47 protein-coding genes and 1 tRNA gene are annotated in these 57671 nt (G+C 43.9%); 25 read left to right on the top strand and 23 right to left on the bottom strand.

The annotated features are described in order from the left end of the window. Nucleotides 1-809: 809 nt before the first annotated feature. Genes metG through D0T51_RS10585 form a run of 3 tightly spaced genes read left to right on the top strand, consistent with a single transcriptional unit; the run spans nucleotide 810 to nucleotide 5026 of the window. Nucleotides 810-2849 carry a methionine--tRNA ligase gene (metG, locus tag D0T51_RS10595; RefSeq protein WP_163729112.1) on the top strand — a complete coding sequence of 680 codons (2040 nt, stop codon included), beginning with the start codon at nucleotides 810-812 and terminating at the stop codon, nucleotides 2847-2849. 34 nt (nucleotides 2850-2883) lie between these two features. Beyond that, nucleotides 2884-4011 carry a DegT/DnrJ/EryC1/StrS aminotransferase family protein gene (locus tag D0T51_RS10590; RefSeq protein ID WP_203583372.1) on the top strand — a complete coding sequence of 376 codons (1128 nt, stop codon included), beginning with the start codon at nucleotides 2884-2886 and terminating at the stop codon, nucleotides 4009-4011. Then, entirely contained in the window at nucleotides 4004-5026 is a 1023-nt protein-coding gene (locus D0T51_RS10585) for a Gfo/Idh/MocA family protein (RefSeq protein WP_163729110.1), read from the top strand. Before D0T51_RS10590 ends, D0T51_RS10585 begins: the two co-directional genes overlap by 8 nt. On the opposite strand, the gene mnmD is transcribed toward D0T51_RS10585, so the two are convergent. After that, complete coding sequence (gene mnmD / locus D0T51_RS10580; RefSeq protein WP_163729107.1) at nucleotides 5008-5700, bottom strand: tRNA (5-methylaminomethyl-2-thiouridine)(34)-methyltransferase MnmD; 693 nt, start codon at nucleotides 5698-5700, stop codon at nucleotides 5008-5010. The two genes, D0T51_RS10585 and mnmD, sit on opposite strands and share 19 nt — an antisense overlap. Nucleotides 5701-5851: 151 nt before the next feature. Here mnmD and D0T51_RS10575 point away from each other — a divergent pair, with 151 nt between their 5' ends. From D0T51_RS10575 to D0T51_RS10495, 17 genes are all read left to right on the top strand, one after another. Next, nucleotides 5852-8554, top strand: coding sequence for an ATP-binding protein (locus tag D0T51_RS10575; RefSeq protein WP_163729105.1), 2703 nt, complete (start codon nucleotides 5852-5854; stop codon nucleotides 8552-8554). Nucleotides 8555-8585: 31 nt separating this feature from the next. Then, nucleotides 8586-9575: a tRNA dihydrouridine synthase DusB gene (dusB, locus tag D0T51_RS10570; RefSeq protein ID WP_163729101.1), complete on the top strand. Its 990-nt coding sequence runs from the start codon at nucleotides 8586-8588 to the stop codon at nucleotides 9573-9575. Between the two features lie 421 nt (nucleotides 9576-9996). Further along, a complete protein-coding gene (gene metK, locus D0T51_RS10565) occupies nucleotides 9997-11283 on the top strand; it encodes a methionine adenosyltransferase (RefSeq protein ID WP_163729099.1) in 1287 nt (428 codons plus the stop codon). 467 nt (nucleotides 11284-11750) lie between these two features. Beyond that, nucleotides 11751-11879, top strand: coding sequence for a glycoside hydrolase family 125 protein (locus D0T51_RS10560; protein WP_280779038.1), 129 nt, complete (start codon nucleotides 11751-11753; stop codon nucleotides 11877-11879). A 328-nt stretch (nucleotides 11880-12207) separates the two neighbouring features. Beyond that, complete coding sequence (rpmH, locus tag D0T51_RS10555) at nucleotides 12208-12360, top strand: 50S ribosomal protein L34 (protein ID WP_163729096.1); 153 nt, start codon at nucleotides 12208-12210, stop codon at nucleotides 12358-12360. Between the two features lie 119 nt (nucleotides 12361-12479). After that, on the top strand, nucleotides 12480-13103 hold the full coding sequence (locus D0T51_RS10550) for a PASTA domain-containing protein (RefSeq protein WP_163729093.1): 624 nt from the start codon (nucleotides 12480-12482) through the stop codon (nucleotides 13101-13103). A gap of 3 nt (nucleotides 13104-13106) precedes the next feature. Beyond that, complete coding sequence (locus D0T51_RS10545; RefSeq protein WP_163729090.1) at nucleotides 13107-14195, top strand: RluA family pseudouridine synthase; 1089 nt, start codon at nucleotides 13107-13109, stop codon at nucleotides 14193-14195. Continuing rightward, nucleotides 14192-15169 (top strand): D-alanine--D-alanine ligase, encoded by a 978-nt coding sequence (locus tag D0T51_RS10540; RefSeq protein WP_163729087.1) that lies wholly within the window; start codon nucleotides 14192-14194, stop codon nucleotides 15167-15169. The genes D0T51_RS10545 and D0T51_RS10540 overlap by 4 nt, the downstream gene beginning before the upstream one ends. 85 nt (nucleotides 15170-15254) lie before the next feature. Further along, nucleotides 15255-16421: a 1-acyl-sn-glycerol-3-phosphate acyltransferase gene (locus D0T51_RS10535; protein WP_163729084.1), complete on the top strand. Its 1167-nt coding sequence runs from the start codon at nucleotides 15255-15257 to the stop codon at nucleotides 16419-16421. Between the two features lie 201 nt (nucleotides 16422-16622). After that, complete coding sequence (locus D0T51_RS10530) at nucleotides 16623-19367, top strand: carboxypeptidase-like regulatory domain-containing protein (protein ID WP_163729080.1); 2745 nt, start codon at nucleotides 16623-16625, stop codon at nucleotides 19365-19367. Between the two features lie 19 nt (nucleotides 19368-19386). Beyond that, nucleotides 19387-20610, top strand: coding sequence for a DUF4876 domain-containing protein (locus tag D0T51_RS10525; RefSeq protein ID WP_163729077.1), 1224 nt, complete (start codon nucleotides 19387-19389; stop codon nucleotides 20608-20610). Between the two features lie 5 nt (nucleotides 20611-20615). Next, nucleotides 20616-22136 (top strand): DUF6850 family outer membrane beta-barrel protein, encoded by a 1521-nt coding sequence (locus D0T51_RS10520; protein ID WP_163729075.1) that lies wholly within the window; start codon nucleotides 20616-20618, stop codon nucleotides 22134-22136. 21 nt (nucleotides 22137-22157) lie between these two features. Further along, nucleotides 22158-22748 (top strand): hypothetical protein, encoded by a 591-nt coding sequence (locus tag D0T51_RS10515; RefSeq protein WP_163729072.1) that lies wholly within the window; start codon nucleotides 22158-22160, stop codon nucleotides 22746-22748. After that, entirely contained in the window at nucleotides 22732-23301 is a 570-nt protein-coding gene (locus D0T51_RS10510) for a PepSY-associated TM helix domain-containing protein (protein WP_163729069.1), read from the top strand. The genes D0T51_RS10515 and D0T51_RS10510 overlap by 17 nt, the downstream gene beginning before the upstream one ends. Nucleotides 23302-23362: 61 nt before the next feature. After that, nucleotides 23363-24247, top strand: a complete 885-nt coding sequence (locus tag D0T51_RS10505) for an ABC transporter ATP-binding protein (protein WP_163729066.1) — start codon at nucleotides 23363-23365, stop codon at nucleotides 24245-24247. An 11-nt stretch (nucleotides 24248-24258) separates the two neighbouring features. Beyond that, the gene (locus D0T51_RS10500; protein ID WP_163729064.1) at nucleotides 24259-24930 is read left to right on the top strand and encodes a hypothetical protein; all 672 of its coding nucleotides are present in this window, start codon (nucleotides 24259-24261) and stop codon (nucleotides 24928-24930) included. A 17-nt stretch (nucleotides 24931-24947) separates the two neighbouring features. Then, nucleotides 24948-26012 (top strand): DUF4857 domain-containing protein, encoded by a 1065-nt coding sequence (locus D0T51_RS10495; protein ID WP_163729204.1) that lies wholly within the window; start codon nucleotides 24948-24950, stop codon nucleotides 26010-26012. A gap of 116 nt (nucleotides 26013-26128) precedes the next feature. On the opposite strand, the gene D0T51_RS10490 is transcribed toward D0T51_RS10495, so the two are convergent. From D0T51_RS10490 to D0T51_RS10430, 13 genes are all read right to left on the bottom strand, one after another. Further along, the gene (locus D0T51_RS10490) at nucleotides 26129-26680 is read right to left on the bottom strand and encodes an FKBP-type peptidyl-prolyl cis-trans isomerase (protein WP_163729062.1); all 552 of its coding nucleotides are present in this window, start codon (nucleotides 26678-26680) and stop codon (nucleotides 26129-26131) included. Next, a complete protein-coding gene (locus D0T51_RS10485) occupies nucleotides 26677-28221 on the bottom strand; it encodes a glycine--tRNA ligase (protein WP_163729059.1) in 1545 nt (514 codons plus the stop codon). The genes D0T51_RS10490 and D0T51_RS10485 overlap by 4 nt, the downstream gene beginning before the upstream one ends. A gap of 93 nt (nucleotides 28222-28314) precedes the next feature. Continuing rightward, the gene (locus tag D0T51_RS10480; RefSeq protein ID WP_163729056.1) at nucleotides 28315-29754 is read right to left on the bottom strand and encodes an arylsulfatase; all 1440 of its coding nucleotides are present in this window, start codon (nucleotides 29752-29754) and stop codon (nucleotides 28315-28317) included. Nucleotides 29755-30733: 979 nt separating this feature from the next. Next, entirely contained in the window at nucleotides 30734-31699 is a 966-nt protein-coding gene (locus tag D0T51_RS10475; RefSeq protein ID WP_163729053.1) for a fimbrillin family protein, read from the bottom strand. 115 nt (nucleotides 31700-31814) lie between these two features. After that, nucleotides 31815-33908: a fimbrillin family protein gene (locus tag D0T51_RS10470; protein WP_163729050.1), complete on the bottom strand. Its 2094-nt coding sequence runs from the start codon at nucleotides 33906-33908 to the stop codon at nucleotides 31815-31817. A gap of 57 nt (nucleotides 33909-33965) precedes the next feature. Further along, nucleotides 33966-35564 carry a fimbrillin family protein gene (locus tag D0T51_RS10465; protein WP_163729048.1) on the bottom strand — a complete coding sequence of 533 codons (1599 nt, stop codon included), beginning with the start codon at nucleotides 35562-35564 and terminating at the stop codon, nucleotides 33966-33968. Between the two features lie 130 nt (nucleotides 35565-35694). Continuing rightward, nucleotides 35695-36738, bottom strand: a complete 1044-nt coding sequence (locus D0T51_RS10460; RefSeq protein WP_163729046.1) for a DUF5119 domain-containing protein — start codon at nucleotides 36736-36738, stop codon at nucleotides 35695-35697. Continuing rightward, nucleotides 36735-37976, bottom strand: a complete 1242-nt coding sequence (locus D0T51_RS10455; RefSeq protein WP_163729042.1) for a DUF3575 domain-containing protein — start codon at nucleotides 37974-37976, stop codon at nucleotides 36735-36737. Before D0T51_RS10455 ends, D0T51_RS10460 begins: the two co-directional genes overlap by 4 nt. A 440-nt stretch (nucleotides 37977-38416) precedes the next feature. Continuing rightward, nucleotides 38417-39745 carry a dGTP triphosphohydrolase gene (gene dgt / locus D0T51_RS10450; RefSeq protein WP_163729039.1) on the bottom strand — a complete coding sequence of 443 codons (1329 nt, stop codon included), beginning with the start codon at nucleotides 39743-39745 and terminating at the stop codon, nucleotides 38417-38419. Nucleotides 39746-39755: 10 nt separating this feature from the next. After that, nucleotides 39756-40364, bottom strand: coding sequence for an L-threonylcarbamoyladenylate synthase (locus D0T51_RS10445; protein WP_163729036.1), 609 nt, complete (start codon nucleotides 40362-40364; stop codon nucleotides 39756-39758). A gap of 331 nt (nucleotides 40365-40695) precedes the next feature. Further along, nucleotides 40696-41553: an enoyl-ACP reductase gene (locus D0T51_RS10440; RefSeq protein ID WP_163729034.1), complete on the bottom strand. Its 858-nt coding sequence runs from the start codon at nucleotides 41551-41553 to the stop codon at nucleotides 40696-40698. Between the two features lie 112 nt (nucleotides 41554-41665). Next, entirely contained in the window at nucleotides 41666-41860 is a 195-nt protein-coding gene (locus tag D0T51_RS10435; protein WP_163729030.1) for a hypothetical protein, read from the bottom strand. Between the two features lie 530 nt (nucleotides 41861-42390). After that, nucleotides 42391-42474 (bottom strand) — tRNA-Leu (locus tag D0T51_RS10430). A gap of 184 nt (nucleotides 42475-42658) precedes the next feature. Between D0T51_RS10430 and D0T51_RS10425 the strand changes: the two genes are divergently transcribed. Continuing rightward, on the top strand, nucleotides 42659-43741 hold the full coding sequence (locus tag D0T51_RS10425) for a mannose-1-phosphate guanylyltransferase (protein ID WP_163729027.1): 1083 nt from the start codon (nucleotides 42659-42661) through the stop codon (nucleotides 43739-43741). 40 nt (nucleotides 43742-43781) lie between these two features. On the opposite strand, the gene D0T51_RS10420 is transcribed toward D0T51_RS10425, so the two are convergent. The 5 genes from D0T51_RS10420 to aroQ all read right to left on the bottom strand — a co-directional run bounded on the left by D0T51_RS10420 (nucleotide 43782) and on the right by aroQ (nucleotide 48046). Further along, entirely contained in the window at nucleotides 43782-45023 is a 1242-nt protein-coding gene (locus D0T51_RS10420) for an ABC transporter permease (protein WP_163729024.1), read from the bottom strand. Between the two features lie 6 nt (nucleotides 45024-45029). Further along, nucleotides 45030-45365 (bottom strand): 30S ribosome-binding factor RbfA, encoded by a 336-nt coding sequence (gene rbfA / locus D0T51_RS10415; RefSeq protein ID WP_163729021.1) that lies wholly within the window; start codon nucleotides 45363-45365, stop codon nucleotides 45030-45032. 18 nt (nucleotides 45366-45383) lie between these two features. Beyond that, the gene (locus D0T51_RS10410) at nucleotides 45384-46010 is read right to left on the bottom strand and encodes an O-methyltransferase (protein ID WP_163729017.1); all 627 of its coding nucleotides are present in this window, start codon (nucleotides 46008-46010) and stop codon (nucleotides 45384-45386) included. 12 nt (nucleotides 46011-46022) lie between these two features. Further along, complete coding sequence (pyk, locus tag D0T51_RS10405; RefSeq protein WP_163729014.1) at nucleotides 46023-47492, bottom strand: pyruvate kinase; 1470 nt, start codon at nucleotides 47490-47492, stop codon at nucleotides 46023-46025. Between the two features lie 125 nt (nucleotides 47493-47617). Next, a complete protein-coding gene (gene aroQ / locus D0T51_RS10400) occupies nucleotides 47618-48046 on the bottom strand; it encodes a type II 3-dehydroquinate dehydratase (RefSeq protein ID WP_163729012.1) in 429 nt (142 codons plus the stop codon). Between the two features lie 165 nt (nucleotides 48047-48211). Here aroQ and xerD point away from each other — a divergent pair, with 165 nt between their 5' ends. After that, on the top strand, nucleotides 48212-49117 hold the full coding sequence (gene xerD, locus D0T51_RS10395; RefSeq protein ID WP_163729010.1) for a site-specific tyrosine recombinase XerD: 906 nt from the start codon (nucleotides 48212-48214) through the stop codon (nucleotides 49115-49117). 4 nt (nucleotides 49118-49121) lie between these two features. Here the strand turns inward: xerD and D0T51_RS10390 are convergent, their stop codons facing one another. From D0T51_RS10390 to D0T51_RS10380, 3 genes are read right to left on the bottom strand one after another with little or no spacing between them, the layout of a single operon-like run. Beyond that, entirely contained in the window at nucleotides 49122-50222 is a 1101-nt protein-coding gene (locus D0T51_RS10390; protein ID WP_163729007.1) for an endonuclease/exonuclease/phosphatase family protein, read from the bottom strand. A gap of 7 nt (nucleotides 50223-50229) precedes the next feature. Beyond that, nucleotides 50230-51108: a rhomboid family intramembrane serine protease gene (locus D0T51_RS10385; protein WP_163729004.1), complete on the bottom strand. Its 879-nt coding sequence runs from the start codon at nucleotides 51106-51108 to the stop codon at nucleotides 50230-50232. After that, complete coding sequence (locus tag D0T51_RS10380) at nucleotides 51089-51850, bottom strand: rhomboid family intramembrane serine protease (RefSeq protein ID WP_163729002.1); 762 nt, start codon at nucleotides 51848-51850, stop codon at nucleotides 51089-51091. The genes D0T51_RS10385 and D0T51_RS10380 overlap by 20 nt, the downstream gene beginning before the upstream one ends. Before the next feature lie 187 nt (nucleotides 51851-52037). On the opposite strand from D0T51_RS10380, the gene D0T51_RS10375 reads away from it, so the two are divergent. Beyond that, nucleotides 52038-52310 carry an HU family DNA-binding protein gene (locus D0T51_RS10375; RefSeq protein ID WP_163728999.1) on the top strand — a complete coding sequence of 91 codons (273 nt, stop codon included), beginning with the start codon at nucleotides 52038-52040 and terminating at the stop codon, nucleotides 52308-52310. A gap of 99 nt (nucleotides 52311-52409) precedes the next feature. Continuing rightward, nucleotides 52410-54203, top strand: coding sequence for an arginine--tRNA ligase (gene argS / locus D0T51_RS10370; RefSeq protein WP_163728996.1), 1794 nt, complete (start codon nucleotides 52410-52412; stop codon nucleotides 54201-54203). A 274-nt stretch (nucleotides 54204-54477) separates the two neighbouring features. Here argS and topA read toward each other — a convergent pair whose 3' ends face one another. Next, complete coding sequence (gene topA, locus D0T51_RS10365) at nucleotides 54478-56829, bottom strand: type I DNA topoisomerase (protein WP_163728993.1); 2352 nt, start codon at nucleotides 56827-56829, stop codon at nucleotides 54478-54480. 227 nt (nucleotides 56830-57056) lie between these two features. Here topA and D0T51_RS10360 point away from each other — a divergent pair, with 227 nt between their 5' ends. Next, nucleotides 57057-57320, top strand: a complete 264-nt coding sequence (locus D0T51_RS10360) for a tetratricopeptide repeat protein (RefSeq protein WP_163728990.1) — start codon at nucleotides 57057-57059, stop codon at nucleotides 57318-57320. The last annotated feature ends 351 nt before the right edge of the window (nucleotides 57321-57671 follow it).

Below are 57671 nucleotides of genomic sequence, written 5' to 3'. Positions count from 1 at the left end.
ACATATATTGCACGGAAAACACTTGACAAAAGCTTGTCTAGCCTGTATCTTTGTTTCGTGGTTTTTTCATAATAGTATTAGATTTAAGGTTAACAAAGTTGGTTAGGGGTTGTCGTGAGACAGCCTTTAATTGTTTATAGGGGGGGGGAGAATGCCCCCTACTACATACCTATTTGCTATTCAATATAAGAATATATCAAACTACATGATAATACATCAAACTGCTCCACCACCGGCTGTGCCGGCGGTCCCCCTCTTCTTCTCCAAGAAGAGGAGCCGAGATAGTGCCGGTTAACACAGTTGGTATTTGGGTTATTCAATAAGATAACGATGTATATACAGGTCGCTTGCATATACAGGTGACTTATGTATACAGGTAAAGAGGTAGTAGGGATTACCCCGGAGGGGTTTCAGGTGAATAACCGTGGGATGCAATCCCGCGGCTGTAAGATAATCCCACGGTCGCAATACATCCTCTCACTATCAGCCCTGAAAGGGGTGAACCGGTTGCCCCCTTTCAGGGCTCACGGTATCTATCGACTGTATCTGCTGGAAAATAAAAGTGCCGATAGCTGTCGACACTTGTGCCGATATATGTCGACACAATTGCTGATATATATCGGCACAATTGCTGACATATATCGGCACTTTTATTTCAGGGCAGAAAGGCGGTTGCAAGCAATGAGATTGTGACTTATAAAAAAAGGATGACGGTGGAACCATTCAAACCCTAAAGAACATTCCGGCAATATGACAATGATTATTAATAGTTTTCGTACTTTTGTATTCCAAACAGTACAACTAAAGGAATGGAAAAACAATTCAAAAGAACACTTATCACTACGGCATTGCCGTATGCAAACGGACCGGTGCATATCGGTCACCTGGCCGGAGTTTATGTACCCGCAGATATTTATGCACGTTATTTACGACTGAAAGGGGAAGAGGTTTTGATGATCGGAGGATCGGATGAACATGGAGTGCCTATCACCATCCGTGCAAAGAAAGAAGGAGTAACCCCACAAGATGTTGTTGACCGTTTTCATTATATCATCCAGAAATCGTTTGAGGATTTTGGTATTTCTTTTGATATTTATTCCCGTACCACTTCGGCTACCCATCGTCAGGTAGCATCGGACTTTTTCCGCAAACTCTATGACAAAGGAGAGTTTATAGAGAAAACATCCGAGCAATATTACGATGAAGAGGCCAAACAATTCCTGGCCGACCGTTACATCACGGGTACCTGCCCACATTGTCATAGCGAGAATGCCTATGGTGACCAATGTGAAGCCTGCGGTACGTCCTTGAATGCTACCGACCTGGTCAATCCCAAATCGGCCATTAGCGGCAGTGTTCCGGTGATGAAAGAGACGAAACACTGGTATCTTCCTTTAGATAAATACGAACCTTTCCTGCGTCAGTGGATTCTGGAAGAACATAAAGAATGGAAACCCAACGTATATGGTCAGTGTAAAAGCTGGCTCGATATGGGGCTGCAACCCCGTGCCGTAAGCCGCGACCTGGACTGGGGTATTCCTGTTCCCGTAGAAGGAGCCGATGGAAAGGTGTTGTATGTATGGTTTGATGCTCCGATCGGTTATATATCCAATACCAAAGAGTTATTGCCCGAGAGTTGGCAGACCTGGTGGAAAGACCCGGAGACAAAAATGGTGCATTTCATCGGGAAAGACAATATTGTGTTCCATTGCATTGTTTTCCCGACCATGTTGAAAGCCGAAGGTTCGTTTAACCTGCCGGAGAATGTGCCTGCCAATGAGTTCCTGAACCTGGAGGGGGATAAGATCTCTACTTCCCGTAATTGGGCCGTTTGGTTGCATGAGTACCTCGAAGAGTTCCCCGGCAAACAGGATGTGTTGCGTTATGTATTGACAGCCAATGCGCCGGAGACAAAAGATAACGACTTTACCTGGAAAGATTTTCAGGCACGCAATAACAATGAATTGGTAGCCATCTTCGGTAACTTTGTGAACCGGGCATTGGTATTGACCGAAAAATATTTCGAAGGAAAAGTACCGGCTGCCGGTGAACTGACCGACTACGATCAAGCGACACTGAAAGAATTCGTCGATGTCAAGACGGCTGTGGAGCGTTTATTGGATACTTATCATTTCCGGGATGCGCAGAAAGAAGCCATGAACCTGGCACGTATCGGGAATAAGTATCTGGCGGATACCGAACCTTGGAAGCTGGCCAAGACAGATATGGAGCGTGTCGGAACAATCCTGCATATCTCTTTACAGATCACGGCCAACCTAGCCATCGCCTTCGAACCTTTCCTTCCGTTTAGCATGGAGAAACTGAATCAGATGTTGAACGTACAACCCCTGGGCTGGGATCGTCTGGGAGCCACAGACCTTTTGGCCGCCGGGCACTCATTGAATAAAGCCGAGCTCCTGTTCGAAAAGATCGAAGACAGCGTCGTCGAAGAACAGGTGCAGAAACTGCTCGACACCAAAAAAGCCAATGAAGAGGCAAACTATAAAGCCAACCCTATACGTGCAAACATTGCATTCGATGATTTCACTAAGTTAGATATCCGGGTGGGAACGGTATTGGAATGCATCAAGGTGCCGAAGGCCGATAAACTGTTGCAATTCCGTATCGACGATGGTTTGGAACAACGTACCATCATCTCCGGTATTGCTCAACATTATAAACCGGAAGAGCTTGTCGGCAAGCAGGTATGCTTTATCGCTAACCTGGCTCCCCGCAAATTAAAAGGTATTGTTTCCGAAGGGATGATCCTTTCTGCAGAAAATGCGGACGGCTCCCTGGCGGTTATCACTCCTCAAAAAGAGGTGAAGCCGGGAAGTGAGGTGAAATAAAAATCAACGATGAATGTTCATCGTTTATCATATTATGATAGAGAAGATACAAATGGTTGATCTGCACAGTCAATATCTTCGGTTAAAACCGGAGATCGATGCCGCTATGCAGTCTGTTTGGGATGCAACTGCCTTTATCAACGGTCCGCAGGTAAAAGAGTTTGCCAGCCGGTTGGCAGCCTACCTCTCTATAGCCCATGTGCTTCCTTGCGGTAACGGAACGGATGCCTTGCAGATCGCCTTAATGGGTCTGGAGCTGGAGCCGGGTGATGAGGTGATTGTGCCGGCTTTTACCTATGTGGCAGCTGTGGAGGTCATTGCCTTATTGGGGTATACTCCGGTACTGGTGGATGTCGATCCCCATACCTTTAATATAGACGCTCATCAACTGGAAGAGGCCCTCTCTTCCCGGACGCGGGCGATTGTAGTGGTGCACCTCTTCGGGCAATGTGCGGATATGAACCCTGTATTAGAGATTGCTTCTCGTCACGACTTATATGTTATTGAAGACAATGCGCAATCGGTTGGGGCAACCTATACTTTCCCGGATGGAAGTATTCGGCAAGCCGGCACCATGGGGCATATCGGAACCACCTCTTTTTTCCCTTCCAAGCCGCTGGCCTGTTATGGAGACGGAGGTGCGATGATGACTGCGGATGAAGAATTGGCCGATCGGTTGCATAAGATCGCCAATCATGGGCAGGGGAAAAAGTACCATCACGAACGAATCGGTTGTAACTCCCGGTTGGATACATTGCAGGCAGCGATATTGAATGTGAAGCTTACTTATATGGATGCTTTCACAAAGGCGCGCCGGCAGGTAGCTGCCCGGTACGATGAAGCATTTCAAGCCAACGAATTCATTGTAACCCCTCATAAAGCCATTTATTCGACCCATGTATATCATCAATATACCCTCCAGGTGAAAGAGGGGAAGCGAGATGATTTACAAGCTTATCTACTTGAAAAAGGGATCCCTTCGATGGTCTATTATCCTTTTCCGGTACATGAGCAGGAAGCTTTCCGGGAGTTGGTCCGTACCCCTTTACCCTTACAGGAAGCGGTTCGTCTGAGTCGTTCTGTCTTATCCCTTCCCATCCATACGGAGATGACCACAGCCGAACAAGAATATATCATAGAAACAATAAATAGCTATGCATAAAGACAACATACGTTTTGCCGTGATCGGTTGCGGCCATATAGGAAAACGACATGCCGAGATGATTCATCGCGAGCCGGGAGGAGAGTTGGTCGCCTTATGTGATATCCGTCCCCGGGAAGAGTTAGCCATAGAGGCATACCCTGTTCCTTTCTTTTCTTCTGTCGATGCCTTATTAGATGCCGGCTTACAGATAGATGTGATCTGTATTTGTACCCCTAACGGTTGGCATGCACCGATGGCGCTGCGGCTAATCGAAGCCGGTTATCATGTGGTTATAGAGAAGCCGATGGCGTTGTCGCTGGCCGATGCGGAAAAGATTGTCTTTGCCTCCCTGAAATACAACAAACAGGTTTTCTGTGTGATGCAGAACCGCTATTCTCCTCCTTCTGTATGGATCAAGGAGTTGGTCGAGTCGGGTCGGTTGGGTACGATCTATATGGTGCAGCTCAATTGTTATTGGAACCGGGATGAACGTTATTATAAAACCGGGGGCTGGCATGGCGACGCAGCTCTGGATGGAGGCACTCTGTTTACTCAGTTCTCGCATTTTATCGATATCATGTACTGGTTGTTCGGGGATATCTCTAATATCCAGGCCCGTTTTGCCGATTTCAACCATGCGGAATTGACTGATTTCGAAGATTCCGGTTTTGTCAATTTTGACTTTGTCAATGGAGGGATGGGAGCAATCAGTTATTCCACTGCCGTATGGAATAAGAATATGGAAAGCAGCCTTCAGATTGTGGCGGAAAACGGTAGCATAAAGATCGGTGGACAATATATGAATGAAGTAGAGTATTGCCACGTGAAAGGATATGAGATGCCGTCACTTGCTCCGACCAATCCGGGAAATGATTATGGACCCTACAAAGGATCGGCTCAAAACCATAATTTCGTGATCCGTAATGTGGTAGATGTCCTTTCCGGCTCCTCCACCGAAACGATCACTACCAATGTATTGGAAGGCATGAAAGTGGTCGATATCATCCAACGTATCTATGCATTGAAGGGGTAAATCCTTTTCCTCCCGAACAACATATGTCTTTTTCCCGGAGGGCCGGGTAAGCGTTGCATGGCAAATCCGGCGTGTTGCATATTGCGCCGTACTTCTCCTTTGGCACAATAGGTGACGATGACACCCTCCGGTGAGGTGTTGGCGTATATCTTTTGGAAAATCTCCGGACTCCACATCTCCGGTTGCTTATCCGGTGCGAAAGCATCAAAATAGATAAGATCCAAGTGAGGAGGTAGATCGCAATGATTGCTGTCTGCCTGTATCTTGTGCAGGGTAAAGAAATCTGTGACAGCTACATCTTCGTCCCATGCTGCCGCATGTAGAAGATGAAATAAGTTTTTATATTCCGGCCAGATAAGTTCTCCGTAATTAAGTACATCGGTTATTTCCTTTGGCAAGGGAAAGCGTTCAATCGTATAATAGGTGATCTGTTTTTTTGTGCGTGCCGCCTCCTGCAAGGTAAGAAAGGCATTCAATCCGGTACCGAAGCCTATCTCCAGGATACGTATCTTATCTGTTTGTACCTCATGCAGTCCTGCCTGAAGAAATACATGGCGTGCTTCTTGTATGGCCCCATTGACCGAATGATAGTGTTCATCCATCGAAGGGATAAACAGGGTATGGCTGCCATCTGCTGTTAACTCTATTTTTCTCTCTTTTGTTTCTTTTTCCATAACGATTACAAAACGATGATCCGACAAAGATAGAGTCATTTACTTGTTTCGTTGGTTTTTGATATCAATATTATTTCAAACCGATAAAAAGTTTTACATTTGTGTATAAGAATGTGTTATACGGCTATTGAACCCACTTTATACAATACATATGTGTGTCAAGTCAATAAATCGAAGTATATCTTTACGATTCATCATCGTTCTCTTCTGTGTATTGGGGCTTTCCGTCCTCTCCCGGGCGGAAGCGGTTCACCCTATACTCCTTATAAGTTCGTATAATCCGGATACCAAAAATACGACGGCCAATATTTCTGAGTTCATGGAAGAATATAAGCTCTTAGGCGGCACCTCAACCATGGTTATTGAGAATATGAACTGCAAAAGTTTGCCGGAAGCTCCCCGTTGGAAGGAGCGGATGCGGAAACTCTTAAATAAATACTCCGGCAAACAGGAACCCCGCCTGATCATTATCCTTGGACAGGAAGCCTGGTCTGCTTTTATCTCTCAGGATGATATGCCTCATAAAGACGTACCTGTCTTATGTGGTATGATAAGCCGCCATGCTGTTTTGTTGCCGGATAGTTCCGAGGTATTGCAAGAATGGGATCCGACCTATGTGGATATAGAAAATTATTTAGCCAACGAGAACTCTATTTCCGGCTTTCTCTATTCATACGATATAAAGGCAACGATAGAGATGGTACATCGATTCTATCCCGCTACGGAAAATATTGCCTTGATTACAGATAATACTTATGGCGGAGTATCCCTTCAATCCTTTGTGAAAAAGGAGATGGAGCAAATGAAGGGAACCAACCTCATTCTCCTGGATGGACGCAAGAACAGTATTTATACGATTGTAAAACAAATCAAAGATTTGCCTCCTCAAACGGTTATACTTATCGGTACGTGGAGGGTTGATGTCAACGACGGTTATTTTGTCGGCAATGCAACGTATACGATGATGACGGCCAATCCGTCTATTCCTGCATTCACCCTCACTTCTGTCGGTTTAGGACATTGGGCAATAGGAGGTTATATTCCTGGTTACGACAATATGCATATGGGGAAAGAACTGGCTCATCAGGCAATTGCTTTGTTGAAAGAGGGAGCAGTTCCTAGCGATTTCCCGGTGAAAGTCATTGATAATGTATACACCTTCGATGCCCGGAAGTTGAAAGAGTTTAATCTCGACAAAGGCCAACTCCCACGTGAATACACTTTAATCAACGAGGAGGAAAGTCTTATCTCTAAATACAAATACGAGATATTATTAGCCGTAATATCTATATTGGTAGCCTTCCTTATCATGATCCTTATTTTCTTCCTGCGTACGAAAAAACTAAAAGACAGTTTGTTGGACCTGCAGGAAGACAATGCGTTGATCATGAACAATATGCAGGCATCTATCAAGTTTATTAATCCGGATTATTCTGTCAAATGGGAAAACGGCATAGACTATCCCTGTAAACCGCAATACGGTCCCTCTAATTGTTTCCTCAAGCCCAATGTGGTAAAACCCTATTGCGACCAATGCGCTATTATTGCTGCTATGGAAACGAAAAAGATTGTTGAGACCACCAAAGACTGTAACCAGGACGGGAATTACATCCATGTATTGGCCAAACCTTTATTAGACTCCAAAGGAAATGTGATGGGTGTTATCTGTAAAAAGGAAGATGTAACCAGTCAGAAACAGGCCGAGCTCGAAATGAAAGAAGCCAAAGAAAAGGCAGAAGAATCGGACCGACTGAAATCTGCTTTCCTGGCAAATATGAGCCACGAGATACGCACTCCGCTGAATGCCATTGTCGGTTTCTCCGGCTTATTGGCTGTGACGGAAACCGATGAAGAAAAACAAGAATACACCAATATAATCAATACAAACAATGATTTATTGTTACAATTGATCAATGACATTCTGGACCTGGCGAAAATAGAAGCCGGCACATTGGATTTTACCTATTCCGATGTAAACCTCAACAGGGTCTTATCCGATATAGAACAAACCTCCCGTATCAAAGTACGGACAGGGGTTAGGTTGGCCTTCACCGACCGGCTTCCTCATTGTGTCATCCATACGGATAAAAACAGGTTGTCACAGGTTTTTACGAACTTTATCAATAACGCGATTAAGTTTACAGAAGAGGGGAGTATCACGTTCGGATACCGTCATATAGAGAATCAATTGTATTTCTATGTAAGTGATACCGGTTGTGGTATGAGTCCCGAAGGCAGAGAAAGTGTGTTTAATCGTTTTGTCAAATTGAACACCTTTGTGCAAGGAACAGGGCTCGGACTCTCCATCTGTGAGATGATTGTAAAAAAGATGGAAGGGGAGATCGGAGTCGATTCAACCTTGGGAGAAGGCTCTACGTTCTGGTTTAAACTGCCGGATACTATCTTACGTTCCGATACGGATTATATCGATACGGCTGTAAGTGTTTCTTCTCTCTCCCGCAAAGAATCTTACGATCCCCAACGAAAGAAACCGAAGTTATTAATAGCAGAAGATAATGACAGTAATTACATCCTTTTCCAATCCATGCTTAAAGACTTTGAGCTCTTTCATGCCTGGAATGGGGAAGAGGCCATAGATATGTTCTTTGATCATGAGCCGGATATTATCCTGATGGATCTGAAGATGCCGGTAATGGATGGCTTTCTGGCAGTCGCGGAAATTCGGAAAGAGAATAAAGAAATACCCATTATAGCCGTTACGGCCTATGCTTATGGTGATGATGAGCAACGGGTAAAAGAAAATGGATTCACTGATTATATCGCCAAGCCGATTCATCCGGAAAAACTGCTTTCTGTGATTGATCATTATTATTACCTTCTTAAGGATAAATAAATGTACTTTTGCAAGTCAAGAGAAGCGTAGAATGAAAATAGGTTCGATAGATTTAGGGCATAGACCCGTTTTGCTGGCGCCGATGGAAGATGTGACGGATATCTCTTTTCGGCTGATGTGCAAACATTTTGGTGCGGATATGGTGTATACCGAATTTGTATCCAGTGACGCACTGATCCGTCATGTAAATAAAACAGCGCAAAAACTGATTGTCTCCGAAGAAGAACGGCCGGTGGCCATCCAGATATATGGAAAAGAGGTTGACGCCATGGTAGAGGCAGCGCGTATTTGTGAGGCAGCCAAACCGGATGTCCTGGATATTAATTTCGGCTGTCCCGTCAAAAAAGTAGCCGGCAAAGGAGCCGGGGCAGGAATGCTGCGAAATATCCCCTTAATGCTTGAGATTACAAAGGCTGTTGTAAATGCGGTCCGGATTCCTGTTACCGTAAAAACACGTTTGGGATGGGATGCGGATCATCGTATCATTGTTGATCTGGCAGAACAATTACAAGATTGTGGGATTGCCGCTTTGTCGATTCATGGACGTACGCGCGCGCAGATGTATACCGGGGAAGCCGACTGGACCTTGATAGGAGAAGTGAAAAACAATGCCCGGATGCATATCCCGATCATTGGTAATGGCGATTTGACCTCTGCTGAAAAATGCAAGGAAGCTTTTGATCGGTATGGTGTCGACGGTGTAATGATAGGACGGGGAAGCATTGGTCGTCCCTGGATTTTCCGGGAAGTAAAACATTTTCTTTCGACACAGGAGCTGTTGCCGCCAGAACCTTTTATGTGGTATTTGAATATATTGAAACAACAAGTATTTCAGAGTGTAGAGCGTTTGGACGAACGCAGAGGCATTTTGCATATACGCCGTCACCTGGCTGCGAGCCCGTTGTTTAAGGGATTGACAGACTTTAAACAAACGCGCGTAGCCATGTTGCGGGCAGAAACGGTGGAACAATTATTTGAGATCATGAACCGTATTCCGCTTGCTTACGGACTGGCTGAATGAGGATTGATTCAAGTCAAAATACGGGGAATTGTAGGTGAGAAAATATTATTTATTACAAAAGTTATAAAGATTTATAGATTTTATTCTATATTTGTAACGAGTTTTTTTCATAGTATTTTAGATCTAAGGTTAACAAGTCTTTGCAAAGAGGAGTCGGGAGACTACTTTATTGGAAAGCATGAAAAGACCGTTTGGAGATGAAACATCCCAATCGGTCTTTTTTTTATTTGCGAGGGAATTGGGAAAAACAGACGGTCGTATGAAAAGAATTTGTACTTTTGTCAGCGAATTGGTGTGGATAGATTTGTATGCTTGCAACCACAGGAAAAAATGCTAAAAGAATCACTTTTCTTTGCCGTTCGGCATACATTTCCTCCAGGTCAGTTCATTACAAACGATTATTACTTAATTAAATAAGGAAATGAGTTATTTATTTACCTCCGAATCGGTGTCCGAGGGACACCCCGATAAAGTAGCCGATCAGATATCGGACGCTTTACTTGATGAGTTTTTGGCATATGACAAGAATTCAAAGGTTGCATGCGAAACGCTGGTAACAACCGGGCAGGTTGTATTAGCAGGAGAAGTTAAATCGAGTGCCTATGTAGATGTACAGGATGTAACACGTTCGGTCATTGAACGGATAGGCTATACGAAGAGTGAGTATCAATTTGAAGCGAAGTCGTGCGGTGTGCTTTCGGCTATTCATGAGCAAAGCGGGGATATAAACCGGGGAGTAGAGCGGGCCGATCCGATGAATCAGGGAGCGGGTGACCAGGGCATGATGTTTGGGTATGCTACGGCAGAGACTGCGAATTATATGCCCTTGGCATTGGATCTGTCGCATAGTTTGTTGCAGGAATTGGCTATGATTCGTAAGAACGAACCGGAGTTGATGCCTTACCTGCGGCCGGATGCCAAAAGTCAGGTAACCATTGAATACGATGAGAACGGGACACCTTTGCGCATTGATACGATTGTTGTTTCCACACAACATGATGAATTTGTAAAGGCAGAGGGTATTAGTCAGGAAGAGGCGGATAATGCGATGCAGCAACGGATTGCGGCAGATGTGAAGAGCCTATTGATTCCCCGCGTCATCACACAATATCCGGCACATGTGCAGGCACTTTTCAATGAAGATATAATCTATCATGTGAACCCGACCGGTAAGTTTGTAATTGGCGGACCGCATGGAGATACAGGTTTGACAGGCCGTAAAATTATTGTAGACACCTATGGCGGAAAAGGGGCACACGGGGGTGGTGCTTTCTCCGGAAAGGACCCTTCGAAGGTAGACCGCTCGGCTGCCTATGCGGCACGTCATATTGCCAAGAACATGGTTGCTGCAGGGGTGGCAGATGAGATGCTTGTGCAGGTCTCTTATGCCATAGGCGTAGCCAAACCAATGAATATATTTGTGAATACCTATGGTCGTGCGAATGTAAAGATGAGCGACAGTGAAATAGCCGATCGCATATGGGAGCTTTTTGATATGCGTCCCAAAGCGATAGAGGAGAGGTTGAAATTGCGCAATCCGATTTATCTGGAAACGGCTGCCTATGGGCATATGGGTCGTCAGCCGCAGAAGGTGACAAAGGTTTTTACTTCCCGTTACAATCCGGAACCTATTCTTTGTGAGGTGGAATTGTTTACCTGGGAAAAACTGGATTATGTAGAAGCGATAAAGAAGGTCTTCGGACTTTAATCCTATCCATTAAATAAAAAGCCTGCAAGTGCGTATTTGAAATGCGTAAGTTGCGGGCTTTTTCTTTTGGGGGTGAGCCCTCTTTTTATGGCGATCAAGAGCTGAATGAAAAAAATTTGCCCGTTCTGTCACCATGATAAATGGCAGAACGGGCATTCTAAACGGTAAAAATATTAACGATGTAAAAGTAGATGTTTTCTTCTTTGGGTCAGTTCTGTATATTCACTATAAGTTTCACAATTAATTATTGAGCCCTGTTTTTTTCTGAAATAGGGATTTTTTTGCCTATATCAGCCTTCTGTGGGCTTCCTGTCGCTCTTTTTGTGGTGCGTAAATGAATAATACGGGGTGAAATTACAAGAATTTCTCGATACATTTTATGCAAATACAGAATTTCATTGAATTCTTTGTTTATTTCTTTATTTATAAATCGATGGCAATAATCCGAACATCTTATAAAAAGTTAAATATATTTTTCTGTTGTGGAGGGTGACTTTACCCGTTCTTGGTTTGCTTGGGTGAACACTTTGTTTGGGGAAATGATCTACCGATTGGTCAATGAGGGCAAAGTAGATGTATTAAATAATTTAGGATAAAAAGTGTGGAATATTCTGTTGCCGATGGGCATCGACAATATTGCTGATCACGTTCGTCAATATTGCTGATGCGCTTCGTCATTATTGCCGATGCGCATCGGCAACAGAATTGTCCATCGTTTTGACTTTTTTTGTACTTCTTCTCGGGAGGCAATCAGTGAAAAAACAGCTATGATCCGGTACATTCTCTATTATATATAGGTATACTCCTGTCTTTTTTGACGGTTTTATACCCGCAAAATCCATAGAACAATTTTGTTTATTAAAAAAAAGGATTTATCTTTGCAGCCCGATTAGATAAGAAAAAGAATAATAAATCATATAGAAAATGAAAAGAACATTTCAACCTTCGAACCGGAAAAGAAAGAACAAGCACGGTTTCCGTTCAAGAATGGCAACAGCTAATGGCCGTAGAGTATTGGCTTCTCGTCGTGCAAAAGGAAGAGCAAAATTAACTGTATCTGACGAATACGTAGGATAATCGGTTCGATTTGTAAGATTTTATAAAGAAAGTAAAGGTTTTTACTAAAAAGCCTTTACTTTCTTTGTTTTTGAGGCTTTTTTCCTACTTTTGACTCGCCTACAAATGCAAGGATAAAAATGAAAGATTTTTTGATGAAAGTATTAAAGAACCCATTTGTAATACATTTATTATTGGTGGTGGTTGTCTCATGCGCTGTGATCTATGGCGTAATGAAATGGCTGGATCATTATACACATCATAATAAAGCAGTCGTTGTTCCGGATGTAAAAGGTCTTTCGATGGACGAGGCTGTTGTCTTCTTTGAAAACAGTGGCTTGCGTTACAATGTGATCGACTCTGTCTTTTCCAAAGAAGTAGCTCCCGGATCGATAGTAGAACTCGTGCCGGCAGTGGGAGCCAAGGTGAAGGAAGGGCGGATTATCTTTGTGACGATCAACGCCACCACTTCGCAGATGGCAGTTATCCCTGAGGTGGAAGATCTCTCTTTCCGTCAGGCCTATGCCTTGCTTCATTCGCTTGGATTTCATACGATAGAGACCAAATACGTGCCGGGAGATTATAAAGACCTGGCTTTGGCTGTGGAGTTAAACGAGCGGGTGTTGGTACCTGGCGAAATGATTCTTTTGACAGCCCCGCTTGTCTTGGTTGTCAGCAGTGGAGAGGCAGAAATGTCGGATTCTTTGTCGGTGGACACTCCACCTGTAGAAACATTGGATAGTGAAGTAGAACGCTGGTTTTAACGCATGAGGCCATTTTTCGAAGATATAGAAGAAGAGCAGGAAGATGACCTGATGCTGCCCGGTGAGGGAGAGGAGACGGAATCTACCGGCCTTTATGAGCATTTCCGGTTTGTAGCCGATAAAGGGCAAACCCTGTTGCGTGTGGATAAATTCCTGGTGGATCGTATGATGGGGGCTACCCGTAACCGCATTCAATTGGCAGCCGATGCCGGATGTATCCGGGTGAATGATAAACCGGTCAAAAGCAATTACCGGGTGAAACCACTGGATGTGGTGACTCTCGTTCTGGATCGTCCCCGTCGGGAACTGGAAATTATTCCTGAAGATATTCCTTTACATATAGTCTATGAAGATGCCGATCTGATGGTTGTCAATAAACCGGCCGGGTTGGTGGTTCATCCCGGGCATGGCAATTACACGGGAACGCTGGTGAATGCATTGGCCTGGTATCTGAAAGACGATCCGTATTACGACCCGGCAGACCCACGCGTAGGCCTGGTACATCGCATAGATAAAGACACCTCCGGATTGCTTGTGATCGCGAAGAAACCGGAAGCCAAGGCGCATTTGGGATTGCAATTCTTTCATAAAACAACCAAACGAAAATACAATGCCCTGGTATGGGGAATTGTCCGGGAAGAGGAGGGGCGTATCGAAGGAAATATCGGACGTGATCCCCGTGATCGGATGCAAATGACCGTTTTCCCGGAAGGTGATCAGGGGAAAACGGCTGTTACCCATTATTCTGTATTGGAACGCTTGGGTTATGTCTCCCTGGTAGAATGCCGTCTGGAGACGGGTAGAACCCATCAGATCCGGGTGCATATGAAATATATCGGACATACCCTCTTCAATGACGAACGTTATGGTGGGCATGATATATTGAAAGGAACGACGTTTACCAAATACAAACAGTTCGTACAGAACTGTTTTCATGTCTGTCCCCGGCAGGCCTTGCATGCCAAGACGCTTGGTTTTATCCATCCGTCCACCGGGGAAGAGATGTATTTTGATTCCGAAATACCATCGGATATGACAGCATTGATTGAAAAATGGCGTTCCTATGTGAATAGTAAAGAGATAGAAGAATGAAAAGGACTATTGCTATTGTAGCCGGGGGAGACTCTTCCGAAATTGTCGTTTCCCTCAAAAGTGCGGAAGGAATTTATTCGTTTCTTGATAAAGAAAAATATAATGTCTATATTGCCCTCGTGAAAAAGGAGGGCTGGGTGGTAAACCTTCCTGACGGGGGCTGTGCGCCGATCGACAAGAACACTTTCAGCTTCACGGCAAACGGGGTAAATGTACAGTTTGATTTTGCTTATATAACCATACATGGTACCCCCGGAGAAAACGGATTGCTGCAAGGCTATTTCGAGATGTTGCATATACCTTATTCCTCCTGTGGAGTATTGGTGAGTGCACTTACCTTTAATAAGTTTGTATGCAACCATTACCTGCGTAGTTTTGCTGTTCCCGTAGCCGACTCAATCCGCTTATTGAAAGGACAGACGGTGACGGACGAAGAGGTGGTAAACCGTTTAGGCTTGCCGGTCTTTGTGAAACCGAATGACGGTGGAAGCAGTTTCGGCGTGACAAAGGTCAAAACAGCGGAAGCGATTCAACCAGCGATAGAGAAAGCCTTCTCCGAAGGGAATGAGGTGATTTTGGAGCGTTTTATCAAAGGTACGGAAGTGACGTGTGGCTGTTATAAAGTAAAAGGAAAAGAAGTGGTATTCCCTCTGACAGAGGTAGTCACAGAAAATGAGTTTTTTGATTTTGATGCCAAGTATAACGGAGAGGTCGATGAGATTACACCGGCTCGCATATCCGCTGCACTGACGGAGAAAATACAACATCAAACGGCAAAGATATATGATATACTGGGGGCAAAAGGATTGATCCGCGTAGATTATATTATTCCGGAGAAAGAGGAACCGATGTTACTGGAGGTGAATACTACTCCCGGTATGACTGTGACTAGCTTTATTCCGCAACAGGTACATGCTGCGGGTTTGGAAATGAAGGATGTTTTAACTGATATAATAGAGAATGAATTTACATAATTGATCGTTTACAATTGGCAATGCACGTAGGTTTATCCCGATGTATTGCCGGTTATCGACTGTCAATTGTCAATTAGAATAAGTTATGAATAAAGAAATAGATCTCCACAAATTCGATGATATCCGTCCTGTCAACAACGACGAAGTAAAGGACGCGATTGAAGAACTGTTGGCGAATGATGATTTCATACGGGCGTTGCGTTACATTAAACCGGACTTGGATCGGGAGGCGTTTGCAGCACTTATGCGAACCTGTAAGACCAAAGAAGAGTTTAAAACCATTTTAGGGTATGATGCGGTCATGACGGTGGCAAAGAAAACGACCTTTTCTCTTTCCATTTCCGGCAGAAGCCGTTTGCCGAAGGGAAGCCCTGCCTGTACTTTTATTTCTAACCACCGCGACATCGTACTGGATGCCTCTTTCCTGAATGTCATGCTCTATGACGTTGGTTATGGCTTGACGCAAGTGGCTATCGGGGACAACCTCTTGGTATGGCCTTGGATCGACACCGTTGTCCGCCTGAATAACAGCTTTATTGTGAAAAGAGGTGTTTCCGGTCGCCAACAACTGGAAGCCAGTATGCATCTCTCTGAATATATTCACCATACGATTAAAGAAACGAAAGAATCTATCTGGATCGCTCAGCGGGAAGGACGGGCTAAAGATTCGGACGACCGTACGCAGAGCAGCATACTCAAAATGCTGAATATGGGAGGAGATCAGAAAGATATCCTGAGTAATCTGATGAATCTGAATATTGTACCTGTCTCTATCTCGTATGAGTTTGACCCCTGCGATTTTCTGAAAGCACAGGAGTTTCAGCTGAAACGGGATGATCCTGATTTTGTGAAAAGTGAGAGAGACGATCTATTGAATATGGAGACCGGTATCTTATATAACAAAGGACGGGTTCATTTTACCATTGCCAATCCGATCAACCCCCTATTGGAAAAACTGGATCCGGAGATGGAAAAGGTTGATCTCTATGCTGCCATAGCCGGTATCATTGATAAGGAGATTTATAAACATTACCGTTTCTATCCTTGTAATTATGTAGCTTATGATATGCTGACGGGAACAAAACGTTTCAGTGGCATGTACGGCCTGAAAGATAAAAAACTCTTCAAAGAGTATCTGCAGGGACAGTTGGATAAGATCGTTATTCCAAATAAAGACGAGGATTATTTGCGTACAAAGATACTGGAAATGTATACCAACCCGTTGAAGAACCATCTGGCGATAGAAGACTAAAGCCGGTTGTATTCTCCTCCCAATAGGAAGTGAATCATTGAGCTTCTTATTCCGCATGCATACCTATTAATGGGTATGCATGCGGCGTTAAAGTCAATAGAGGGTGCGCTATGGCGAGCCTTTGTTTCTTCCCTTTTACCTATTTGTGGGTATTTGAGCATGTTTTGCTTGTTACTACCTTTGTAGTCAAATAATTAAGGGATGTTTGGCAACTGTTTCTTTGTACTTTTATTGCTTATATCACCCTGTTTTCAATTGTTGGGACAGGAACAAAAAGAGGATAAAACAATAGTTCTTCAGGGTACGGTATTAGATACTCAGACAAAAGAAACGCTTAGTTATGCCGCTATTCAGCTAAGCTCTGAAAACAAGGTGATATACGGAGCAATCACCGATACTAACGGACAATTTAAACTTCACAATCTACCGATAGGTAATTATACGCTTGTCATTTCTTATTTGGGATATGATAGGTGGGAGCAATCCCTTTCACTATATAAGAATACCCTTCTGCATTTTCCATTATCATCTTCTGCTACGGCGTTGAATGAAGTTGTTGTGACAGCTTCCGAATCGAAAGGGATGACGACAGCCTCTACGATCGATCGTACGGCGATGAAACATTTGCAGCCGACAAGTTTTACCGATCTGCTCGAACTCTTGCCCGGAGGAAAGGCAAAGGATCCGATTATGGGTTCCCCTAACCTGATTCATATGCGTAATGCCTCTTCAACCAGTGAGGTGATAGCCTCCTTGGGCGTTTCTTTCCGGATTGACGGCAATATGATAAATACCGACGGTAACCTGCAAGCCGTTCCCGGAGTGAATAACGAGAAAGAGTTTGTTTCGAAAGGATTGGATATGCGTACCTTGTCCACCGACAACATTGAGAGCGTGACTATTATCCGCGGTATTCCTTCCGTGGAATATGGGGGACTTACCGATGGATTGGTGGATATCAAACTAAAGAATAAACAAACACCCTGGGAAGGACGTTTTAAAGCGGATCAGGTAGGGAAGCTTTTTGCCATAGGCAAAGGCATAGGACTGTCGGAAAAGGCTGTATTGAACGTGGATCTCAGTTACCTGGATTCCAAAATAGATCCCCGCAATGCGTTGGAAAACTATAAACGTATCACTGCCTCCGCCCGTTTCCATAAGACAAATAAAATGCGGAAGGAATACCTTCTCAACTGGGGTATGAACGTCAGTTACACAGGCTCTTTGGATGATCGAAAAGAGGATCCCGAGATTATGATGCGGGAAGATAAATATAGCTCTTCTTATGACAATATATTGGCAGGAGGAAACCTGGAGCTTCTCTTCCCGCAAAAACATATCATGCACTCTCTGAAACTGCATGGCAGTATGAATCAGTCTTTCGATCGCATCGAACAGACAAAGGCAATCTATCTGGATCGCCCGACAGCTATTCCCAATACAACGGAAACAGGAGAAAGTGATGGCACTTACCTGCCGTATCAATACATCGCCCGCATGAAGGTGGATGGCAAACCTTTGCATACCCATCTTAAACTATCCGGTAAGTTGGGCTTTGAGACCTGGACGATCGGACATGTGGTGATTGCAGGGACAGAGTTGACCTATACCAAGAACCGGGGAGAGGGGATGGTGTACGATGTGAATCGCCCTCTGTCTTATACATCGAACTACCGCCCGCGTGCGTATAAAGCTATTCCCGGAAAGAAAGAACTGGGCTTTTATTTGGAGGATGCACTATTGTTACCATTGGGCCAACATCTGGTGAAAGGGAATGTGGGGATCCGGGGAGAGTCTTTACTCGGCCTTGACAGCCGCTTTGCGATGCAAGGAAAGGTGTATATAGATCCACGCCTGCGCCTGTTGTGGGAACTGCCGGCAATCAAAGACTGGCATTTCGATCTGTCAACAGGTATCGGCTGGCATACCAAAACACCTACTGTCTCCCAGCTTTATCCGGATCCTTTTTATGAAGATATCGTACAACTGAACTATTACCATACAAACCCCGAATACCGGCGGATTCATCTGATGACCTATACATGGGATCTTACGAATTATGCATTGGAGCCGGCCCGTAACCGGAAATGGGAAGTGCGGTTGGGAGTGGACTATAAAGGGAATAAGTTTTCACTGACTTACTTTGACGAACAAATGGATAATGCGTTCCGGGAGAAGTCTTATTATACCTTATTGCCTTATAAAGAGTATGATACGAGTACGATCGATCATACTTCCATTACGGCACCTCCTTCCCTGGAGGAGTTGAACTATACGGAGGAAGTATTGGTCAATGCTCGTAAAAATCAATGGGGAAATGGTTCTTTTATACATAAACAGGGGATAGAGTTCCAGTATGCTTCGAAACGTATCGATTTGTTGAAAACCCGGGTGACTGTTGACGGTGCCTGGTTTAAAACAACGACCAGGAACAGTATGCCTTTTTACAGGCAATCATCTGTTCTTATCAATAACAAACAGCTGCAATATATCGGATTATATACATGGGAGGATGGAGCTGAAAAGCAAGCCTTTCAGACGAAGTGTAAGGTCGATACCTATCTGCCGTTTCTTGGTTTGACCTTTTCTGCGGATGCGCAATGTACCTGGTTTACCAGTACGAAACCATTATGGAACAATGGCACTCCGGAGTATTATTTAGGAAAAGACGGGATTCCACATGTTTTTACTGAGGCCGATAAAGAGGATATGTATTTGCAACATCTGGTGCAGAAGTATTCGGCGGACTATTTTACGCAAGAAAAAATCCCTTTTCTTATGGATATCCACTTTAAAGCAAATAAAGAGATCGGTAAATATATAGAGTTGGCACTCTATGTAAACCGGCTGTTAACACTTTATCCCGATTATGAAAGAAGAGGACAAACGGTACATAGGGAGGCACGTTCCCCCTATTTTGGCATGGAGATGAATATTCGATTTTAATAGTAACAAAATAAAACAAATGAAACGAACAAAAATGTTTTTAGCCTTTATGGCAGCTTGTGTATTGGGCTTTACGGCCTGTAATAGTGATGATGATTTAACAACGGATGTGTCTGTATCCGTAGTTCCCCCTTCTTCTGTGCAGGGATTAACAGTTACCTCGGGTGACTTTTTGTTTACAAATGTGAGTACGGGAGTGGAGACTTCTTTGGCTTATAATGCAAACAGTCTGATATTGAATCTGGCGGATGGACTTTATAATGTGACCTTCTTAGGGGAGGGAACCTATGTCAATGGCACTTCGACCGCCGGTGAAGAGGTGAAAGTGCAAGGCGTCAAACAAAATGTGGAAGTGATCGGAGGTACTTGTCATCTTGCGGTGGAAGTATATATTGTCGGTTACGAAAAAGCGGACTTCGTCATTGCCGAGATCTATGGTGTAGGAAGTTATATTAACGAGACAAATAAACAATACAACGGAGATCAGTATTTCAAAATCCATAACAACGCCGCCGATACGCTTTATGCAGACGGACTGGTCTTATTGGAATCGAAGTTCCTCACAGTAACGAAATATGATTATACACCCAATATCATGGACGAGGCCATGACCGTACAGGTGGTAGCCATAGTGCCGGGAAGTGGAAAAGACTATCCGGTAGCTCCGGGGCAGTCTATCATTATCTGTGATAATGCCATCAACCATACGGAATCCAACAATAACTCGTTCGATTTGTCCAAAGCCGATTTCGAATGGTATACCTCTTCTTCCTCTACCTCGACTACCGATGTAGATAATCCGGCGGTTCCGAATATGGAAATGTTGTATAACTATACAAAAACGATCTGGGTACTTCATAAGATGGGTAGTAAAGCATATGCTATCGGGCGTCTGGGGGTAAGTGCGGATACCTATGTGAAAGATTATACCTATACGTATACCTATATCATGGCCAATGGGAAAGAAAGCAGTGTGCAGACGGAATATAAATTCCCGAATGATTGGATCATTGATGCGGTCAACCTAGGGGCTAAGAATAACTTCGTGTGGGGTTTGGTACATGCTTCCTTGGATATGGGATTCACTTATTATGGTGAAAATACAACCATTGCAGAGAATGTAGGTAAAGCTGTACAGCGTAAGGTGACTTACCAGGATGCAGACCGTGTATTCTATCAGGATACAAATAATTCGACAGCCGACTTTAATGTCGGTCAACGCCCTTCCCAGGCTACAAAATAAGATAGATGAAACGCATTCTTTTCATACTGCTTTTTATACCTCTTCTGTTGCCGGTAGCGGCAACAGATACACTTACTATTGGACGCAAGGTAGAGCAAACCTTTATGCCGTCCGATGGGATGCGTGTGCAGCTATGGAAGAATCCGGCGATCCATTATTATTACCGTGATTTTGGCCTTTCTTCCCTCTCTCTGCAAGGCCAGAAAGAAGAGAGGAATCAGGCGGCATTGACGCAAAAAGGCAATGGAAGCCTGTATGCGAACCTGCATGCGGAATCATTTCTTCTGCTCTCGGATAAGGACCGGGTGTTTGGAGAAGCGGGCTACCGCAACGGCATAGAGAAAAATATCTATTGGAACGAGAACGACGACTTCGAACTGCTCTATCCTTATTTTACGGGAGACTCTATCGGAGGAGATCTGAAAAAAGAAGCCTATTACTTCATGGGTGGATATGCCCGCGAGCTGGGGGCATGGACATTGGGGGGGAGAATGCGTTACCGTGCTTCTCTCTCATACCGTCAAAAGGATCCCCGGCCCCGCAATATAGTGTCGGATCTGCACTTCTCTTTGGGGGCAGCGCGGCGTATGACCGACAACTACCGCTTGGGTGTGGCAATGCATGTACGTAAATATGGGCAAAACAGTGAGATTACATTCTATGCCGACAAAGGGGCTACCTCAGTTTATCATTTATTGGGGCTCGGGGTGGACTATATTCGTTTTGCCGGTACTTATTTTGATACCCGCTATGCCGGTTGGGGCATGGGAGGGAGTGTAGAGCTATTACCTGAAACGGCCGCTGGCTTTTCTGTTTCTTTATTGGTGGATCATTTTCAGTTCAAAAAACAACTATCTTCTTTGTCATATCTTCCACTTGTGGAGATGAAAAAGAAGAAGGCAGCATTGGAAGCCACCTGGATAAAGAAGATTGTTTCCAGGGAATATGCGGTAAAGTTCAATGGCGGATGGGAAAAGCAGGAAGGTGCTGAAAATATATTTGGCGAACCGAATGGCAAGGTTTATCCTTTGCTTAATTCTTCTGTTACGTATACAAACCAATTGTACCATATCACTCTGTCGGCAGCCATGGCAGAGCCGGTCAGGGCAAACAGAATCGGCTGGAGCCTTATGCCTTACACAGACTACCGGAATACGGAATCTACCTATAAAAGTGCAGGCCGTATGATGAAAATAGCTACTTTTACAGGTGGAATAGATGGCCGGATTTTGTTGAAAAAGGGATGTACCCTGTGGACCGTAGCTGCCCAAACGGCTTATAGTGCGAACGAAACAGGAGATTCCCGGTTGACAAACCTGGATAAAGAAAAGTCATTGGCGCAGGCTTTATTGCACGATTTTGCCTATCTGACAGATGATCATTGGCATCTGAATCTCTCTCTCAGGGCGGATTATTTCTTAAGAAATAACAAAGCCTTGTCTCTCTCTTCCGGATGGTTACACGAAGAATATGCACATAGTGGGAAAACAAATTCTTGGAGGGTATCTATCGGATTTATCTATTAATATTCAATTAAAAATAAAAACATGAAAAAGAAAAATGTAGTATGTGTCCTTGTTTTACTGAGTGTATTAATGATAGGAACATCTTGTGGCAACACAAATAAAAAAAGTACAGAAGAAACAACAACGGCTGCCGTTCAATCTGCTGCCCTGGAAGTAGATGATCTGTTGGCTACGGCAGACGATAAGGTAGACAAAGAAATTACCGTAGAAGGTGTGTGTACCCATATCTGTAAACATGGCGGACGTAAGATTTTCCTGATGGGAAGTGATGATACACAAACGATCCGTATCGAAGGAGGCAAAGTGGGTAAGTTTGATGCCCAATGTGTCAATAGTATAGTGAAAGTAACGGGCGAATTGAAAGAACAACGTATCGATGAAGCCTATCTGCAAAATTGGGAATCTCAATTGAAAGCAGAAACGGCAGAAGATCATGGAGACGGCGAAGCCGGATGTGATACGGAAAAGAAAGCCCGTGGAGAGACGGCCAACACGCCACAAAGCCGTATCGCTGATTTCCGTGCGAAAATAGAAAAACGTAAAGAAGCAACAGGTAAAGACTATTTGTCATTCTACTATGTAGAGGCGACTTCTTATGAAATTCAAGAGTAACTCTATACGTAAGTGGGGTCGGATTATTCATCGCGACCTCTCTTTCTTTTTTTCCGGCATGATCCTTATTTATTCTATCTCCGGGATTGTTATGAATCACCGGGATACGATCAATCCCAACTTTACGGTAGAACGCAAAGAGTATGTGATTGCCGAACAAGGACAGGGGAAAGAGAAGATGGATAAAGCCCATGTTCTTTCTCTGCTCGAACCTTTAGGAGAAAAAGAAAATTATACGAAGCATTATTTCCCCCAACCGACGACCTTGAAGGTTTTTCTCAAAGGTGGCTCTAACCTGGTTGTTGATACCTCAAACGGCCATGCCGTATATGAATCGGTCAAACGCCGGCACTTCCTGAGCGCCGTGACCAAGCTCCATTATAACCCAGGGAAATGGTGGACGCATTTTGCCGATGTATTTGCCATCGCTCTCATCCTGATTACTCTTACCGGATTGATCCTGGTAAAAGGCAATAAAGGACTTGGGGGACGAGGGGGCATTGAACTTATTGCCGGCATACTCGTGCCTTTGGCTTTTTTGTTCTTTTTCTAAAAACGCTGTCACCTCATGACATCATGCGTATAAAGAATGAATTTTATTACATAAGATATAAATGGAAAATATTATAGAGTGTATTGACTTAACACACTATTACGGCAAACGAATGATTTATGAAAATCTGAGTTTCAGTGTGCCTCGTGGCCGTATATTAGGGTTGTTAGGTAAAAACGGAACAGGTAAGACCACGACTATCAATATCTTGAGTGGCTACCTGAAGCCCCGTTCGGGAAAGTGTCTTATTTTCGGACAGGAGATACAAAAGATGGATCCTGTCCTGCGGCAAAATATAGGCCTGTTGATTGAAGGACACGTACAGTACCAGTTTATGAATATCGAACAGATTGAGAAGTTCTATGCTTCCTTTTATCCGCGTTGGAAGAAAGAGGCGTATTACGAATTGATGAATAAGTTGAAAGTCGCACCGGGACAACGGATCTCCCGCATGTCTTGTGGGCAGCGTTCCCAGGTGGCTTTGGGACTTATTCTGGCACAAGATCCGGAGCTGTTGGTATTGGATGATTTCTCTCTGGGACTCGACCCGGGTTACCGGCGCTTGTTTGTGGATTATCTGCGGGAATATGCTTTGTCGGAAAACAAAACGGTCTTCCTGACTTCCCATATTATACAGGATATGGAACGACTGATCGACGATTGTATCATGATGGATTATGGGTCTATACTCATTCAACAGCCGGTGCGTCAATTATTGGATACCATACGTTGTTATACGGCTACTGTGCCGGAAGGTTTTGAGTTACAGCCGGAAGAAGGCCTTTATCATCCGTCTGTCAGGAAGAACAAACTCGAAGTATTCTCTTTTCTACCGGCAGAGGATATGGAGGCGAAATTGAAAGAAAAACAAGTTCCTTTCAATGACTTGAAAGCAGATAAACTAAACCTGGAAGATGCCTTTATAGGTCTTACCGGTAAATATTAAACGAAAACAGCATGTGGAAAGCTATATTTTATAAAGAATGGATTAAGACAAGATGGTATTTTGTGTTGGCTCTGTTATTGACTTTGGGATTTGCCGGTTATTGCCTGTTGCGAATGAACCGGGTCATTGTCTTTCAGGGGCCAGCCCATCTTTGGGAAGTGATGTTAAGCCGCGATGTGATCTTCATCGATTTGTTACAGTATATCCCTTTGTTGGTGGGTATCCTGATGGCTATTGTGCAATTTGTTCCGGAGATGCATCATAAATGTCTGAAACTGACCTTGCATCTTCCTTATCCGGCCTTGCGCATGGTGATGACCATGTTGTTGAGCGGCCTTGCTTTATTGGTGTTTTGTTTTGTCTCTAACTTTCTGTTGATGGGAATATACCTGCAACAGGTACTTGCACCGGAAATGACAAAACATATTTTGATGACTGCCTTGCCCTGGTATCTGGCCGGATTAACGGGTTATTTACTGGTGAGCTGGGTTTGCCTGGAGCCAGCCTGGAAGCGACGGGTGATTAATCTGGCAATCAGTGTATTTGTCTTGAAGATATTTTATATGTCTTCTACGCCGGAAGCTTATAATTCATTTATACCCTGGTTATTTATGTATACAGTCATGGCCACTTCGCTCTCGTGGTTATCTGTTCTGCGGTTTAAAATAGGAAAACAAGATTAATTCAGAAAAAAGCAATGATGTTACGTTTTAGCAAGATATTATTTTACACCACCCTGGTACTTTTGTTGGTATGGCAATTGCCCTGGTGTTATAACTTCCTTACCTCTAAGCCGACAAAGGCTCCTTTTGTCCTGTATAGTTCCGTATTGGGCGACTTTATATTGACAGGCAATGAGGATGGAACAGGAATAAAACGCCGCGATTTATCCGGTAATGAGTATACCCAGCGTGAAGTAGACAGTCTATTGCCTACCTTTTATTACAGGCAGTTGATGACCGACGAGCGGTTCCCTGATACCTTACAGGGTGTGCCATTGACGGTACGTGCCCTGCAACAGGAGAATTTCAATTTCCGTATCACCCCTTCGGATGTGAATCATCCCTATATCCCTCTGTATCCCCTGTTGGAATCGATGTCGGGGCGGGTTGATCTGGCAATGCCCGATGATGTGTTTCGCATCACCAAGCAAGGGATCGAATTTATAGAGATGGCGAACAATACGGTCAAAGAAGAGAAAAGCCGTCAGTTTACAGAGGCTTTGCTGAAAAAAGGATTTACATTCCCTTCTACGGCAATTGCCGGCAACCCGACTACCCGCAAGGAATATGACGAAGGGTATCTGGTGTTGGATGCCAACGCCCGTCTTTTTCATCTGAAACGGACAAAAGACCGTCCTTATGTACGGGCAATTGATTTACCCGAGGGACTGCAAATCAAACATTTGTTCCTTACCGAATTCCGCAATAAGAGATCCTTGGGTTTTCTGGTGGATGTCAATCATCAGTTTTATGTATTGGAGACAAAGACATACGATGTGCAGAAAGTCTCTATCCGTGCTTATAATCCGGAGGCCGATGCGATCACGATTTTTGGCAATATGTTCGATTGGACTGTCCGCATAACGGGGGCGGAGCAAGATGAGTTTTATGCTTTGGCAGCAGATGACTACTCCCTGATAAAGAAGTATGAACCGCAGAAGCCGGAGAAGTCATTGGCTCAGAAGCTGGGAGCTTATCTCTTCCCCCTGCGCCTGTCTTTTACGTCTTCGTCGGATAAGTATGTGAAGCCGCGATTCCATTGAGGCAGGGCATAGGTCTTGATCCCCCATACGAAAAAGGCTGTCCACTTGGGGACAGCCTTTTTCGTATTTGAATCGTATAATCGACGTTCAATGGAACGAACGTATTTCCTTTCTAATTACTGCTGGACGATTTCTACAACTTCCAACTCAAATTTGAGGGTAGAATAGGGGGGGATAATGACTACGCCACTGTTGCTTTGCTGACCGGTCGTGCCATATCCTAATTGGTACGGCATCCAGACTTCCCAACGGTCTCCCACGACCATGTGTTGCAAAGCCGTGGCAAATCCCTGAACCAAACTGGAAGGAGTAGTAACCATCGGGTCACTGTCCGGATATTCTACGACATTAAAATCATAGAATTCTTCTTCACTTTCGGCATTTGTCGAAAGCCGGCTACCTGTATAATATACTTTTACCGTAGAGTTGTAATAGATAGGTTGGGTGCCTGTTCCTTCTTTTATCACTTTATAAAAAATAGAACCATTGTTGCCTTCTGATTTTAATTCTTTATACGCCGAATTGGCCGAAATGTCAAAGAAAAGAACCCTGTTTCTTTCTTTCCATACCTGATCCACCTCATTCTCATCATCATCACTACAGGATGTCATCATCATGGCACAAACAGCCATGAGAACTATAAACCAACTCTTTTTTATCATGTTCATTCCATTATTTTTTTCAACAGATTCTTCATACTTACCTTTTCGGTAATTATTTCATTCAAGCTATCGATGGCTACCCGTTCCTGTTTCATCGTGTCGCGGAAACGAATCGTAACGCAGTTGTCTTTCAATGTCTCATGATCGACTGTGATGCAATAAGGGGTTCCGATAGCATCCTGGCGACGGTAGCGTTTGCCGATCGAATCTTTTTCATCGTATTGGCAGCGGAAATCAAAACGAAGCATCTCGATGATCTCTTCTGCTTTTTCAGGCAGTCCGTCTTTCTTGACCAACGGCAATACCGCCAGTTTGATCGGAGCCAGGGCTGCCGGCAACCGCAAGACAACACGTGTCTCTCCATTTTCCAATGTCTCTTCGCAATACGAGCCAGCCAGTACGCTGAGGAAACACCGGTCTACACCGATAGAGGTCTCGATCACATAAGGAGTATAACTCTTATTCAGTTCCGGATCGAAGTATTGTAATTTCTTGCCGGAGAACTTTTCGTGTTGGCTCAGGTCGAAATCCGTACGGCTGTGGATTCCTTCTACTTCTTTGAAGCCAAAAGGCATTTCGAATTCAATGTCCGTAGCCGCATTGGCATAATGCGCCAGTTTCTCGTGATCGTGGTAACGATATTTCTTTTCGCCCAATCCCATAGACTTATGCCATTTCAGACGGGTCTCTTTCCATTTGTTGAACCAGCCCATCTCTTCTCCCGGACGCACAAAGAACTGCATCTCCATTTGTTCAAACTCACGCATGCGGAAGATAAACTGGCGGGCAACAATCTCGTTGCGGAAGGCTTTGCCTATCTGTGCGATGCCGAAAGGTATTTTCATGCGACCGGTCTTTTGCACGTTCAGGAAGTTGACAAATATACCCTGTGCCGTTTCCGGGCGTAAGTAAATTTTCGTTGCTCCCTCGGCAGTGGATCCCATCTCGGTGGAGAACATCAGATTGAACTGACGCACCTCTGTCCAGTTGCGTGAACCGGATATGGGACAAACGATCTCACAATCAACAATAATCTGGCGCAGCTCTTCCAGGTTCGAGTCGTTTAATGCCTGCGCAAAACGGGTATGTATCTCCTGCCACTTGGCCTGGTATTCCAATACACGACCATTCGTGGCGCGAAATTGGGCTTCGTCAAAAGAGTCTCCAAAGCGTTTGGCCGCCTTTTCCACTTCTTTATTTATCTTTTCTTCTATCTTGGCCAGATGATCTTCAATCAGTACATCGGCACGATAGCGTTTCTTGGAATCTTTGTTGTCTATCAAAGGGTCATTGAAAGCATCTACGTGACCGGAAGCCTTCCATATGGTCGGATGCATAAAGATGGCAGAATCGAGCCCTACCACATTTTCGTGTAGTAAAGTCATACTGTCCCACCAATATTTCTTGATGTTGTTCTTCAACTCAACCCCATACTGGCCGTAATCGTATACTGCTCCTAATCCATCGTAGATCTCTGACGATGGAAAGACGAATCCATACTCTTTGCAGTGCGAAACCAGTTTTTTAAATACATCTTCTTGTGCCATACAAATGCCCTATTTAAAATTACAATCTTTTTGAAGTTGCAAAGTAAATGATTTTTCTGTAATCTGCGGTATATTAGACCGCTTCTTTCTTTATTATCTGTCTGAAGCAGCCGGTATGTGATTGCTCTTTCGTCCGAAATGAAACAAGGTGGATTCCGTACGTGCTCCATCCATAAGGGCGGCTAATTGCTTTACCCGTTCCGGCTGTTCCTCTGCCAGATTATGATCTTCATGTATATCGGTACTTAAGTCGTAGAGTTCAAAGATTGTTTTTCCCACTATCGGTTGGCGAATCAATTTCCAGTTGCCACTGCGGAGTGCTTGGCGACCGTTCATCTCATGAAATTCCCAGTATAGATATGTATGTTGTGCTTGTCCTTCCCGCGCAAGGAGGGTGGGAAGAAAAGAGAGGCCATCCGTTGGCTCCGGCAAGCGGGTACCGGTAAGTTCTGCCAAAGTAGGCATCACATCCCAGAAGGCACTGATATGATCTGTCTTCACATCGGCAGGGATTTGGCCCGGACACCAGGCGATCATAGGCACACGTATACCTCCTTCATACAGATCGCGCTTAACCCCTTTCAAAGGGCCATAACTCCGGAAATAGTCCGGATTCGCTCCTCCTTCCCGGTGCGGCCCATTGTCGCTGGTAAAAATGACAAGGGTGTTTTTATCCATACCTAAGGTTTTCAATTCATCCATAATCTCTCCTACATACATATCCAAACGGGAGACCATGGCAGCAAAAGAAGCATAGGGTTTTTCCGAAGGATAATATCCTCTGCCTATCTCACTGTTGAATGGCACTTCGTCAAATGCCTCGGCATACTGCTGGTAGATGGAGTCATGCGGCAGGTTCAACTCGGCGTGCGGCAGGGTATAAGTTAACATGGCAAAAAAAGGCTTTTCTTTGTTTGCACGGATAAATTCTTTGGCCTGTTGATGAATTATATCCTGCGAATAGGTCTTCCTGCCGAAATGATCATTCTCCGGAAAGTCAACCCGCTGGTCGTTATGCCATAAATGATCCGGATAATAGCTATGCGCCTCCCGCTGGCAGTTGTACCCATAGAAGGTGTCAAAACCCATGCGCAAAGGCTCCGATTCCGATCCGGGATACCCCAACCCCCATTTGCCAAAAAGACCGGTCGTATATCCGGCCGATTGCATCAATCGTCCCAAAGTATAGGTGCCCGATTCCATCGGATGCTGTCCTTCGGGTTTGATCTCTTTGTTTCCCCGTATCTGTGAATGGCCGGTATGCAGGCCGGTCATCAAGGCACAACGCGAAGGGGCACTGACAGTACATCCGGCATAATGTTGTGTAAACAACATCCCTTCATTTGCCATTTGCTCCAGATAGGGCGTATGAATCTTCTGTTGTCCGTAACAACTTATATCTCCATACCCCAGGTCGTCGGCCAGGATATAAATCACATTTACAGGTTTTTCTTTTGCGGGAGAATCACTACACGCAGATAAGCCGGCACCTACCAAGAGGCTGGGAGCATACAATAATATTCGTTTTTTCATTTCTTTCAGATCTTAGAAGCTGTTTTGAATTTTATGAAATAGTTTATTATTACTTATTATTGGGCTTCTTCAGCCTTCTTTTCTGCTTATCTGCACCTTTACTTTTAGTCACATAGCTCGCTATGCTCCCAAAAGCAAAGACGCAACTAAGCAAAAAATAAGACTAAATAAGTTCCAATAAAATTCAAAACAGCTTCTTATAATAAAAAGACAAATATAATTCTTTTTTTTATTGAATCGTAGATCGATTCATAAAGCGTGAAGCAAAATGGAAAATGGAGAATGGCGAATATTCACATCCTTAAACAATTGGAAGAAATATAATTTTATATGTACAAAATGCGGGGAAATAAAAGTGCCGATAGTTGTCGACATTTGTGCTGATAATTGTCGGCAATTGTGCCGATATATATCGGCAATTGTGCCGACAATTATCAGCAATTTTATTTTCCATTTAAAAAAGTTGCCCCTTCCCGGGACTCAGGGGTATATCATTACCTCCTTCCAGGACTCATGAGTATATCATTGACCCCTTCCAGGGCTCATGAGTCTCTATACCGTATACCACGGGTTTGACAACCCGCGGTTATTCACCTGAAACCCCTATTCGGGGTAATAGTGTCTATTACTCATTTATTGAAACAATACTTCTTGTCTAATTAATTGATAATTAGTATATATTTAACATACTGACTGGCACTATCTATTTAATATACTGACTGGCACTATCTTAGCTCCTCTTCTTGGATAAGAAGAGGGGGACCGCCGGCCCAGCCGGTGGTGGAGCAGTTTGATATATTCTCATGCAGTTTAATGTATTATTATACTGAATATCAAACAAATATGCAATAGATAAGTATCTATAAACAGTTACTTAAAAAACAGGTATATACGTTTATAAAGAATTCAAACTGCTCCACCACTGCAAGCAGTGGTCCCCCTCTTCTTATCCAAGAAGAGGAGCTGGGATAGTGCCAGTTTATTCCGTAATAACCTCCAGGCTGGCCGAAGAGGCCGGTATAGAAGAGCGAGTGCCGCCGTGTGAGAGTTGGAGGCAAAAGGTGTATTTTCTGTTTCTATCTAATTGGGTATCACCCAAAGAGAAAGTCAGTTCATTGGTTGAACTCTCTACAACTCCGGTACTGTTGTTCACTGTACTATATGTCACTTTTACATCTCCCGTAAGTGTCTGTGGCAGGAGCATAAAGGATCCCAGGCGGGGGTCGGATACTGGCGTGGGAGTCGGACCTATCAAGATAGGACTACCGGAACTTTCGTAGACTACATATTCCTCATCACTATCACTCAATGAACCCCAGGTCCATACGGTATTTTTGGGGTTGCCCGAAGTGGTACCCGTGAGGATTCCTTCGCTGTAGATATCGGTTAATGCGACCTTCCACACAAGAAACGAATAATCTGCCGAAGTACTTTGCGCCTCAACCTTTACGGAAGAAAGCATATGTTGAAAATCCAATCTCACAGGGGTGGAGGTCTGCCCAACGGCTTCTGCCACCATGAAGTCATGTTGTTTGAACGGGTCGGTATTTACCTTATACGTGAAAGAAACCTCGTTGTTGTTGTTCTCGTCGATCTTGAAATTGCTAACCGACGTCTGTGCCGGGCTATACGCAAAAAAGTCGACGGTGCCATATGTAGGCATATACATGACAGGAGAGTATGTCCACTGATTCTCTCTCTTTTCAACAAACTGTCCGTCCATCAGTGTCAGTTGTTCGCTCCCGTTTTTTACCCAGACGGCCGATACCCGGAACGACTCGATCGTCTCGAAAGTCGTCTCTTCGGCACGCGACTGCAGGATGCCGCACGCGAAGTCAATCGCCTGCCCTGAACCGGGGATGTCGCTCTCTATCTCGTTGGAGCAGCCGGTACACAGGGCTACTGCCGCAAGAAAGATAAGTATTGTATGGATTCTCTTTTTCATTTTGTTTGCTATAAGGCCTTTTTATCCGGCCTTTCTTTGTAACCGGAAGGGGACATTCAACCCCTTCCGGCTTGTGTGTTGATTATATGGTTTTTATACCATATTTACGGAATTATTAATTTTTTGAATTCGTGCCGCCATCCGATCTTCCAAGCAGTGTCTCACCTGCATATATTCCGTTAATTTTACCTCTGCCAGAACTGTTAGCCGTCTGTATTATAGGATTTATTTCGGTCCATGTATATCCTTTCCAGACGATCAATTTGTCTACTACGGAGAAGCGCACATCAAACTTTTCGAGATATTGACTATCACGTATATCCACTTCTTTTAGATAGATACCATTATAATTTGTATTCTCAAATATAACTGTCTTTAAAGATTTATTTCCTGTTGCGATTACCTTTTCTATTTTGATCTTGCTACCTAGCGCCTCGCTGCTCGCCGCTACCTTCGGTTTAAAGATCAAATCAGTCAGGGACGGATTGTTGGATATATCCAAGGTGTTTAATTGACAATCCGGAATGGTACATTTGCCAAAATTATTATGCGACAGATCAAGCATTGCTGGGACTTTGGCTGCATCAGTAGGCATTGTCGTTATTGTAGTCAATCCACAATTCGACAGATTTAATGTACCTGTAACGGTGGCTGCACCCAAATTTATTTCCTCTCCAGAACTTCCATAACCTTTGATCTTTGTATTGGATAGATTCAGATTCTCAAAAGTAGGCGTCCCGAAATTTATTGTTTCCAACGCAGTATTGGAAAGATTTACTGTGCCCAATGTACTATTACCATAAAACTTAGCTACTGTAAGTTTTGCGTTTTTGGATGCATCTATATTTGTCATATTCTTGTTAGTTTCAAGAAATTCTAAGTTTTCGAAATACTCAAGACCTTTAAAATCAAAATTTTCTTTTGAAACTATTATTCCAACCACTGCCCGGAGTTCCTCTTTGCTTATTTTTGTGTTCCCGTCGCTATCTAACAGAAGAGCAGGAGAAAGAGTATTCCCTTTTGCATCCACAAAACTAATAACAGAAGTGTTGGTGCTTTTGAAATCATCACTTATCAACGAAGAATAATCCGTCAGTTCCGGTGTGTAGATAGGCGCATTATCCGTCCAGTCACCTACTTCAACAGAGAATGTGATCTCATCACCTACCTCATCCCCAAATTGAAGGCAGAAGTTGTACTGACGTCCGATTTCGAAAGGAAAATCTCCATTACGCAGATTGTCGGTAACCGTGAAACTGCGTTCTTCATATTTATCTTTCGAGCCGGCGAAATAGGTGCCTTCCGGATTGTTCAGGTAGGCTTTATAGTATACCTTGATCTGGAAGTTGTTAATCTTTTGCGGCAATACCATCAATGCATTGGTTTCGCCTTGCAGTGAATGATACTTTGAACCACTGGTACCCAACAGATTTATCGGAGATTCACCTATATCAATACCTAAGTCACTTGTAGTCCCTGTGGGGGTCCAATGTATAACCGGGGTGGATGTAGTAGAAACGTCGTTATAGGAGAAAATACCCTTGTCAGGAATATTTTCCATATTGATCCTACCTGTTTTTTGTAGCCCTATCATTTCGACACCGCCAACCACATAGGTCAGGTTTGTCTGCGTGGTACGTGCGAAGAATCGTACGCGTGAAAGGGCATGGGCGAAGTTCAGTTCAACCGGTTCATCAGTCTTCAACGCTCCAGTCCGAGCCAATAAGAAGTCTTCCTGTGCTTCTGTTCTACTAGGATCAGGCACGGTGTATTCGAGTTCATTACCTTTGTAGTTGTAGAGACCATTGTCCTTTGTTACATTCTTGGACGATGCCGGGCTATAGGCGAAGAAAGAAATGCCGCCTTCGATGATATCGGCTGCTGGCCAGTAACGTTTGGGCGAATAACTCCATGTACCAACACCCTCTTCCCGACGGTTGATATCAAAGGCGTTAAACAGGTATTCGTCTCCGGCATTAGCGGCATTTGTAATATCATTGTTGCCAGTCCTATCCCACCAGCCGGTTACTGTAAAGCCGAGGATATTTTCTCCTGTGGTTACTGTGGCACGCGATTGGGTGCCTTTATCTATAAAAGAGCGAAAATCGATCTCTTTATTTTTTGTTTGGATGCTGTCGAACTCCTGGTCGTTGGAGCAGGAGCTTAGTGCCAAAGCAGTTGTAACAGCTATTAATACAAACTTTTTCATATTTGATAGTTTAAACTTTTTATTATAATCCTAAATTAACTTGTCGCAACAAGGTTTTTATTTCCAAAACTGATTAAAACGAGTATCTGGAATCGCTTTTGTGTCATCTCCATTGATTTGGTTCACTTGGATATAACCAAATTTACTGCCGTCTCCGTGGGTATTGGTTTTGACTTTGTAGGCTTTATCGTCCTCGATTGTTGGAGTCCAGTCATCCCAAAGTATCAAATTATCTATTTTGATCTTATTGTCATTTGTACCTTTTAACGGTATATCAATTGTCATTTGTTTCTTGTTATTGGACAAATTGAGCGTAGATAACTTTGCGTCATTTTTCAAATAAAGAGTAGTGATAGGCAGCCCAGATAGATCTAGATCGATACTGCCTGAAGTACCCTCAATGGTAAGCTTATTGAGATTTCTAAAATACTCAAGGCCTTTCAGATAACTTGTCTGAGGCGTGTTGAGGGATAATTCAGTAACAATGAGCATTTGAGCCATGGTGACACCTGTATTTAGGTAATCCGCGTTGGCTTTTATTGCCAATTGGTGACTTATAAGACCGGCATTCCAATAATTAGTAACCTCCGGAAGATCTGACTGAATTGCATCGCTCCAATCGCCTACACTTACATCGAATTTAATCTCACCACCTGCGTCGGTACCGAAGGTAAGGGCGAAGTTGTATTGACGGCCGATTTCGAAAACGTGGCCGGGAACTTTAAAATAAACCGTTTTATACTTATCGTCTTCTTTTCCTGGTTTTCCGGCATAATAGGTGCCGGCATCATCCACATCGACATAGGCTTTGTAAAGTACTTTCACCAAGAAACCGTCTTGTGTACTCGGCACGCCAAGCGTGGTTTCTTGCGGCAGCACCATCAGGGCGTTTGTCGGGCCCAGGATTGAATGATATTCGTCTTTTTGTACATATACCGGGGATTCTCCTAAATCAACAGAGATACTTCCTTTAGTACCTTGGGGATCCCAATAGACGGTTGATCCGTTGTAGGTAAATGAAGCAGATGTTGGAATCTGTTTCAAATCGATTTCTCCGGTTTTAAAGAGATCCATCATTTCAACGCTTTTAATCAGATACGTAAGATCTGAAGTCTTTTTAGCACTGAATGTCGCACGCGAAAGAGCGTGGGCAAAGTTCAAGTGGACAACGGAAGTTGTTTTGCCTTCTAAAGCATCTGTCTTAGCCAACAGGAAATCTTCCTGCGCTTCATTTCTGCTTGGGTCAGGCACGGTGTATTCGAGAACATTCCCCTCGTAGTTGTAGAGACCTTTGGTCTTTGTTACATTCTTGGACGATGCCGGGCTATAGGCGTAAAAATAAACGCCGGAGCCTTTTGTAGGCCAATAAAGTTTAGGATCGTAATTCCAGTCGGCTATACCTGCTTCGCGACGTGTGATATCGTACGCGTTGAATAGGTATCCACCCTCGTCTGGATTTGAACTTCCGATAGCAGGACTTCCTGGTGTAGCTTTTTTATCCCACCAAGCGGTTACTGTGAAACCAAGGATATTGGTTCCATCGGTTACTGTGGCACGCGGATTGACTCCTTTGTCAATAAAGGTGCGGAAAGCGATTTCGCTACCTCTCTCTTCTATTTTACCGATCTCCTTATCTTCCGAACAGGAACTCAGCACTAAGGCGGCTATAGCTGCCATAAATAAGAATTTTCTCATGTTTAAAATAATTAAAGTGTTTACTTATTTGTTGATTTATTCTCTTTTTTAATTGTTTACTTTTTTCAATCTATTATAGCGTGTATACGTATTATTTGAGCTCGATAATGACTTCATCTCCCCAATCGCCAACGCCGATAATGAAACCGCCATTTCCCGGATACTCCGGATTCGAAGGATCTGTCGGGTCTGTCGGGTCCGTTGGGTCGACATCGGGAATGCCGTCGTCCGGGTTGTTGTCGATGAGTATATCGTAGCCGTCGCGTGCCAGTTTGGCCGGTCGGTCATCCATCGATTCCTGTACCTGGTCGGATACGTTCCACGAGGCAGTATAATAGGTGTTTTTCTTGGAATAGAGCTCCATGGTAAACCAGTTTTCGTAAGGCTCCTTGGGCCCGAAGGTGTAAAATTCGCCTTCGAGGTATCCATATTCATTTTCACTGTCGTATCCTACTTTTACGTTGCCGAACAACATGGTCGAACGGAGATCCGTCGGTTCGTTGGTGTAGAAGAGATAAATGGCAGCCATCCCCGAGCAGGCACCGCGGGCATCTTTAATGTTTTCCCATCCCCCGATACGGTTCACCCGGTAGGTAAACTGGCGGAGGATATTCTTGGGTTGGAAGGGCAGTATCTGCTCTTCCTGGCTGTTGACCTTGACATCGAAGTTGCCGGTCCAGGCGTGCATATAGAACTCACCACCGTCGGGGGCATTGACTGTCGATTCGCCTTTGGTCGGTACAGAGACATACTTCTCGTAAGTTGCCCGGGACAAGCCAGCGAAATAGGCTTCGAAGGTGACCATGTCCTGCTCGTTGCGGAAATAGATGTTCGAAGCATTGTAGTCGTAACAGTAAGGACGGTAACTCGCTCCGCTGTGCAAATAAATATATTTGACACCGGGAGGGGGTACTTCGTCACGGCCGTAGTCGTTTACCCCTTCGGTTTGCGAGAAGAGGTTGATACGCATCGAGCGTGCCTGTGTCGCAGGATCGTCCCATTCGACGACTACCTTGATAGGGAAGTCGCCTAAATCACAAAGATCATCCTCGCTCAGTTCTTTATGGGTACAAGAAACAAGGGAGACAACAGCCCCTATTAAGAGAAGGAGGTTATAGAATAATTTGTTCATCATCGTGTGGCCCCCTTTCTGTTCTTTATGTTTGGTCTATTGCCAATCTGCCATACCAAGGAGATACCGCCTTTGGTCAGACCGAAATAACTGCGTTCGTAAGAGCCCAATATAGGGAAGACCCCTTCGGCGCAATCGCTTACATCGTATTTTTTATATTTGCCACCGATATATCCGGCACCTATACCGAACTCCAGGTTGAGCCGTCGTCCAATAGGAACCGCATAGCCGAAGGTGAGTCCGCCGGAATAAGTCCAGAGGCTTTGTTGCCCGACGTCGCTGTTCTTTTTGGCGAAGAGGCGGATATCGTAGTCGCCCCCGTAACCGTAGGCCCCCACATACCAGCCGTTCAACGGATTGCCTTTTTTGTTACCGAACCAATGACGCAGTTCCAGACCGGCCATCTGAATGCGGTGGTAATTGTATTTACTGGCACCGGTGTCCCACCACGACCAGTTTCCTTCGATCGCTACCGACCAGCGGTAGTTGCGTCCGAAAGGAATCTCTACACTCAGGTTGGGTAATAATCCGAGGTCGTAGATCATATTGTTTTTGAAGGCCATAACAAATGGCTTCCGGTATGGGATGGTGTCTTTGGGATAGACCGTGTCGATACGCACAACCTCTCTTTCAATAAAAACGGTATCGATACGCAGCAATTCTACGGTATCTGTTTTAATCGTTTCTATCACTTCTTTTTTGGAATAGATGGTACCGGATACATTGCCCCGCAGATAGGGTAATATATGGGTCAACAGGTAGGCGTATGTCTTCCCGTTGTTGATTGTTTGCATCCTGACTTTCTGATTCTCCCGGTTAAGGTCGCTGCGGAGTAACTGGAGCAACTCCTCGCGTCCGGGTATATCGGTGTCGTTCTCAACCCTTTCTAAAAGACCGTCCCAGTCTTCTCCCCCAGGGAAGATAACAATCTGGTTGTCTTTGATGGATGTGTACTTTTGTTGGATGTAGTTTTTGAGTGCAAGCGCCCTTTCTGTGGCCAAGCGTTGATTGTTTTTCCAGTTTCCTTCCGGGGAGGCTTTACCGGTTATGACGATAAAGTCGTCATTATCCAACAAATTACCCACAAAGACCTGGTCGATCACATCCAAAGCATCGGCATTATCCATATAATCCCTTTCTACATTTGCCCGGTTTACCCGGAAGTAGATACGGACTGTTTTTGCCAATGTGCTGTCGGGAGCGAACTCCTTGTCTGTCTCTATGTTGAGGGAGACTTCCATAAAGGCATCGCCTGAAGCAGTCGTTGAGGCTCTGAGAGGCTCTACGGCTGAAATAAACCCCCATATTAAAATGCTTATACTCCAGCATAATCGCAAAAACTGGAAGCTAGAAAGGTTTATCTTTTTGTTTAACGTTAAGTTATTTCCTTGTACTTTAATCAATGGACTTGTGCTTAAAACTTGAATTACAAGGGACAAAGATATTTAAAAGTAATGTAAATAGGAAAAATTTTTCCCGAAAAATGAATTTAACGGAATGTTTTGACAGATGTTAGAAAGCATGTTTCGGGACCTTGAACTTCTTGGAGGGCGCATGAATTCTACTCATTCTTTTAATAATTGCGCGAATGAGGTTTTGGAAAAAAAGTGACGTTTTTTTTGAATTTTTTCTCTATCCGGAGCTTGATTTAGGGGAAAATCCGTTTTTTCAGAGTCTTGAATCAGACGGCCGGCAGGCTCATGCCGGTGATTTTGCGGTATAAATCAAGGGCATATACATCGGTCATGCCGGAGATATAATCCAATACGCATTGAATTTTACCGTAGGTGGTAGTGGCCTGGGTGTCGTATTGCTCCGGTATACGTTGCAACAGGAGTTTGCTGTATGCCTGGTCCTGATTGGTCAGAGCTTCGGTTAAGAGATTGATTAAACGGCTGAAAATATGATGACCGGCGAGTTCGACATCTACTACTTCTTTGGCGCGGTAGATCTTTTTGAAAGCAACGGCTGAACAGGCTTCGTAGGCTTTCTTTGCCGGGTCGGCTATTTGCTGGATAAGTGGGCTGCAATAGGTACCGTTCAATATACCTTCTTCGTTTTCAAGAAAGACCCGTGAACATTCTTCTACCAATAAACCGATAATGGAAGAACGTAAATAGGCGATCTGTTCGTTGGTGTCGTTCACCATTTTCATGATGCGCGTCATGCGTTCTTGTTTTTCGCCTTCGAAAAATCCCAACAGGAGGCAGAGTGCTTCGTCTGTGGTGAGGATATGGAGTTTGCAGGCATCTTCGATATCCATGATCTGATAACAGATGTCGTCGGCGGCTTCTACGAGATACACCAGGGGGTAGCGGGCGAACTTCTCCGGATGGAAAGGGTCTTTGCATATGCCTAATTCCGTAGCGATCTTCAGGTAGGTCTCCTCTTCTGTCTGGAAAAAGCCGAATTTGCCTTTTTTGCCGGAATGGATAGAGGAGTAGGGGTATTTGATGATAGAGGCCAGGGTGCTGTAGGTAAGGGCGAATCCCCCTTTCCGGCGTCCGATAAATTGATGGGTGAGCAGGCGCAAGGCATTGGCATTCCCTTCGAAATGCACGAAGTCTTCCCAGCGTCCTCCTTCTTTACGTACATCGTTTTCCCATTTCACTCCCCCTCCTCCTTCCGAGAAGAAGGCGGCAATAACCCGTTCACCGGAGTGCCCGAAAGGAGGGTTTCCCATGTCATGTGCCAGGCAGGCAGCGGAAACGATAGAGCCTATCTCCATGAAATTGGCTTCGACGGAAGGGTATTTTTTCATTAATCCCCGGGCTACATTGTTTCCTAATGAACGGCCTACGCAAGATACCTCCAGGCTGTGGGTCAACCGGTTGTGTACGAATATATATCCGGGAAGGGGAAATACCTGTGTCTTGTTCTGTAATCTTCTGAAGGGGGATGAAAAGATCAGGCGGTCGTAATCCCGTTGAAAATCGGAGCGGTCATGCTTGCGATCGCTGTATTCTTCCATGCCGAAACGTTTGTCGGAAAGTAGTTGTGTCCAGTTCATAGGTGTTGTTTTACCAAATAAGTTCTCCTTTGCCTTGCCGGATAATCTCGCATGCGTCTGTTGTGCAATCGACAACGGTAGATGCTTCCAGTCCTCCGTATCCTCCGTCGATGATGATGTCGACCCTATCCGCATATTTCTCGTGGATGAGTTCCGGGTCGGTGGAGTATTCGACAATATCATCTTCGTCGTGAATAGACATGGTCATCAGGGGATTGCCCAAGACGTTGACCAGCTCCCGTACGATGGCATTGTCGGGTACGCGAATGCCTACCTCTTTTTTGTTTTTGTAAATTTTAGGCAACTCATTGCTGGTTGGCAAGATAAAAGTGAAAGGGCCGGGTAGGTTCTTTTTCATTAACTTGAAAACCGTATTACTGACCTTTGCATAGGCGCTGATATTGGAAAGGTCGTAACAGATAATGGAGAGGTTGCTCTTTTGCGGATTCACTCCTTTGATCTGACAAATCTTCTCTACGGCACGCACATTCAATGCATTGCAACCGATGGCGTATACCGTGTCGGTGGGATAGATCACCAAACCTCCGTCTTGCAAGGTTTGAACAACCTTGTGTATCTCTTTGGGATGGGGGTTTTCGGGGTAGATTTTGAGGAGCATGGTTTTTTTAATTGAAAATTGAAAATTGAAAATTGAAAATTGAAAATTGAGAATGGAGGATGAGGGATTAGTGTTTAGTGTTTAGTGATTAGTGATTAGTGATGAACGATGAGTGAAGCGTGAAGCGTGAAGCGTGAAGCAAAATGGAAAATGTCCTGTAAAGTGATTCACTAATCACTAAACATTAATTGTTAATTATAAATTGTAAATTATAATCCTTCACGCTTCACGCTTCACTCATCGTTCATCGTTCATCACTAATCACTAAACACTAAACACTAATCCCTCTTCCTTCCTCCGTTAATCATTAATCGTTAATCATTAATCCGCGTTATCCGTATATGATGTTTCCGTTTTCGTCGCAGAATTCTTCCAATCCTTTGCTGTACTGATTCATGGCGCGAAGGCTCATTCCCATACTGGAGAAACCACCGTCATGGAATAAGTTTTGCATTGTGACTTTGCGAGTCAGGTCAGAGAATAGGGAGATGCAATAGTCCGCGCATTCGTCGGCGGTAGCATTTCCCAAAGGACTCATCTTGTCGGAAAAGTCTAAGAGGTGCTCCATGCCTTTCACGCCGCTGCCGGCAGTGGTGACGGTTGGAGATTGGGAGATGGTGTTGATGCGTACATTCTTTTCCCGGCCGTAGATATACCCGAAGCTGCGGGTGATAGATTCCAATAAGCTTTTGGCATCCGCCATATCATTGTATCCGAAGAAGGTGCGTTGTGCGGCTACATAGGTTAACGCAACGATGGAGCCGAATTCGGCAATGGCATTCTGTTTTTTGGCTACCTGCAACATCTTATGAAAAGAAATGGCTGAGATATCCAATGTCTTGGATAACATATCGTAGTCCAAGTCGTCGTAGGTGCGTTTCTTGCGCACATTGGGACTCATACCAATGGAATGCAGGACGAAATCGATCGGCCCGCCTAATATGTCAACGGATTGGGAAAAAACTGTTTGTAGGTCTTCTACACTTGTGGCGTCTGCCGGAATGACTTCTGCATGCAACTTCTGTGCTAATGCATCGATCTCTCCCATACGAACGGCAATAGGGGTATTACTTAACGTAATCGTAGCGCCTTCTTCTACTGCCTTTTCTGCTACTTTCCAGGCAATAGACATTTCATTCAGTGCTCCGAATATAATGCCACGCTTGCCTTTTAATAAATTATGACTCATACCTGTTTGTATTTATTACGGGGCAAAAGTACATATAATGTGGGAGATACACAATTCGCTGTTTATCCTATTCTCTATAGGAGGGAGTTTTCTGTTTCTGATACAGGTCGGCTTATGCCTTTTTCTTTAACAGAGCGGTAAGGACCAGGACAACGGAAATGGCCTCTAAAACAAGGGCGATGGTTATCACTAAATTAGCATAAGGGATATGCATCATTTTAATACATGTACCCAAAAGCAGTAACAGGGTGGCGGTTAAAAAGACAATCAGGCTGTTTCTTAACGTGAAAAGGTTATTTGCACTCATCTATTTTTTGTTTTATATATTCCGGATTTGATAGAATTCATCTCAAAGGCAAAGATAGTGAAAGGTGAGCGTAATCCGAAAGGAAAATTCATTTTCATGAAGGATTACCGAACCGCATCCTATTTTCTACAAAAAAAGCAATAAATAGAAAAAGGAATATTCTTTGCCTGTTTGTTTCATGAAATACACAAAAAACATCCTTCAGGGAAGTCGTGGTGTTGAAAATCAAATGTTATTATTCTTTTTTGCAGGTATTATTTTACTGTCGACGATCGTCGGCAGTACTGTTGATAATTATCGACAGTACTGTCCATAACTATCAACAGTACTGCCGATAGCTATCAACAGTAGAATATATCTTCGAATCTGACTTTGTTATGTGTGATTTATATATTCCAACAGAACGGGCTCTGCCGGCATCACTACAATCCGCTGCCCCAATCTTTAGGGGAAGTTGGAGAGAATTCATCAGCAAACCAGCGAGTTATATGATACAAAAAAAGCGGACAAATTAGATTTATCCGCTTCTGTACCCAGAGCCGGGATCGAACCGGCATGGAAATGAATCCACTGGTGTTTGAGACCAGCGCGTCTACCAATTCCGCCATCTGGGCATGTTGTAGTATAAAAAAGAGACCTTGTGTATAGGACTTTTCCTAAAAGGCGTTGCAAAGGTATGGATATTTTTTAATCTAGCAAACTTTCGTCGCTTTTTTTCATTTACTTCTTTCAGCAGGGAATAAATTTCAAATTATTTCGTTACGTTTGTATAGAATAATAAGGTTAGTAATCTAAATCATGAATGATAATTATTGTGTAATAATGGGAGGGGGGATCGGTAGCCGGTTCTGGCCTTTCAGCAGAGAGAGTTATCCCAAACAATTTATAGACTTTTTTGGAACAGGTCGTTCTTTGTTACAGATGACCTTTGATCGGTTTAATAAGATTATTCCCACAGAAAATATTTATATAGTAACGAATGAATCGTATGCGGATCTGATAAAGGAACAGTTGCCTGAACTGAAGGAGAAACAGATTCTGTTAGAGCCGACGCGTAGAAATACGGCTCCTTGTATTGCTTATGCGGCGTATCATATACAGGCTTGCAATCCGCATGCAAACATCGTTGTTGCCCCTTCCGATCATTTGATACAGAAGGAAGATGTGTTCTTGCGGGATGTCCAGAAGGGATTTGATTTTGTTCGGGAAAATAAGGCCTTGGTAACCTTGGGAATTAAGCCTAGCCGTCCGGAAACGGGATATGGTTATATTCAGAGCAGCGAGTCTACCCTCGGAGAGTTTTATAAGGTGAAAACATTTACGGAAAAGCCTAACTTAGAGTTGGCCAAGGTTTTCCAGGCGAGCGGTGAGTTTTTCTGGAATTCGGGTTTGTTTATTTGGAATGTACATACCATTCTGGATGCATTTTCCCGCTTTTTACCGGATATTACTGCCCGTTTTGATTTGGGTAAACCTGCATTTAATACAGAAAAAGAACGTGCCTTTATACAAGAGAATTATCCTTATTGTCCGAATATATCTATCGATTATGGTATTATGGAAAAAGCGGATAATGTCTATATGTTGTGTGTAGATTTTGGTTGGGCAGACCTTGGTACCTGGGGTTCTTTGTATGATTTGGGGAATAAGGATGAAAAAGAGAATGTTGTGCTTAAGAATAGTAAAGCTCTTTTGTATGAGAGCACAGGTACATTGGTCTCTCTGGAAGATCCGGACCGTATGGTTGTTGTGCAGGGGCTAGAAGATTATATCATTGCTGAATCCGGAAATGCCCTGCTTATTTGTAAGAAAACAGATGAGCAACGGATTAAACAATTTGTTGCTGATGCACGCATGAATTTTGGAAAAGAATATAGTTGAAAGGAAATGTTTCGTATCGAAATAGGAGAAAGACAAGGCATTATGCTTTGTCTTTTTCTTTTTGTGTGAACCATTTTTTGGTAATGGCATGTACCGGATACCAGGCGGAAAAAAAACCTACGGAAAGAACGGTTATAAGCACTATCAGGATATCCCAGAAGATTACCCGCACCGGGTAGGCATCAATGATAAAGGCGGCTCCTTCTCCCAGGCGTATCCAGCCGTATTTCATTTGCAGGAAGCACAAAATCAGACCGATGATAATGCCGATAACAGCACCGAATCCTGAAATCATCCATCCTTCGAACAAGAATATCTGTTGGATGAGTCGTTCGTTAGCTCCCATCTTTCGTAATGTCTGTACATCGTTTTGCTTTTCGATCATCAACATGGAAAGGGAACCCACCAGGTTGAATAAGGCTATTGCCAGAATGAAAGAAAGGATCAGGAAGGTCATTATTTTTTCTATCTGCATCATTTTATAAGAAGCCTCCTGTTGTTCGTACCTGTCTTGTACGATATAAGAATCGCCTATAAGTGTTTTTATCTCTTTTTTTACGGAGGAAACATCTGCTCCTGCTGTTAATTTCAATTCGATGGCAGAGACTTCTTTTTCATAGCGGAAAAGGGAGCGGGTCAGTTCGATGGGAACAAATATATACGAGTCGTCGTATACGCTTTGGTTGATGCGGAAAATACCGTTTATATAGGCGTATTCCACGTCAAGTGAAGATATCAGATTGTTTGTATTGATTTTCTTATCCCGTTTAGGCGCGCATATCTCGATAGGAGAGACAAAGCCGACTCTTACGCCGAGTGAATAAGCTAATCCCATGCCTAATGTGGCGTAGTCGACCACATCTTCGCGTAAAGAAAAGCGACCGTCAACCAGGACACTGTCTATCTGTGTCAGTTGTGCATAATGAGGATCCACGCCTTTGACAATGCCAATCACCTGCCGGTCGCGGCATCGTATAAGTGCGTTCTCTTCTAAGGTCTCACTAAACACAGCTACCTCCTTCATCTCCCGTATGGCTTGTATTTCGGTAATAGATGGGTCAAATACCTTGCCTGTGGCAGGAGTTATTTTTAAATCCGGTTCCAGGTTGCTGAATAAGCCGGCAACAATATCATTGAACCCATTGAATACCGATAGTATACAGACCAGGGCTATGGTTACGACGACCACCCCACATACGGAAACCATCGAAATAATATTGATGGCGTTATGTGATTTCTTGGAAAAGAGGTAACGGCGGGCGATGTAAAAAGGCAGATTCAATTGATCTTATTTTTGAAGCAATTTGTCTATATTCTCAATGTAATCAAGTGAGTCGTCGATATAAAAAGCCAAATCCGGGATTTTGCGTAATTGGGTACGTACGCGTTGTCCCAGGTCGAAACGTATAGCTTTTGTGTTTGCCCGTATGGCTTTCAGTAGCTCCTGTGATTTTTCAGAAGGGAAAATGCTTAAAAATACTTTGGCTACACTTAAATCCGGACTGACCCTGACCACGCTCACGGATACAAGTACGCCATGCATTCCTTGTGTTTGCTTCTGAAAGATATCTCCTAATTCTTTTTGTAGAAGACGTCCGATTTTATTTAGTCGTGTACTTTCCATAACTAACTATGCTGTTGTTTATTTTTTCCAGATTATTGTCAGTCCGTCCCGTAAGGGAAGGATTACTTTTTCAACCCGGTTGTCTTGTTTTATTTTCTCATTGAACGATAGGATCCCGATTGTTTGTTTATCGGATGATTGCACCTCGTCGACAACTTTTCCATCCCATAATGTGTTATCGGCCAGAATTATTCCACCTGGACGGATGTGAGGGAAAACCAGGTCGTAATAATCTGAATACAATCTTTTGTCCGCATCGATAAATACCATATCAAATGTTTCATTCATCTGGGGGATAATCTCTAGGGCGTCCCCCAGGTGAACCCGAATTTTGTCTTTATGCGGAGAACGGGAGACGTATTTCATTATGAAATCTTCCATCTCGTCGTTTATTTCTATCGTATGGATCAATGCATCCTCTTCGACGCCTTCTGCCAGGCAAAGAGTAGCATAACCGGTGTAAGTGCCTATCTCCAATACCCGTTTGGGGCGAAGCATGCGACAGAACATCTTTAATATGCGTCCCTGCAGATGCCCGGATAACATACGGGGACGAAGCAGGTTTACATTGGCATCCCGGTTGAGTGCCTCCAATAAATTGCCTTCTTCATCTGTATGGGATAATATGTAATCTTCTATCGTCATGCAGGGATGTTCTTACTCTTCTATTGTCTCTTCTTCCTGAAAAGTAGGGAGGCAATATGTATTGCCGGCATCTAAAACCTTACCTACATTGTTTATTTCAAGGAAAGAGGTGCCGCCTCCTTCTCCAAAGCTACCACTCAGGTAGGCAACCATGTTGTTGCGAGTGATTTGTCCGCTCTTGATTAACTGGTTCAATGCTTCATAGAAATATTTGCGACGACTGTTATTCCACGGTTGATGAACGGCCCAGACACCATACGAGAGGGAGAGCATGCGCATTACTTGCGGGTTGTAACAAATGGCAAAGACAGTAGCTGTGCCCCGGAAAGCCGCAAGGTAACGAGCGGTCCGGCCGGAATGGCTATCTGTGATAATTGATTTTACATGCAATTTGGCCGATGATTTCACAGCCTGTTTGGCTAAGAAAGAGGTCACATCCAGGTCGCTGCCTCCGATAGGTACACGGATGTCATTGGCGGCCAGTTTTGTTTTTTCAGCTTCGCGTGCCACCTTGGTCATTGTCTGGACAGCTTCCAATGGGTATTTTCCATAAGCTGTTTCACCACTTAACATCAACGCGTCTGTGCGGTAATAGATTGCATTGGCAATGTCTGTTACCTCGGCACGTGTAGGACGTGGGTTGTTAATCATGGAGTGAAGCATTTGGGTAGCTACGATAACCGGCTTTTTCACTTCCACGCATTTACGAATCAGGACACGTTGTAATCCGGGTATTTTTTCAGCGGGGACCTCTATACCCAGGTCTCCCCGGGCAATCATAATACCGTAGGCAGCTTCAAGTATCTCGTCGATATTGTCAACCCCTTCCTGGTTCTCTATTTTAGCAATGATCTTTATGGGACTTGTATGTTGATCCAATATTTGTTGGATGTCCAAAACGTCTTGTTTGGAGCGTACAAAAGAGTGAGCGATGAAGTCCAGCTTGTTATCTATAGCCCACAGGATATTTCTGCGGTCTCTTTCTGTCAGTGAGGGTAGGTTGATACGTACTCCCGGGACATTTACGCTTTTCCGGCTGCCGAGCGTGGCGTCGTTGAGGACTTCGCACAAAAGATAGTCGGCATGTTTTTCTGTTACATTCAGCTCCAGGTCACCATCATCTATCATGATGTCATCACCTATATGCAGGTCGTTCACGAAGTTTTTATAAGAGACGGATATGCAATCGCGTGTTGTTTCTTTATCGGGGTTTCCTGTGATTTTGACAATGTCTCCGGTTTTGAAAGGGATAGGTTCCTTGAGAACTGTTGTCCGCACTTCAGGGCCTTTGGTGTCCATTAAAATGCCGATCCGGTCGGAAACCTCTCTTACGTTTGTAACCACACGGTTTAATCCTTCTTCCATCATATGGGCCGTGTTTAAGCGTACGACATTCATCCCCGCTTTATACAATGAATCCAGGAAACTTACCTCGCAACGCTGATCTGAAATAGTAGCAACAATCTTTGTATGTTTTAGCATAAAGAGCCTTTATAAATTGACAGTATGCAATGGGCAACTGCCAATGATATTAAACATGAAACAATTATGATTGACAGCCCCATTGTATACTGTCAACAATAAACAAATAATCTTTGTATCTAAATTTAACTGTCGGTAAGAAGCAACGCTTCTATCGCCAGGCGATAAGAATTCATTCCAAAACCAAGAATAACCCCTTGGCATACTGCAGAGAGAAAGGAGGTATGCCGGAAAGATTCACGGGTATGTACATTCGATATATGTACCTCGATAACAGGGGCAGTAACGGATTTGATCGCGTCGTGTAATGCCACAGATGTATGTGTATACGCTCCGGCATTCAACAGGATCCCGTCAAAATCAAATCCTACTTCCTGTATTTTATTGATCAATTCACCTTCTATGTTACTTTGGTAGAAAGAAATCTCACAATGCGGATAGGCAATACGAAGTTCTTCCAAATAATTATCAAATGAAATATTCCCGTAAACATCGGGTTCCCTTTTGCCCAGCAGATTGAGATTTGGGCCGTTGATGATCTGAAACCTCTTCATATTCTTGTAACTTTATTCCCTATTAATAAGACAGGATGCGTTTCGGCATACCTCAAACAAGTTTGGTTCTGCCCTCAGCTTTCGCTATCTTTGCACTGCCACATGCATAAAATGTGCGGCAAAGGTAAACATTTTATTGACACGTACCTAACAAGGATACAGACAATGCAAAAAGGAAAAGATATTATCCATAAATATCATACGTATTTGCGCCTGGAGAAATCCCTTTCGGCAAATTCTATTGAAGCCTATATGGCTGATTTGGATAAACTGCTTCATTTTGCAGAAGCGGAAGGCTTGAAGGTGACGGAAATAACGTATGCCGATCTGCAGCAATTCGTTGCTCGTCTGCATGATATAGGTATTCATCCCCGTTCCCAGGCACGTATCATTTCCGGCATAAAGTCTTTTTATCATTTTTTGTTGTTGGACGATTATATGAAGACGGATCCGACAGAATTGTTGGAATCTCCTAAGATTGGTATGAAATTACCGGAGGTGCTTACCGAAAATGAAATTAACAATATGCTTGATACGATAGATCTTTCTTTGCCCGAAGGACAAAGGAACAGAGCCATGTTGGAGGTGTTGTATAGCTGTGGCTTGCGCGTGTCGGAACTGACCAACCTGCGGTATTCGGATGTTTATTTTGAGGAAGGCTTTATCCGGGTAGAAGGAAAAGGCGGCAAGCAACGTCTGGTGCCTATCTCACAGACGGCCCTGCATGAAATAAAAAATTATTTGTACGATCGAAATACGGTTCCTGTAAAAAAGGGATTTGAAGATATCCTGTTTTTGAGCCGCCGCGGTACTTCGCTTTCACGTATTATGGTGTTTCATGTGATTAAGCAACAAGCAGCAATGGCCGGAATTCATAAAAATGTAAGTCCGCATACTTTTCGCCATTCCTTTGCCACGCATCTGTTGGAAGGAGGAGCCAACCTGGTGGCCATCCAGCAAATGCTGGGCCATGAAAAGATCACAACGACAGAGATTTATATGCATATCGACCGGGAATCTTTACGCAGGGAGATATTGGAACATCATCCACGAAACAAAAAAAAAGATTGACTTTTTAGTTCAACTGCAGGTGACACCACATAGGGTAGTGGTCGGAATACTTCACCTGATCCACCGTGCAGTTAAAAGGTGTGATATTGGAAGAATGCAGTATGTTGTCAATGCGAAAAAGGAAGAGGTTCTGATTGTAGGTGACTCCCATACCTTTGCCGGAAGCCACAAAAGCGTCTGTCAAATCCCCCTGCATCACCCGATGCGCATAGGATATGGGGGTATCGTTGAAGTCTCCGCAAACCAATATATAATCGCCTTTTGCCTTTTGAATTACATCCGCAACCAACTCAGCTTGTTTGGCCCGTAACAGGAAGGCGGGGCCTAGTTTACTATGAAAGGTCCCTTTTATTTCATTCAGTATATCCGTGTCAAATGATTTGATCAGACTGGAATATTGTGTGCGGTCTTTGAGGGTGAGTTTGAATGATTCCAGGTGATTGTTTACCAGTATGAGTTTTTTGCCATTTACATTCAATTCATGAACAGACGATCCGTTGTATTTGCTGTTGTATTTGATTTTGCGCGAATGGGAGATCGGGAACTTGGAGAATACCGCCAGGCCGGAGATGCCGTACCGGGTGGAGTTTAATTCGATCACGGATTTATAGGGGTACATTTTCAATGCTTTGAAGACAACGTCGGAGGTTAGGTTCTCTCCTGATCTTTCTACTGTATATTCTTGTAAACAAACGATGTCGGCATTCGATTGGGCAATGTATTCGATGATCCGGTTCGGTGATTTGCGGGTGTGAGCCTTGCCTGCGAAATTCATCACATTGTAGGTCAACACCTTTATCACATTTTCCTGAGGAAGTGTTTTGACTCTTTGGTGAAAAGGGAAATAATGTGTGATGGGTATCCAGCAAAGAACAAAGGCGCATAGGCTGACAAGCAGTAATTTCCACTTGCGGGCAATGGCCCAATAGACAGCAAAGCAGATGTTCAGCGTGAAAAAGACAGGGAATGCCAAGCCGAGATAGGCAAAAGAGATGCTTTTATCCGGAGAGATATGATCCGAATAGGCAGATAAGACAAATAGGATGATTACGCCTATATTGGTTGCCGCGAATAAAATATGCAAAAGGGTACGTAGCAATTTCATCGTCGATTTATTTCTTACTGGCATCAAACAGTTTCTTTTTTTCCTCGGCAGACAGGCTGTCGTATCCCGAACGTTTCAGTTTGTCCAGGATCGCATCCAGGTCCTGGCTTTCCTGATGTTTACGGGCATTGTATTCCTGGTCTGTTTCTTTCCGTTTGTAGGTGACCCGCATCTTGGGTTTGGGTTTGCCCCAATTGACTATCCAATCGATAAAACGATTGACAGGAGTCGTCATGTCTTTACCTGATTGGATGAGGGAGGCAAACCCTATTCCTAACAAAGCGCCTCCTATATGGGCGATATGGCCTCCTGCGTTGGTGGAGGTGATAGCCAATAGATCCAGGATAAGCGTAAAGAGGGCCAGGTATATCAGTTGTATGCGTCCGATCAATAAAAGATGGATCTCGTATTCTTTGCGATAGAAAGAGACGGCAAAAACGATGGCCATGACAGAGGCCGATGCTCCCATAAGGAAGCTGTTGGCGGAAGCCGTACTGAAATAAGGGAATATATTGTATGCCACCATGAAAAGAAGTCCCCCGGCTATTCCGCCTAGTACATAGAGTCCGCCCAACTGTCGTTCATTAAAGAACTGAAGAAACAAGCCACCGAACCAGTAGAGCCATAACATATTAAACAAAATATGCAGGAAATCATAGTGGGTGAACATATAAGAGAAGAGAGTCCATGGTTTGAATAAGAGAAGCTCCGCAGAAGAGGGCAACTGCAGAAACGACAAAAGAGAGATGCCGCTTAAGTTGAACAATAGGAACAATACATCTGTCAGCCGGATCAATAAAAAGAGTCCGATATTGATGTAAATCAGTTTTGCCAGGATATTACCCGAGCGAAATGTTTGTTTCAGATTAGTAAAAATACCGTCCATTTTTTGCGTCCTTCTTTTTCCAGTAACGGATCATGAAAAAGCCGAATAACATACCTCCTAAATGGGCAAAATGAGCTACATTGTCGCCCGGATTGGAAAAGCCCAGGAACAATTCGACAAGGCCATACCCCAATACAAAATATTTGGCTTTGATGGGAATAGGGATAAACATAAGGAATAGAGGAACGTTGGGAAAGAGCATGCCAAAAGCCAATAAGATGCCGAACACCGCTCCGGAAGCGCCTACCGTCGTCTGATTCATCAAAAGATTCAGATTCGCAAGTACCGGATCCGAATAATTCATTCCCTGGTGAAGGACTTCTGCCCCATTCACTAAAAGATCACTGATGGCTTCTGGAGGCAGGCCGTTTGCCAGGTATTTCAGGCGGATATAAATCACCAAAAGATTGATTAATCCGGCTCCGATCCCACTCACCATATAGAACGTAAGAAAGCGCTTGGATCCCCATACATTTTCCAGTACGCGTCCAAACATATATACCGCAAACATATTGAAAAATACATGTGAGAGCGAGTGGGTATCATGCATAAACATGTACGTAATAAACTGATGAGGCCAGAAGCCCTGAGAACCAGGCAGGTGGAGACCTAATAATTGTGTCAGGTCAACTCCCCATTTGAGAAAGACAAGGCTGGCAACCCACAAAAGGAGGTTTATGATAATCAGGTTTTTTGTAACCGCGGGAATGCTGTTTAAGAACCCGGAACCGTTTTGATTCATAGATTTTCACATTGATTTGAGGCAAAGGTAAGGATATTTTGATTGTTTTCAGGACAAAAATTAGTAAAACATAGAAAACCAATAAAAAAAGAGAACGTTTTTTTTGTGATATATCAAAATTATGATACATTTGATGCCAGCAATGGGAAATATTAGAATTGTTTAATATATTAACTATCAAACCATCATGAACAAAACAGAATTTATTAACGCTGTATCCGAGAAAGCAGGATTAAGTAAAGTGGATGCCAAAAAAGCTGTGGAAGCCTTTGTTGACACTGTATCTAACGAATTAAAAGCTGGTGGTAAAGTGGCCTTACTCGGTTTTGGCTCTTTCAGTGTAGCTCAGAAGTCCGCTCGTAAAGGAGTGAATCCTAAGACCAAACAACCTATTGACATTCCTGCACGGAAAACAGTTAAGTTCAAGGCTGGTTCAGAACTAAGTGACATTGTGAAGTAAGTAAGTCAAACTTGCTTTATTTGGGAAGGATACAATCGAATTGTATCCTTTTTTTTGTACCTTTGCGCCGAAATAAATCCGATCACAAAAACAAAGAATATGGTTGTTGAACAACAGATTACTGTAGCGATAATAAAAGCTATCAAGCAATTGTATGGCGTTGCTATTGATGAAAAAACGGTACAGTTGCAAAAAACGAAAAAAGAATTTAAAGGGCATCTGACCCTGGTTGTTTTTCCTTTCCTGCGTATTTCTAAAAAGTCTCCCGAGCTGACGGCGCAGGAGATCGGAGAGTACCTGGTAGCCAATGAACCTTCCGTTTCTGCATTTAATGTTATCAAAGGGTTTTTGAATCTGACGATAGCGTCCTCTGTCTGGATAGACTTGTTGAATGCGGTTCATGGCCAGCCCGCCTATGGCATTGTTCCTGTTACGGACGATTCCTCGCTGGTGATGATCGAGTATTCTTCTCCGAATACGAACAAACCTCTTCATTTGGGACATGTCCGCAACAACCTATTGGGTTATAGCTTGGCGGAGATAATGAAAGCTAATGGTTATAAGGTCGTGAAAACGAATATTGTCAATGATCGGGGCATACATATTTGTAAATCGATGCTTGCCTGGCAGAAATGGGGAGATGGGGTTACACCCGAATCCACCGGGAAGAAAGGGGATCATCTGATTGGAGATTTCTACGTCTTGTTCGACAAACATTATAAACAGGAACTCAAAGAGCTGGAAGCAAAAGGACTGAAGAAAGAAGAGGCCGAGGCACAGTCGTCCCTGATGGCTGAAGCGCGTGAGATGCTTCGTCAGTGGGAGGCCGGTGACCCGGAAGTATATGCCCTTTGGGAGCGGATGAACAGTTGGGTGTATGCTGGTTTCGATGAGACCTATAAGATGATGGGCGTTGATTTTGATAAGATCTATTATGAATCTCAGACTTATCTGGAAGGAAAAGACAAAGTATTGGAAGGCCTTGATAAGGGTGTTTTCTATCGGCGAGAAGATGGTTCGGTATGGGCGGATCTGACAGCCGATGGTTTGGATGAGAAGTTGCTTCTTCGTTCGGACGGTACATCGGTTTATATGACACAGGATATCGGAACGGCTAAATTACGTTTTGATGATTATCCGATTGACAAGATGATCTATGTTGTCGGCAATGAGCAGAATTATCATTTCCAGGTTCTTTCTATTCTGTTGGATAAACTGGGATTTGCTTTTGGCAAAGGGTTGGTTCATTTCTCTTATGGCATGGTTGAATTGCCGGAAGGAAAGATGAAGAGCCGCGAAGGCACTGTGGTTGATGCAGACGACCTGATGGCGGAGATGATACGGACGGCTCATGAAGTATCTCAGGAGTTGGGCAAACTGGATGAGATGAGTCCGGCGGAAGCAGATGATATCTCCCGCATTGTCGGTCTGGGATCACTGAAATATTTTATTCTCAAGGTCGACCCGCGGAAGAATATGACCTTTAACCCGAAAGAGTCTATTGACTTTAATGGAAATACGGGTCCCTTTATTCAGTATACCTATGCACGTATACGCTCCGTATTGCGTAAAGCCCACGAACAGGGTATTGCCTTAAAGGAGGAATTGCCTGTTTCGGTTGCTCTTTCGGAGAAAGAAGAAGGCTTGATCCAACTGCTTGCCGCTTATGCCTCTGTGGTGCAGGAAGCGGGAAAAGAGTATAGCCCTGCCTTGATTGCTAATTATATATATGACCTGGTGAAAGAGTACAATCAGTTTTATCATGATTTCTCCATTTTGCGGGAAGAGAATGCGGATGTGCAAAACCTGCGTCTTGTTCTTTCTCTCAATGTAGCCAAGGTGGTTAAATCCGGTATGTCTTTGTTGGGAATCGAAGTGCCGGAAAGAATGTAAGAAAATTAACGATTAATGATTAGTGTTTAGTGATTAGTGATGAATGATGGTCGCAAGCGACTCTGAAGTTCTTATCAGTAATTAATAGAAAAAAAGCAATCCCAACTGATTTATTGCAAATCAGTTGGGATTGCTTTTTTCTTGTCTTTGTGAATACCCCAATGACCGGAACGGTCACCACTAACCACTAAACATTAATTGTTAATTATAAATTGTAAATTATAATCTTTCACGCTTCACTCATCACTAAACACTAATCGTTAATCGTTAACCCTTATTTTTCTCCGCTTTTCTTCCGTGCCGTTCGTTTTTTCGTTGCTGGAGCTTTGTCTGCGTCGGCGATGATCTGCCGGGTTTCTTCCAGGGTAAGTTCAGCCGGGTTGGAAACGGTTTTAGGGATTTTATAATTCTTCTTTTTATAAGCGATATACGGTCCGTATCTTCCGTTCAGAATCTCTAACTCGGGCTCTTCTTCGAACTTTTTGATGAAACGTTGTTCGTCCTTCAAGCGTTTCTCTTCAATCAAAGCAATGGATTCTTCCAATGTGATAGAGATGGGGTTGAACTGTTTCGGTATAGAGGTAAATTTGCCATCATAGCGGAGGAAGGGACCGAAGCGTCCGACAGCCGCCACCACTGTTTGGCCGTTATAATCACCCACCGTACGGGGGAGGTCAAAGAGTTTGAGTGCTTCTTCCAGGCTGATGGTCTCAATGGATTGTCCTTTCATCAGAGAGGCAAACTGAGGCTTGGGAGCTTCTTTGTCCTCCGGGTTGGCTTGCCCGATCTGCGCAATAGGACCGTAGCGGCCTATTTTCACGAATACCGGTTTGCCGCTTTTAGGGTCCGTGCCGAGCAGGCGTTCACCTACCTTATGTTCGGTGCGGATCGCTTTGACCTCGTCTACGATCGGATGGAAAAAGGTATAGAACTTATCAATCGCCTCTGTCCATACCATTTCCCCTTCGGCAATGCTGTCGAATTCCTTTTCCACGCTGGCGGTAAAGTTATAGTCCATCACATCGGGGAAATACTCCATCAGGAAATCGTTTACGACAGTCCCTATATCGGTCGGTATCAACTTATTCCGGTCTGCACCGGCTATTTCGGTTTTTGTATTTTCTTTCAGATTATGGGGGGTCAGGGTCAGGATGCGATATGAGCGTTCTGTGCCTTCTTTGTCTCCCTTCAGTACGTATTCGCGATTTTGTATCGTATGAATCGTTGGTGCATAGGTAGACGGTCGGCCGATGCCTAATTCTTCCATGCGGCGAACCAGGCTGGCTTCGGTATAACGGGGAGGACGTTGGGTGAAACGTTCTGTTGCTACAATCTCTTTCATCGCCAGTTGGTCCTGTAGATTTACCGGAGGAAGCAAGCCGTTATCCTCTTTCTCGTGTTCGTCGTCATTGCTTTCGTAATAAACCTGAAGGAAACCGTCGAAAGTAATCACCTCGCCGGTAGCAGCGAATTTCTCTTTCTTGTCGCTGATTGCCACGGAAATTGTTGTACGTTCCAATTCGGCATCTGCCATTTGACTGGCTATCGTGCGTTTGCGGATGAGTTCATATAGTTTTTTCTCCTGGGCATTGCCACTGATCTCCGCTTGTTCCATATAGGTTGGGCGGATTGCCTCGTGCGCTTCTTGTGCCCCTTTGCTCTTGGTGTGATACTGGCGGAGTTTGTAATATTCTTCCCCAAACTCTTTCAGGATAGTGTCTTTGGCTGTGTTTAATGCCAGGCTGCTCAGGTTGACCGAGTCGGTACGCATATAGGTGATAAACCCGGATTCGTAGAGACGTTGGGCGATCATCATCGTTTGGGATACCGAATAGCCTAATTTACGCGCCGCTTCCTGTTGCAGGGTAGAGGTGGTAAAAGGAGGTGCCGGTGACTTTTTTACCGGTTTCTTCGTGATATCATCAATTGTGAAGGAGGCCTTTTGGCATGATTCCAGAAAAGCAACGACCTCTTTTTGTTCTTTGAATCGTTTATTTAGTTCCGCTTTCAACAGGGTCGTACCGTCCGGTAATATGAAATTGGCGATCACCCGGAAGGCGGCTTCAGAGACAAAATCTTTTATTTCCCGTTCCCGTTCGACGATCAACCGCACAGCTACGGACTGCACGCGACCGGCAGACAAGGCCGGTTTTACTTTTTTCCATAAGATCGGTGAGAGTTCGAAACCTACAATACGGTCGAGTACCCGGCGGGCCTGTTGCGCATTGACCAGGTCGATGTTTATGTCACGCGGAGTTTCTATGGCATGTAAGATAGCATTCTTGGTGATTTCATGAAAGACGATACGTTTGGTGTTTTCCGGTTTCAGGTCCAGCGCTTCGAATAAATGCCAGGATATAGCTTCCCCTTCCCGGTCCTCATCGGATGCGAGCCATACCATTTCTGATTTTTTCGCTTCTCCTTTCAATTCGGAGACCAACTTCTTCTTGTCGGTAGGTATCACATATTCAGGGGTATAATTATGCTCTACATCAATACTGAACTCTTTCGCTTTTAGATCCCGGATGTGTCCATAGCTCGACAATACCTTAAAATCCTTACCCAGGAATTTCTCAATGGTTTTTGCTTTTGCAGGGGACTCCACTATAACCAAGTTTTTTTGCATATCTCTTTTTGCTTTTTTGAAATCGACTGCAAAAATACATAAATAATTAACGTAAGTGCCCACCTGTACCAAAAAACTCTTTTTTAACTTCGTGTAACACAATTAGAAAGCGTATTCTAAGTAGATGGCCGTGTGTGTTTTGAGAGGTCTTTTCGGTGTTTGTTCTTTCTCGTGAAAGGAGGCTTTTTTCAATAGAACACAGTATATTTGTCCTACAAACAGAAAATATGGAAACAATCAAACAACTCATCTATGAGGGCAAAACGGCGGAAGCAATCACCCTGTTGGATCAGTATATAGAGACAAATGCAGATGCGGATGAGGCTTGGTATCTGCGCGGAAACGCCTACCGTAAGCAAGGAGATACCCGCCAGGCACTCAATAATTATTTGCGGGCAATGGAACTGAATCCGGACAGCCCCGCTCACCAGGCATACAATATGTTGATCGATATCCTGAACTTCTACAATAAAGATATGTATAATCATTAATTAACGATTAACGATGAACGATTAATTATTAGTGATAAGTGATAAGTGTTTAGTGATGAGTGATGAGTGATGAGTGATGAGTGATGAGTGATGAGTGATGAGTGAAGCGTGAAAGATTATAATTTACAATTTATAATTTACAATTAATTATCAGTGACTGGCACTATCTTGGCTCCTCTTCTTGGATAAGAAGAGGGGGACCGCCGGCTCAGCCGGTGGTGGAGCAGTTTGATGTGTTATCATGCAGTCCGATATACTATCACGATGAATACCAAACATGTACACAATAGAAAACAGCTATAAACAGTTATTCTAAAAAAGGTATATACATTTATAAAGAATTCAAACTGC

It is taken from the genome of Parabacteroides sp. 52, assembly GCF_010500925.1.
Taxonomy (GTDB): domain Bacteria; phylum Bacteroidota; class Bacteroidia; order Bacteroidales; family Tannerellaceae; genus QVMG01.
Note: the sequence above shows the minus strand (reverse complement) of the source record. Positions and strands in the feature narration are given on the sequence as shown.

Bases quoted from the DNA above. Each gene is read 5' to 3' on its own strand.
- D0T51_RS10455 (WP_163729042.1), bottom strand. From the start codon at position 37,976: ATGGAAGTCTCCCTCAACATAGAGACAGACAAGGAGTTCGCTCCCGAC.
- mnmD (WP_163729107.1), bottom strand. From the start codon at position 5,700: ATGGAAAAAGAAACAAAAGAGAGAAAAATAGAGTTAACAGCAGATGGC.
- D0T51_RS10540 (WP_163729087.1), top strand. From the start codon at position 14,192: ATGAAAAGGACTATTGCTATTGTAGCCGGGGGAGACTCTTCCGAAATT.
- topA (WP_163728993.1), bottom strand. From the start codon at position 56,829: ATGCAAAAAAACTTGGTTATAGTGGAGTCCCCTGCAAAAGCAAAAACC.
- D0T51_RS10445 (WP_163729036.1), bottom strand. From the start codon at position 40,364: ATGCTCCTCAAAATCTACCCCGAAAACCCCCATCCCAAAGAGATACAC.
- D0T51_RS10440 (WP_163729034.1), bottom strand. From the start codon at position 41,553: ATGAGTCATAATTTATTAAAAGGCAAGCGTGGCATTATATTCGGAGCA.
- D0T51_RS10360 (WP_163728990.1), top strand. From the start codon at position 57,057: ATGGAAACAATCAAACAACTCATCTATGAGGGCAAAACGGCGGAAGCA.
- D0T51_RS10585 (WP_163729110.1), top strand. From the start codon at position 4,004: ATGCATAAAGACAACATACGTTTTGCCGTGATCGGTTGCGGCCATATA.
- D0T51_RS10435 (WP_163729030.1), bottom strand. From the start codon at position 41,860: ATGAGTGCAAATAACCTTTTCACGTTAAGAAACAGCCTGATTGTCTTT.
- D0T51_RS10410 (WP_163729017.1), bottom strand. From the start codon at position 46,010: ATGACGATAGAAGATTACATATTATCCCATACAGATGAAGAAGGCAAT.
- rbfA (WP_163729021.1), bottom strand. From the start codon at position 45,365: ATGGAAAGTACACGACTAAATAAAATCGGACGTCTTCTACAAAAAGAA.
- D0T51_RS10495 (WP_163729204.1), top strand. From the start codon at position 24,948: ATGTTACGTTTTAGCAAGATATTATTTTACACCACCCTGGTACTTTTG.
- D0T51_RS10510 (WP_163729069.1), top strand. From the start codon at position 22,732: ATGAAATTCAAGAGTAACTCTATACGTAAGTGGGGTCGGATTATTCAT.
- D0T51_RS10575 (WP_163729105.1), top strand. From the start codon at position 5,852: ATGTGTGTCAAGTCAATAAATCGAAGTATATCTTTACGATTCATCATC.
- xerD (WP_163729010.1), top strand. From the start codon at position 48,212: ATGCAAAAAGGAAAAGATATTATCCATAAATATCATACGTATTTGCGC.
- D0T51_RS10505 (WP_163729066.1), top strand. From the start codon at position 23,363: ATGGAAAATATTATAGAGTGTATTGACTTAACACACTATTACGGCAAA.
- D0T51_RS10590 (WP_203583372.1), top strand. From the start codon at position 2,884: ATGATAGAGAAGATACAAATGGTTGATCTGCACAGTCAATATCTTCGG.
- D0T51_RS10525 (WP_163729077.1), top strand. From the start codon at position 19,387: ATGAAACGAACAAAAATGTTTTTAGCCTTTATGGCAGCTTGTGTATTG.
- D0T51_RS10475 (WP_163729053.1), bottom strand. From the start codon at position 31,699: ATGAAAAAGAGAATCCATACAATACTTATCTTTCTTGCGGCAGTAGCC.
- metK (WP_163729099.1), top strand. From the start codon at position 9,997: ATGAGTTATTTATTTACCTCCGAATCGGTGTCCGAGGGACACCCCGAT.
- argS (WP_163728996.1), top strand. From the start codon at position 52,410: ATGGTTGTTGAACAACAGATTACTGTAGCGATAATAAAAGCTATCAAG.
- dusB (WP_163729101.1), top strand. From the start codon at position 8,586: ATGAAAATAGGTTCGATAGATTTAGGGCATAGACCCGTTTTGCTGGCG.
- D0T51_RS10535 (WP_163729084.1), top strand. From the start codon at position 15,255: ATGAATAAAGAAATAGATCTCCACAAATTCGATGATATCCGTCCTGTC.
- metG (WP_163729112.1), top strand. From the start codon at position 810: ATGGAAAAACAATTCAAAAGAACACTTATCACTACGGCATTGCCGTAT.
- D0T51_RS10425 (WP_163729027.1), top strand. From the start codon at position 42,659: ATGAATGATAATTATTGTGTAATAATGGGAGGGGGGATCGGTAGCCGG.
- dgt (WP_163729039.1), bottom strand. From the start codon at position 39,745: ATGAACTGGACACAACTACTTTCCGACAAACGTTTCGGCATGGAAGAA.
- D0T51_RS10500 (WP_163729064.1), top strand. From the start codon at position 24,259: ATGTGGAAAGCTATATTTTATAAAGAATGGATTAAGACAAGATGGTAT.
- D0T51_RS10530 (WP_163729080.1), top strand. From the start codon at position 16,623: ATGTTTGGCAACTGTTTCTTTGTACTTTTATTGCTTATATCACCCTGT.
- D0T51_RS10490 (WP_163729062.1), bottom strand. From the start codon at position 26,680: ATGAACATGATAAAAAAGAGTTGGTTTATAGTTCTCATGGCTGTTTGT.
- D0T51_RS10480 (WP_163729056.1), bottom strand. From the start codon at position 29,754: ATGAAAAAACGAATATTATTGTATGCTCCCAGCCTCTTGGTAGGTGCC.
- D0T51_RS10485 (WP_163729059.1), bottom strand. From the start codon at position 28,221: ATGGCACAAGAAGATGTATTTAAAAAACTGGTTTCGCACTGCAAAGAG.
- D0T51_RS10380 (WP_163729002.1), bottom strand. From the start codon at position 51,850: ATGAATCAAAACGGTTCCGGGTTCTTAAACAGCATTCCCGCGGTTACA.
- D0T51_RS10470 (WP_163729050.1), bottom strand. From the start codon at position 33,908: ATGAAAAAGTTTGTATTAATAGCTGTTACAACTGCTTTGGCACTAAGC.
- aroQ (WP_163729012.1), bottom strand. From the start codon at position 48,046: ATGAAGAGGTTTCAGATCATCAACGGCCCAAATCTCAATCTGCTGGGC.
- D0T51_RS10375 (WP_163728999.1), top strand. From the start codon at position 52,038: ATGAACAAAACAGAATTTATTAACGCTGTATCCGAGAAAGCAGGATTA.
- D0T51_RS10550 (WP_163729093.1), top strand. From the start codon at position 12,480: ATGAAAGATTTTTTGATGAAAGTATTAAAGAACCCATTTGTAATACAT.
- D0T51_RS10460 (WP_163729046.1), bottom strand. From the start codon at position 36,738: ATGATGAACAAATTATTCTATAACCTCCTTCTCTTAATAGGGGCTGTT.
- rpmH (WP_163729096.1), top strand. From the start codon at position 12,208: ATGAAAAGAACATTTCAACCTTCGAACCGGAAAAGAAAGAACAAGCAC.
- pyk (WP_163729014.1), bottom strand. From the start codon at position 47,492: ATGCTAAAACATACAAAGATTGTTGCTACTATTTCAGATCAGCGTTGC.
- D0T51_RS10545 (WP_163729090.1), top strand. From the start codon at position 13,107: ATGAGGCCATTTTTCGAAGATATAGAAGAAGAGCAGGAAGATGACCTG.
- D0T51_RS10520 (WP_163729075.1), top strand. From the start codon at position 20,616: ATGAAACGCATTCTTTTCATACTGCTTTTTATACCTCTTCTGTTGCCG.
- D0T51_RS10515 (WP_163729072.1), top strand. From the start codon at position 22,158: ATGAAAAAGAAAAATGTAGTATGTGTCCTTGTTTTACTGAGTGTATTA.
- D0T51_RS10390 (WP_163729007.1), bottom strand. From the start codon at position 50,222: ATGAAATTGCTACGTACCCTTTTGCATATTTTATTCGCGGCAACCAAT.
- D0T51_RS10385 (WP_163729004.1), bottom strand. From the start codon at position 51,108: ATGGACGGTATTTTTACTAATCTGAAACAAACATTTCGCTCGGGTAAT.